53 protein-coding genes are annotated in these 56,255 nt (G+C 61.6%); 23 read left to right on the top strand and 30 right to left on the bottom strand.

Annotated elements, in window-relative coordinates; genetic code table 11:
- Window positions 1-104 precede the first annotated feature (104 nt).
- Window positions 105-1,769 carry an energy-dependent translational throttle protein EttA gene (gene ettA / locus OPU96_RS12555; protein WP_226455762.1) on the bottom strand — a complete coding sequence of 555 codons (1,665 nt, stop codon included), beginning with the start codon at window positions 1,767-1,769 and terminating at the stop codon, window positions 105-107.
- Window positions 1,770-2,054: 285 nt separating this feature from the next.
- Between ettA and OPU96_RS12550 the strand changes: the two genes are divergently transcribed.
- Together OPU96_RS12550 and glyA are read left to right on the top strand one after the other, a co-directional pair.
- The gene (locus tag OPU96_RS12550) at window positions 2,055-5,906 is read left to right on the top strand and encodes a sensor domain-containing protein (protein ID WP_498559146.1); all 3,852 of its coding nucleotides are present in this window, start codon (window positions 2,055-2,057) and stop codon (window positions 5,904-5,906) included.
- A 240-nt stretch (window positions 5,907-6,146) separates the two neighbouring features.
- Window positions 6,147-7,400 carry a serine hydroxymethyltransferase gene (gene glyA / locus OPU96_RS12545; RefSeq protein WP_192298967.1) on the top strand — a complete coding sequence of 418 codons (1,254 nt, stop codon included), beginning with the start codon at window positions 6,147-6,149 and terminating at the stop codon, window positions 7,398-7,400.
- Between the two features lie 188 nt (window positions 7,401-7,588).
- Here the strand turns inward: glyA and yjiA are convergent, their stop codons facing one another.
- From yjiA to OPU96_RS12530, 3 genes are all read right to left on the bottom strand, one after another.
- Complete coding sequence (yjiA, locus tag OPU96_RS12540) at window positions 7,589-8,548, bottom strand: GTPase (protein WP_498559145.1); 960 nt, start codon at window positions 8,546-8,548, stop codon at window positions 7,589-7,591.
- A 157-nt stretch (window positions 8,549-8,705) separates the two neighbouring features.
- Window positions 8,706-8,903 (bottom strand): YbdD/YjiX family protein, encoded by a 198-nt coding sequence (locus OPU96_RS12535; RefSeq protein WP_003194308.1) that lies wholly within the window; start codon window positions 8,901-8,903, stop codon window positions 8,706-8,708.
- A gap of 15 nt (window positions 8,904-8,918) precedes the next feature.
- Window positions 8,919-10,985: a carbon starvation CstA family protein gene (locus OPU96_RS12530; protein WP_226455765.1), complete on the bottom strand. Its 2,067-nt coding sequence runs from the start codon at window positions 10,983-10,985 to the stop codon at window positions 8,919-8,921.
- Between the two features lie 174 nt (window positions 10,986-11,159).
- On the opposite strand from OPU96_RS12530, the gene OPU96_RS12525 reads away from it, so the two are divergent.
- A complete protein-coding gene (locus OPU96_RS12525; RefSeq protein WP_226455766.1) occupies window positions 11,160-11,528 on the top strand; it encodes a PilZ domain-containing protein in 369 nt (122 codons plus the stop codon).
- A 4-nt stretch (window positions 11,529-11,532) separates the two neighbouring features.
- Here OPU96_RS12525 and OPU96_RS12520 read toward each other — a convergent pair whose 3' ends face one another.
- The 4 genes from OPU96_RS12520 to katB are packed head-to-tail and all read right to left on the bottom strand — an operon-like array spanning window position 11,533 to window position 15,817.
- Entirely contained in the window at window positions 11,533-12,258 is a 726-nt protein-coding gene (locus OPU96_RS12520) for a hypothetical protein (protein WP_498559144.1), read from the bottom strand.
- Window positions 12,259-12,274: 16 nt separating this feature from the next.
- A complete protein-coding gene (gene radA, locus OPU96_RS12515; RefSeq protein ID WP_017737417.1) occupies window positions 12,275-13,642 on the bottom strand; it encodes a DNA repair protein RadA in 1,368 nt (455 codons plus the stop codon).
- A 35-nt stretch (window positions 13,643-13,677) separates the two neighbouring features.
- Window positions 13,678-14,217, bottom strand: a complete 540-nt coding sequence (locus tag OPU96_RS12510; protein ID WP_226455768.1) for an ankyrin repeat domain-containing protein — start codon at window positions 14,215-14,217, stop codon at window positions 13,678-13,680.
- A 58-nt stretch (window positions 14,218-14,275) separates the two neighbouring features.
- On the bottom strand, window positions 14,276-15,817 hold the full coding sequence (gene katB, locus OPU96_RS12505; RefSeq protein WP_192298973.1) for a catalase KatB: 1,542 nt from the start codon (window positions 15,815-15,817) through the stop codon (window positions 14,276-14,278).
- A gap of 287 nt (window positions 15,818-16,104) precedes the next feature.
- On the opposite strand from katB, the gene mscL reads away from it, so the two are divergent.
- On the top strand, window positions 16,105-16,521 hold the full coding sequence (gene mscL / locus OPU96_RS12500; RefSeq protein ID WP_017737414.1) for a large-conductance mechanosensitive channel protein MscL: 417 nt from the start codon (window positions 16,105-16,107) through the stop codon (window positions 16,519-16,521).
- Window positions 16,522-16,567: 46 nt separating this feature from the next.
- Here mscL and OPU96_RS12495 read toward each other — a convergent pair whose 3' ends face one another.
- On the bottom strand, window positions 16,568-17,344 hold the full coding sequence (locus OPU96_RS12495) for a ferredoxin--NADP reductase (protein WP_192298974.1): 777 nt from the start codon (window positions 17,342-17,344) through the stop codon (window positions 16,568-16,570).
- A 459-nt stretch (window positions 17,345-17,803) separates the two neighbouring features.
- Between OPU96_RS12495 and OPU96_RS12490 the strand changes: the two genes are divergently transcribed.
- Entirely contained in the window at window positions 17,804-18,514 is a 711-nt protein-coding gene (locus tag OPU96_RS12490; protein WP_192298975.1) for a helix-turn-helix transcriptional regulator, read from the top strand.
- A gap of 160 nt (window positions 18,515-18,674) precedes the next feature.
- Window positions 18,675-19,799, top strand: a complete 1,125-nt coding sequence (locus tag OPU96_RS12485; protein ID WP_192298976.1) for a methyltransferase — start codon at window positions 18,675-18,677, stop codon at window positions 19,797-19,799.
- 65 nt (window positions 19,800-19,864) lie between these two features.
- Here OPU96_RS12485 and OPU96_RS12480 read toward each other — a convergent pair whose 3' ends face one another.
- Genes OPU96_RS12480 through OPU96_RS12470 form a run of 3 tightly spaced genes read right to left on the bottom strand, consistent with a single transcriptional unit; the run spans window position 19,865 to window position 22,493 of the window.
- Window positions 19,865-20,032 (bottom strand): DUF2474 domain-containing protein, encoded by a 168-nt coding sequence (locus OPU96_RS12480; RefSeq protein WP_010206690.1) that lies wholly within the window; start codon window positions 20,030-20,032, stop codon window positions 19,865-19,867.
- Window positions 20,033-20,044: 12 nt separating this feature from the next.
- Window positions 20,045-21,052: a cytochrome d ubiquinol oxidase subunit II gene (gene cydB / locus OPU96_RS12475; protein WP_226455770.1), complete on the bottom strand. Its 1,008-nt coding sequence runs from the start codon at window positions 21,050-21,052 to the stop codon at window positions 20,045-20,047.
- Window position 21,053: 1 nt separating this feature from the next.
- A complete protein-coding gene (locus OPU96_RS12470) occupies window positions 21,054-22,493 on the bottom strand; it encodes a cytochrome ubiquinol oxidase subunit I (RefSeq protein WP_192298978.1) in 1,440 nt (479 codons plus the stop codon).
- Window positions 22,494-22,811: 318 nt separating this feature from the next.
- On the opposite strand from OPU96_RS12470, the gene OPU96_RS12465 reads away from it, so the two are divergent.
- On the top strand, window positions 22,812-24,050 hold the full coding sequence (locus OPU96_RS12465) for an MFS transporter (RefSeq protein WP_498559143.1): 1,239 nt from the start codon (window positions 22,812-22,814) through the stop codon (window positions 24,048-24,050).
- Window positions 24,051-24,095: 45 nt separating this feature from the next.
- Here OPU96_RS12465 and OPU96_RS12460 read toward each other — a convergent pair whose 3' ends face one another.
- The 4 genes from OPU96_RS12460 to OPU96_RS12445 all read right to left on the bottom strand — a co-directional run bounded on the left by OPU96_RS12460 (window position 24,096) and on the right by OPU96_RS12445 (window position 28,311).
- Window positions 24,096-26,279 carry a xanthine dehydrogenase family protein molybdopterin-binding subunit gene (locus OPU96_RS12460; RefSeq protein WP_498559142.1) on the bottom strand — a complete coding sequence of 728 codons (2,184 nt, stop codon included), beginning with the start codon at window positions 26,277-26,279 and terminating at the stop codon, window positions 24,096-24,098.
- The gene (locus tag OPU96_RS12455) at window positions 26,276-27,265 is read right to left on the bottom strand and encodes an FAD binding domain-containing protein (RefSeq protein ID WP_305391564.1); all 990 of its coding nucleotides are present in this window, start codon (window positions 27,263-27,265) and stop codon (window positions 26,276-26,278) included. Before OPU96_RS12455 ends, OPU96_RS12460 begins: the two co-directional genes overlap by 4 nt.
- Window positions 27,262-27,768: a (2Fe-2S)-binding protein gene (locus tag OPU96_RS12450; protein WP_498559141.1), complete on the bottom strand. Its 507-nt coding sequence runs from the start codon at window positions 27,766-27,768 to the stop codon at window positions 27,262-27,264. Before OPU96_RS12450 ends, OPU96_RS12455 begins: the two co-directional genes overlap by 4 nt.
- 96 nt (window positions 27,769-27,864) lie before the next feature.
- The gene (locus tag OPU96_RS12445; RefSeq protein ID WP_192298982.1) at window positions 27,865-28,311 is read right to left on the bottom strand and encodes a DUF4879 domain-containing protein; all 447 of its coding nucleotides are present in this window, start codon (window positions 28,309-28,311) and stop codon (window positions 27,865-27,867) included.
- A 222-nt stretch (window positions 28,312-28,533) separates the two neighbouring features.
- Between OPU96_RS12445 and OPU96_RS12440 the strand changes: the two genes are divergently transcribed.
- Together OPU96_RS12440 and trmA are read left to right on the top strand one after the other, a co-directional pair.
- Entirely contained in the window at window positions 28,534-29,829 is a 1,296-nt protein-coding gene (locus tag OPU96_RS12440; protein WP_498559140.1) for an NCS2 family permease, read from the top strand.
- Window positions 29,826-30,905: a tRNA (uridine(54)-C5)-methyltransferase TrmA gene (gene trmA, locus OPU96_RS12435; RefSeq protein WP_305391566.1), complete on the top strand. Its 1,080-nt coding sequence runs from the start codon at window positions 29,826-29,828 to the stop codon at window positions 30,903-30,905. Before OPU96_RS12440 ends, trmA begins: the two co-directional genes overlap by 4 nt.
- A 154-nt stretch (window positions 30,906-31,059) precedes the next feature.
- Here the strand turns inward: trmA and OPU96_RS12430 are convergent, their stop codons facing one another.
- Window positions 31,060-31,524: a DUF2442 domain-containing protein gene (locus OPU96_RS12430; RefSeq protein WP_498559173.1), complete on the bottom strand. Its 465-nt coding sequence runs from the start codon at window positions 31,522-31,524 to the stop codon at window positions 31,060-31,062.
- On the bottom strand, window positions 31,521-31,949 hold the full coding sequence (locus OPU96_RS12425; RefSeq protein WP_498559139.1) for a DUF4160 domain-containing protein: 429 nt from the start codon (window positions 31,947-31,949) through the stop codon (window positions 31,521-31,523). Before OPU96_RS12425 ends, OPU96_RS12430 begins: the two co-directional genes overlap by 4 nt.
- A 242-nt stretch (window positions 31,950-32,191) precedes the next feature.
- Here OPU96_RS12425 and aroQ point away from each other — a divergent pair, with 242 nt between their 5' ends.
- Together aroQ and OPU96_RS12415 are read left to right on the top strand one after the other, a co-directional pair.
- On the top strand, window positions 32,192-32,641 hold the full coding sequence (gene aroQ / locus OPU96_RS12420; protein ID WP_192298986.1) for a type II 3-dehydroquinate dehydratase: 450 nt from the start codon (window positions 32,192-32,194) through the stop codon (window positions 32,639-32,641).
- On the top strand, window positions 32,638-33,486 hold the full coding sequence (locus OPU96_RS12415; RefSeq protein ID WP_498559138.1) for a shikimate dehydrogenase: 849 nt from the start codon (window positions 32,638-32,640) through the stop codon (window positions 33,484-33,486). The genes aroQ and OPU96_RS12415 overlap by 4 nt, the downstream gene beginning before the upstream one ends.
- Window positions 33,487-33,660: 174 nt before the next feature.
- Here the strand turns inward: OPU96_RS12415 and OPU96_RS12410 are convergent, their stop codons facing one another.
- Window positions 33,661-34,326, bottom strand: a complete 666-nt coding sequence (locus tag OPU96_RS12410; protein ID WP_226455776.1) for a TetR/AcrR family transcriptional regulator — start codon at window positions 34,324-34,326, stop codon at window positions 33,661-33,663.
- An 80-nt stretch (window positions 34,327-34,406) separates the two neighbouring features.
- Window positions 34,407-36,308 (bottom strand): 3-dehydroshikimate dehydratase QuiC, encoded by a 1,902-nt coding sequence (gene quiC, locus OPU96_RS12405; protein WP_192298989.1) that lies wholly within the window; start codon window positions 36,306-36,308, stop codon window positions 34,407-34,409.
- Between the two features lie 212 nt (window positions 36,309-36,520).
- On the opposite strand from quiC, the gene OPU96_RS12400 reads away from it, so the two are divergent.
- Window positions 36,521-37,855 (top strand): MFS transporter, encoded by a 1,335-nt coding sequence (locus OPU96_RS12400; protein WP_192298990.1) that lies wholly within the window; start codon window positions 36,521-36,523, stop codon window positions 37,853-37,855.
- A gap of 1 nt (window position 37,856) precedes the next feature.
- Here the strand turns inward: OPU96_RS12400 and OPU96_RS12395 are convergent, their stop codons facing one another.
- The gene (locus OPU96_RS12395) at window positions 37,857-38,735 is read right to left on the bottom strand and encodes a DMT family transporter (protein ID WP_192298991.1); all 879 of its coding nucleotides are present in this window, start codon (window positions 38,733-38,735) and stop codon (window positions 37,857-37,859) included.
- Window positions 38,736-38,918: 183 nt separating this feature from the next.
- On the opposite strand from OPU96_RS12395, the gene OPU96_RS12390 reads away from it, so the two are divergent.
- The 3 genes from OPU96_RS12390 (at window position 38,919) to OPU96_RS12380 (ending at window position 41,269) form a co-directional block, all read left to right on the top strand.
- Window positions 38,919-39,335, top strand: coding sequence for a hypothetical protein (locus tag OPU96_RS12390; protein WP_226455777.1), 417 nt, complete (start codon window positions 38,919-38,921; stop codon window positions 39,333-39,335).
- Window positions 39,336-39,406: 71 nt separating this feature from the next.
- Window positions 39,407-40,294, top strand: a complete 888-nt coding sequence (gene ypfJ, locus OPU96_RS12385) for a KPN_02809 family neutral zinc metallopeptidase (protein WP_226455778.1) — start codon at window positions 39,407-39,409, stop codon at window positions 40,292-40,294.
- Window positions 40,295-41,269 (top strand): alpha/beta hydrolase, encoded by a 975-nt coding sequence (locus tag OPU96_RS12380; protein ID WP_498559137.1) that lies wholly within the window; start codon window positions 40,295-40,297, stop codon window positions 41,267-41,269.
- 128 nt (window positions 41,270-41,397) lie between these two features.
- Here the strand turns inward: OPU96_RS12380 and OPU96_RS12375 are convergent, their stop codons facing one another.
- From OPU96_RS12375 to OPU96_RS12365, 3 genes are read right to left on the bottom strand one after another with little or no spacing between them, the layout of a single operon-like run.
- Window positions 41,398-41,985, bottom strand: coding sequence for an HAD family hydrolase (locus OPU96_RS12375; RefSeq protein WP_226455780.1), 588 nt, complete (start codon window positions 41,983-41,985; stop codon window positions 41,398-41,400).
- On the bottom strand, window positions 41,982-42,851 hold the full coding sequence (gene tesB / locus OPU96_RS12370; RefSeq protein ID WP_192298996.1) for an acyl-CoA thioesterase II: 870 nt from the start codon (window positions 42,849-42,851) through the stop codon (window positions 41,982-41,984). Before tesB ends, OPU96_RS12375 begins: the two co-directional genes overlap by 4 nt.
- A 38-nt stretch (window positions 42,852-42,889) precedes the next feature.
- On the bottom strand, window positions 42,890-43,459 hold the full coding sequence (locus OPU96_RS12365; protein WP_192298997.1) for a GNAT family N-acetyltransferase: 570 nt from the start codon (window positions 43,457-43,459) through the stop codon (window positions 42,890-42,892).
- 75 nt (window positions 43,460-43,534) lie between these two features.
- On the opposite strand from OPU96_RS12365, the gene OPU96_RS12360 reads away from it, so the two are divergent.
- Together OPU96_RS12360 and OPU96_RS12355 are read left to right on the top strand one after the other, a co-directional pair.
- Window positions 43,535-44,455, top strand: coding sequence for a histone deacetylase family protein (locus OPU96_RS12360; protein ID WP_226455783.1), 921 nt, complete (start codon window positions 43,535-43,537; stop codon window positions 44,453-44,455).
- Between the two features lie 171 nt (window positions 44,456-44,626).
- Window positions 44,627-45,853 (top strand): TIGR03862 family flavoprotein, encoded by a 1,227-nt coding sequence (locus OPU96_RS12355; RefSeq protein ID WP_226455784.1) that lies wholly within the window; start codon window positions 44,627-44,629, stop codon window positions 45,851-45,853.
- A 132-nt stretch (window positions 45,854-45,985) separates the two neighbouring features.
- Here the strand turns inward: OPU96_RS12355 and rhlE1 are convergent, their stop codons facing one another.
- On the bottom strand, window positions 45,986-47,320 hold the full coding sequence (gene rhlE1, locus OPU96_RS12350) for an RNA helicase RhlE1 (RefSeq protein ID WP_226455785.1): 1,335 nt from the start codon (window positions 47,318-47,320) through the stop codon (window positions 45,986-45,988).
- Between the two features lie 47 nt (window positions 47,321-47,367).
- Complete coding sequence (gene yedA / locus OPU96_RS12345; protein WP_226455786.1) at window positions 47,368-48,264, bottom strand: drug/metabolite exporter YedA; 897 nt, start codon at window positions 48,262-48,264, stop codon at window positions 47,368-47,370.
- A 160-nt stretch (window positions 48,265-48,424) separates the two neighbouring features.
- On the opposite strand from yedA, the gene OPU96_RS12340 reads away from it, so the two are divergent.
- Together OPU96_RS12340 and OPU96_RS12335 are read left to right on the top strand one after the other, a co-directional pair.
- Complete coding sequence (locus OPU96_RS12340) at window positions 48,425-48,880, top strand: Lrp/AsnC family transcriptional regulator (RefSeq protein WP_498559136.1); 456 nt, start codon at window positions 48,425-48,427, stop codon at window positions 48,878-48,880.
- Window positions 48,870-49,559, top strand: coding sequence for a cyclase family protein (locus OPU96_RS12335; RefSeq protein ID WP_498559135.1), 690 nt, complete (start codon window positions 48,870-48,872; stop codon window positions 49,557-49,559). The genes OPU96_RS12340 and OPU96_RS12335 overlap by 11 nt, the downstream gene beginning before the upstream one ends.
- A 51-nt stretch (window positions 49,560-49,610) precedes the next feature.
- On the opposite strand, the gene OPU96_RS12330 is transcribed toward OPU96_RS12335, so the two are convergent.
- Window positions 49,611-49,871 (bottom strand): acyl carrier protein, encoded by a 261-nt coding sequence (locus OPU96_RS12330; RefSeq protein WP_498559134.1) that lies wholly within the window; start codon window positions 49,869-49,871, stop codon window positions 49,611-49,613.
- Between the two features lie 504 nt (window positions 49,872-50,375).
- On the opposite strand from OPU96_RS12330, the gene OPU96_RS12325 reads away from it, so the two are divergent.
- Entirely contained in the window at window positions 50,376-50,672 is a 297-nt protein-coding gene (locus OPU96_RS12325) for a DUF6124 family protein (protein ID WP_226455788.1), read from the top strand.
- A 156-nt stretch (window positions 50,673-50,828) separates the two neighbouring features.
- Here OPU96_RS12325 and OPU96_RS12320 read toward each other — a convergent pair whose 3' ends face one another.
- The 3 genes from OPU96_RS12320 to OPU96_RS12310 all read right to left on the bottom strand — a co-directional run bounded on the left by OPU96_RS12320 (window position 50,829) and on the right by OPU96_RS12310 (window position 52,808).
- Window positions 50,829-51,440, bottom strand: coding sequence for a 3'-5' exonuclease (locus tag OPU96_RS12320; protein WP_226455789.1), 612 nt, complete (start codon window positions 51,438-51,440; stop codon window positions 50,829-50,831).
- Between the two features lie 25 nt (window positions 51,441-51,465).
- Window positions 51,466-51,942 carry a LabA-like NYN domain-containing protein gene (locus OPU96_RS12315; protein WP_192299005.1) on the bottom strand — a complete coding sequence of 159 codons (477 nt, stop codon included), beginning with the start codon at window positions 51,940-51,942 and terminating at the stop codon, window positions 51,466-51,468.
- A gap of 128 nt (window positions 51,943-52,070) precedes the next feature.
- Complete coding sequence (locus OPU96_RS12310) at window positions 52,071-52,808, bottom strand: DUF2076 domain-containing protein (RefSeq protein WP_226455790.1); 738 nt, start codon at window positions 52,806-52,808, stop codon at window positions 52,071-52,073.
- A gap of 181 nt (window positions 52,809-52,989) precedes the next feature.
- Here OPU96_RS12310 and OPU96_RS12305 point away from each other — a divergent pair, with 181 nt between their 5' ends.
- From OPU96_RS12305 to OPU96_RS12295, 3 genes are all read left to right on the top strand, one after another.
- Entirely contained in the window at window positions 52,990-53,649 is a 660-nt protein-coding gene (locus tag OPU96_RS12305; RefSeq protein ID WP_192299007.1) for a YciC family protein, read from the top strand.
- Window positions 53,650-53,688: 39 nt separating this feature from the next.
- Entirely contained in the window at window positions 53,689-54,774 is a 1,086-nt protein-coding gene (locus OPU96_RS12300; RefSeq protein WP_498559133.1) for an endonuclease/exonuclease/phosphatase family protein, read from the top strand.
- Window positions 54,775-55,053: 279 nt separating this feature from the next.
- Window positions 55,054-56,073 carry an alpha/beta hydrolase gene (locus OPU96_RS12295; RefSeq protein ID WP_498559132.1) on the top strand — a complete coding sequence of 340 codons (1,020 nt, stop codon included), beginning with the start codon at window positions 55,054-55,056 and terminating at the stop codon, window positions 56,071-56,073.
- Window positions 56,074-56,255 lie beyond the last annotated feature (182 nt).

Here is a 56,255-nt window from a genome sequence, read left to right as displayed (position 1 = left end):
AATGTGGGAGCTGGCTTGCCTGCGATGAATGCACCTCGGTCCTACAGAAAAACACAAAAAAAACGGAGCCCGAAGGCTCCGCTCTTTCACACCACCAACCCGAATCAGGCCAGTTTTTTGTGACGCACGCGGTGCGGCTGGGCAGCGGCTTCGCCCAAGCGCTTCTTACGGTCGGCTTCGTACTCGGTGTAGTTGCCTTCGAAGAACACCGCCTGGGAGTCGTCTTCGTACGCCAGGATGTGCGTCGCGACGCGGTCAAGGAACCACCGATCGTGAGAGATCACAATGGCGGCGCCCGGGAAGTCCAGCAGGGCTTCTTCCAGGGAACGCAGGGTTTCAACGTCAAGGTCGTTGGACGGTTCGTCGAGCAGCAGGACGTTGCCGCCCTCTTTGAGGGTCAGGGCCAGGTGCAAGCGACCGCGCTCACCACCGGACAGGTCCTTGACGAACTTCTGCTGGTCGCCGCCCTTGAAGTTAAAACGGCCGACGTAGGTGCGCGACGGGATTTCATAGTTGCCGATACGGATCTGGTCGGAACCGTCGGAAATCTGCTGGAACACCGTCTTGCTGCCGTCGAGGTCTTCACGGCTCTGGTCCACACAGGCCAGTTGCACGGTTTCGCCGATCTCGATGCTGCCGGAGTCCGGGGTTTCCTTGCCCATCAGCATGCGGAACAGTGTGGATTTACCCGCACCGTTACCACCGATAACGCCGACGATCGCGCCTTTTGGCATGGAGAACGACAGGTTATCGATCAACACGCGGTCGCCATAGCCTTTGGAAACGTTCTTGAACTCGATGACCTTGTCACCCAGGCGCGGGCCGGCCGGGATGTAGATCTCGTTGGTTTCCGAACGCTTCTGGAATTCCTGCGATTGCATTTCTTCGAAGCGTTGCAGACGCGCCTTGGACTTGGACTGGCGGGCCTTGGCGCCTTTGCGCACCCACTCCAGTTCTTCCTTCATGGCTTTTTCGTGGGCCGATTGCTGCTTGGATTCGGCGGCCAGACGGTCGGACTTGGCTTCCAGCCAACCGGAGTAGTTGCCCTCGTAAGGGATACCGGCGCCACGGTCGAGCTCGAGGATCCAGCCGGCAACGTTGTCCAGGAAGTAACGGTCGTGCGTGATCGCAACCACGGTGCCTGGGAAGTCGTGAAGGAAATGTTCCAACCAGGCGACGGAATCGGCGTCCAAGTGGTTGGTGGGTTCGTCGAGCAGCAGCATGTCGGGGGCCGACAGCAGCAGGCGGCACAGGGCCACACGACGCTTCTCGCCACCGGACAGGTGTTCGACCTTGGCGTCCCACGCCGGCAGGCGCAGCGCGTCGGCGGCGACTTCCAGCTGGCGCTCAAGGTTGTGACCGTCGCCAGCCTGCAGGATGGCCTCGAGCTTGGCCTGTTCGGCGGCCAGCTTGTCGAAGTCGGCATCCGGCTCGGCGTAGGCGGCGTAGACCTCGTCCAGGCGCGCCTGGGCGTTCTTGATCACGGCGACGGCTTCTTCAACCACTTCACGCACGGTCTTGGTCGGGTCCAGGATCGGCTCTTGCGGCAGGTAACCGATGTTCAGGTCGGGCATCGGGCGGGCTTCGCCTTCGAACTCGGTGTCGACGCCGGCCATGATTTTCAGCAGTGTGGACTTACCCGAACCGTTGAGGCCGAGCACGCCGATCTTGGCGCCGGGGAAGAAGGACAGCGAAATGTTTTTCAGGATTTCCCGCTTCGGCGGAACTACTTTTCCCAGCCGATGCATGGTGAAGACGTATTGAGCCATGGTAAACCTAGCGTCAGTGACTGATGAATTAATGCGGGCGAAGCCCGTGCCAGGCCATGCGCCGCGCGGGCCGTTGACGGTAATCAATGCCTGCGTGCGGAAAGAGCCTGAATGTCTGGGGCTGGAACGCCCCCGCGTAACCGGCAAAGCTACCTGAATGCGCCTGGCCAGTCCAGCCAAGCGGGGCTGGCACTTTGCCACAACTCAAGGCATGCTAGCCGCCCTTCGGCGTCCGGCTTATAGTGCGTGTCGCACGCCAGTCCAGCCAACCCGCAGGATCACAGCTTGTCCAAAGTCACGCCGCCTACTCCCCTACGCGCCGCTCATATCGCGCCGGGAGCGCCCCTGCATGGCACCTTGAAAGGCGCGTTGGCGACGCTCGTCCTTTTGTTGCTCGCGCTTTTGTTCTGGCAACTGCTGGACCAGTTGCAGCAAAACCAGAAAAACCAGCAGCAATACACCATCGACTACAGCGCCGACCTGGCCGAGCAGATCAGCCTGAACATGGCCCTGAGCGCAAAAATCGCCCTGAACCTGCTACCGATGGTCGAGCCGCCGCGCAACAGCGAACAGCAGCAGGCCCTGGTGCATACGTTGCAGCGCTCCCTGCCGGAGTTGCGCAGCATCGCCTTGCTGGCCCCCAGCGGCGCAATGATCAGCGACAGCGCCAGTGACAGCCAGGATGCGGCCTGGCTCGAAGAGCTGGTGCAACGCAGCCATTCCCAGCCTTACTACCTGAGCAACAGCAACGACGGCACGATCATCTATCTGTTGCTGCACCAGCCAACTGGCGGCTCGCGGGTGTATTGGGTGTTGCGCCTGGCGCCCGCCTACCTGGTCAACCTGACTCGCCAGGATGGCCAGGGCCAGCGACCGACGTGGGCTATCGAGAACCGCATCAATCACCGCGTGGTCGGCCGTGACAGCGGCATGCCGGCGCAATGGGCCGTGGCGCTGACCCCGGACGAATTGAATAAAAGTGTACTCATCACCCCCCTGAGCAAAAGCGACTGGCAATTGCGCGGCCTGTTCGACCGCAATGCCGTGCTGGAAGAACTGCTGCCCGCCTTCATCGGCAAGTGCCTGCTCGGCCTCGCGTTCTCGCTGATCCCGGTATTCGTGCTGGTCAACATGCGCCGCCGCCAGCGCCAGGTGCATGAAGGTCGGCGGCGCTACCAGGATATTTTCGAGGGCACCGGCGTGGCCCTGTGCGTGCTGGACCTGTCGGGACTGAACACGTTCTTTGACAAGGCCAGGCTGCAAACCCGCGAACAATTGCACGACTGGCTGCAAGGCAACCGCGAACAGCGCCAGCAACTGCTCAGGGAACTGCGCATCACCGAGGTCAACCAGGTCGCAGTGCGCTTGCTCAACGTCGGCTCGTGCGAGGAAGCCTGGGAGCGCCTGATCGATGACTGCCCGCACAACGCCACGGCCATCGGCTACCAGGTGCTGGAAGCGGTGCTGACCCAGCAGAAGCAGTTGGAGCTGGAAATCCACCTCAACGATGTCGCCGGCAATGACCAATACCTGTGGCTGGTGATGCGCCTGCCGGAGCAGCAGGACGACTTCAAGGCGGTGATCCTGAGCATCAGCGACATCACCAGCCGCAAGCTGATCGAGCTGTCACTGGTGGAACGCGAGAGTTTCTGGTCGGACGTGGTCCGCACCGTGCCCGACCACCTGTATGTGCAGGACGTAATCAGCCAGCGCATGATTTTCAGCAACCATCACCTGGGCCACACCCTCGGCTACAACAAAGCCGAACTGCTGCAAATGGGCGAGTATTTCTGGGAAATCCTGCTGCACCCCGAAGACGCCGAGCGCTACCACGACTTGCGCCAACAACAGCGCCAGGCCAGTTATTCGACCCAGTTGCAATGCCAGTTACGCTTCCGCCACCGCAACAACCAGTGGCGCCGCTTCGAAATTCGCGAGCAGGCCCTGGCGCGGGACAAGGCGGCGCAGGTCACGCGGATCATCGGCGTGGCCAAGGACATCACCGACCAGATCGAAGCCAGTGAATCCCTGCGCGACAGCGAGCAGCGCTACCGCATGCTCGCCGAAAGCATCAGCGACGTGATCTGCTCCACCGACAGCCAACTGGCCCTCAACTACATCAGCCCGTCGGTCAACGCGGTGCTGGGCTACAACGTGGACTGGGTGTTCAAGAACGGCTGGCAGTCGATCATCGCCAACCCGCAGCAACTGACCGGCATCTACAGCCTGGTGGAACAGGTCAGCCGCGCCCTCGGTGATACCGACGCACTGGCCAGGCTGCGCGACGAAGCGCGGACCCAGCTGTTCCTGTTCGATTGCCTGCGCGCCGACGGGCGCAAAGTGCCGATCGAATTGCGCCTGGTGCTGGTGTGGGATGAACACGGCACGTTCGAAGGCATCCTTGGCGTCGGCCGCGACATCAGCCAGCAACGCCGCGCCGAGAAAGACCTGCGCATGGCGGCCACGGTATTCGAACACTCCACCTCGGCGATCCTGATCACCGACCCGGCCGGCTATATCGTCCAGGCCAACGACGCATTCACCCGCGTCAGCGGCTACAGCGTGGCCGACGTGCTCGACCAGTTGCCGAACATGCTCACCGTCGACGAACAGCAAGAAGCCCATCTGCGCTACGTCCTCAAGCAGTTGCACCAGCACAGCACCTGGGAAGGCGAAGTGTGGCTCAAGCGCCGCAACGGCGAGCATTACCCGGCCTGGGTCGGCATTACCGCCGTGTTCGACGACGAAGGCGACCTGGCCAGCTACGTGTGCTTCTTCAGCGACATCAGCGAGCGCAAGGCCAGTGAGCAGCGTATCCACCGCCTGGCCTACTACGACGCCCTGACCCACCTGCCCAACCGCACGCTGTTCCAGGACCGCCTGCACACCGCGTTGCAATCGGCCGAACGGCAGAAGTCGTGGGTCGTGCTGATGTTCCTCGACCTCGACCGCTTCAAGCCGATCAACGATTCCCTGGGCCACGCCGCCGGCGACCGCATGCTCAAGGAAATGGCCACGCGCCTGCTTGGCTGCGTCGCCGAAGACGACACCGTGGCGCGCATGGGTGGCGACGAGTTCACCTTGCTGCTGCAACCGCGCATCAGCCGCGAAATGGCACTGAACCGCGCGATCCACGTGGCCGAACAGATCCTCGCCAGCCTGGTGAAGCCGTTTGTGCTCGAAGGCCGCGAATTCTTCGTCACCGCCAGTATCGGCATTGCCCTCAGCCCGCAGGACGGCAACGAGCTGAGCCAACTGATGAAAAACGCCGACACGGCGATGTATCACGCCAAGGAACGCGGCAAGAACAACTTCCAGTTCTACCAGGCCGACATGAACGCCAGCGCCCTGGAGCGCCTGGAGCTGGAAAGCGACCTGCGCCATGCCCTGGACCAGAACGAGTTCGTGCTCTATTACCAGCCGCAGTTCAGCGGCGACGGCAAGCGCCTGACCGGCGCCGAAGCCTTGCTGCGCTGGCGTCATCCGCGTCGCGGGCTGGTGCCGCCGGGGGACTTCATCCCGGTGCTGGAGGAGTTGGGCCTGGTGGTGGATGTGGGCGACTGGGTAATCAGCGAGGCGTGCCGCCAGCTCAAGACCTGGCACCAGAACAAGGTGCGCGTGCCGAAAGTCTCGGTGAACATCTCGGCGCGGCAGTTCTCCGACGGCCAGTTGGGCGAACGCATCGCCAGCATCCTGGAAGACACCGGCCTGCCCCCGGCGTGCCTGGAACTGGAGCTGACCGAAAGCATCCTTATGCGCGAAGTCAACGAAGCCCTGCACATCCTCGACGGCCTGAAAAACCTGGGCCTGAGCATTGCGGTCGACGACTTCGGCACGGGTTACTCGTCGCTCAACTACCTCAAGCAATTCCCCATCGACGTGCTGAAGATCGACCGCACCTTTGTCGACGGCCTGCCGTCTGGCGAACAGGACGCCCAGATCGCCCGCGCCATTATCGCCATGGCCCACAGCCTGAACCTGGCGGTGATCGCCGAAGGCGTGGAAACCCATGAGCAACTCGACTTCCTGCGTGAGCATGGTTGCGATGAAGTGCAGGGCTACCTGTTTGGACGGCCGATGCCGGCGAGCCGGTTTGAAGCGCAGTTCAGCAATGATGCGCTGTTCATGTTCGACTGAGACTTTGTGGTGAGGCTGCTGGCCTCTTCGCGAGCAAGCCCGCTCCCACATTCGTCCGCATTTCAAAGTTGGAACTCGGTCAAATGTGGGAGCGGGCTTGCTCGCGAAGAGGCCCTCACAGCCACCGCCCATCCCCAGATGAGCCCCACTTGTCCGCGACATGACGTCCTTTCATATGCCATCTAAAAGCGGTTGGGTTAGAATGCCCTCCTTTTCTGCCCCCGATCCTTGAGGACCGCCATGTTCAGCCGTGATTTGACTATTGCCAAGTACGACGCCGATCTCTTCGCCGCCATGGAGCAAGAAGCCGTGCGCCAGGAAGAGCACATCGAGCTGATCGCTTCGGAAAACTACACCAGCCCAGCGGTCATGGAGGCTCAGGGTTCGGTTCTGACCAACAAGTACGCCGAAGGCTATCCAGGCAAGCGCTACTACGGTGGTTGCGAGTACGTCGACGTGGTTGAGCAACTGGCCATCGACCGTGCAAAAGAACTGTTCGGCGCCGATTACGCCAACGTCCAGCCGCATGCCGGTTCCCAAGCCAACAGCGCCGTGTACCTGGCCCTGCTGCAAGCGGGCGACACCATCCTGGGCATGAGCCTGGCCCACGGCGGTCACCTGACCCACGGTGCCACTGTTTCTTCCTCCGGCAAGCTGTACAACGCCGTTCAATACGGTATCGATGGCAACGGCCTGATCGACTACGACGAAGTCGAGCGCCTGGCTGTTGAACACAAGCCAAAAATGATCGTGGCCGGTTTCTCTGCCTACTCGCAGATCCTGGACTTCCCACGCTTCCGCGCTATCGCCGACAAGGTTGGCGCCTACCTGTTCGTCGACATGGCCCACGTGGCCGGTCTGGTCGCCGCTGGCGTCTACCCGAACCCGGTGCCTTTCGCTGACGTGGTCACCACCACTACCCACAAGACCCTGCGCGGTCCACGTGGCGGCCTGATCCTGGCTCGCGCCAACGCCGACATCGAGAAGAAGCTGAACTCCGCCGTATTCCCGGGCGCCCAGGGCGGCCCGCTGGAGCACGTGATCGCGGCCAAGGCGATCTGCTTCAAGGAAGCCTTGCAGCCTGAGTTCAAGGTCTACCAGCAACAAGTGGTCAAGAACGCCCAGGCCATGGCCAGCGTGTTCATCGAGCGCGGTTTTGACGTGGTTTCCGGCGGTACTGAAAACCACCTGTTCCTGCTGTCGCTGATCAAGCAGGAAATCTCCGGTAAAGATGCTGACGCTGCCCTGGGCAAAGCCTTCATCACCGTGAACAAAAACTCCGTGCCGAACGACCCACGTTCGCCGTTCGTCACTTCCGGCCTGCGCTTCGGCACCCCGGCTGTGACCACTCGTGGCTTCAAGGAAGCAGAGTGCAAGGAACTGGCCGGCTGGATCTGCGACATCCTGGCAGATCTTTCCAACGAAGCCGTGATCGACGCGGTACGTGAGAAGGTCAAGGCCATCTGCAAGAAGCTGCCGGTGTACGGCGCTTGATTGCAGTTGCTTGAATGAAAAGCCCGGCTCAAGAGCCGGGCTTTTTTATGGGCAAAATTTGAGTTGAAATGCAATCAATGTGGGAGCGGGCTTGCTCGCGAAAGCAGTGGTTCAGTCAGCACATGTATCCACTGAAAGACCGCTTTCGCGAGCAAGCCCGCTCCCACATTTTTTGATCGTATTTCAATTCAGGATTGGTAAACCCGTGCAAATCCTTCGCGGATTTTGTCTTCCGGTAACTCATCGGCAATAAACACAATCACACTCTCGCGCGCCTCGTCCTCTTCCCACTCCGTGTCCCAATCAAAGCCGTAGAGCTTGAGCACACCCTGGAACACCATGCGCCGGTCTTCACCGGCAATATTCAGCACGCCCTTGTAACGCAACAGCTGCTTACCGTGGTCTTCCAGCAGTTCATTCATGAACTCGCTGAGGCGATCGATATCCAGCGGCTGGTCGGTGCGCAGCACCAGGCTGGAGATACGGTCGATGGACGGCGCAGCGCGCACCGGGCGCAGGCTCATGCCGGCGTTGAGGTTGAAGCCGCGCACATCGAGCAATTCGGCCAGGTCGATGGTGCCGTGATCGACCACCCGAATCGGCGCCCGACGGTTGATGCGGGTCAGGCGTTCGCTGAGGGCGTCAAAGGTGGCGTCATCCACCAGATCGCGCTTGCTCACCAGCAGGCGATCGGCAAAGCCGATCTGGGCCTGGGCGATGGTCTGGGTCAGGTGGTGCTCGGCGTGGGCCGCGTCCACCAGGGTGATGATGCCGTCGAGGATGTAGCGCTCACGCAGTTCCTCGTCGATGAAAAAGGTCTGTGCCACCGGCGCCGGGTCGGCCAGGCCGGTGGTCTCGATCACCAGGCGGTCGAAGGCAATTTCGCCGCTGTCCAGGCGTTCGAGCAGCAGGTACAAGGCCTTGCTCAGGTCGGTGTGGATGGTGCAGCACACGCAGCCGTTGGACAGGGTCATGACTTGCACCGGCTCATCGCCCAACAGTTGGGTGTCGATACCGGCATCACTGAATTCGTTTTCGATCACGGCGATTTTCAGGCCGTGCTCGGCTTTGAGCAGGTGACGCAGCAAGGTGGTCTTGCCGGCGCCGAGGAAGCCACTGAGGATGGTTACGGGGATGGGAGAGGACAAAGACAGTTCTCCTTATAACTGAAGGAACACAAAACAAATGTGGGAGCGGGCCTGCTCGCGAAAGCAATGTGTCAGCCAGCACATACATCAACTGACAAACCGCTTTCGCGAGCAAGCCCGCTCCCACATGGGATCACCGCCAGCCCGGGCTACCGGGTCAACAGCACTTGGGCCCACCCTTGCCACCGTAACGGGCTTCCTGGCGTTCCCGGAAGAACGCCTTGTAGTCCATCACCGGTTTGTCCGGGTGCTTGGTTTGCATATGCTCGACGTACGTGTCGTAGTCGGGCATGCCGACCATCAGGCGCGCGGCCTGACCGAGGTATTTACCGAGGCGACTGATGTCATTGAACATGGCTGCAATCCTCTATCACGCGTCCGGCAGGGCCTGGAACGGGGCTTCTTTATCCGTACGCTCTTTGTTGCCCCAGGCGGCTACGCCGACCTTGAGCGCATAGAACAGGATGCTGAACACCACGAACAGGAACATCGCCGTCAGCGTTGCGTTGGTGTACGCGTTGTAGATCACGTGCTGCATCTGGTCGATGTTCTTCGCCGGGGCGAGGATCTGGCCATTGGCCAATGCATCGCTGTACTTCTTCGCCAGCGACAGGAAGCCGATCGCCGGGTTGGCGTCGAACAGCTTGATGAAGCCTGCGGTAGTGGTGCAGATCAGCAGCCAGACTGCCGGCAGCATGGTCACCCAGATGTAGCGTTGGCGTTTCATTTTGATCAGCACGACGGTCGCCAGCATCAGCGCGATACCCGCGAGCATCTGGTTGGAGATACCAAACAGCGGCCACAAGGTGTTGATGCCGCCCAGTGGGTCGATCACGCCTTGGTACAGCAGGTAACCCCACATGGCCACGCAACCGGCAGTCGCGATCAGGTTGGCGGTCCACGATTCGGTGCGTTTGAGCGAAGGCACGAAGGAGCCGAGCAGGTCCTGCAACATGAAGCGACCGGCGCGGGTACCGGCGTCAACCGCCGTCAGGATGAACAGCGCTTCGAACAGGATCGCGAAGTGATACCAGAACGCCATGGTGTTTTCACCCGGCAGCACACTGTGCAGGATCTGCGCGATACCCACGGCCAGGGTCGGCGCACCACCGGCTCGAGCCAGGATGGTGGTTTCACCGATGTCATGGGCGACGGCTTGCAGCGCCTCCGGGGTAATCGCAAAACCCCAGCTGCTGACGGTTTGCGCAACGGCAACGACATCGGCACCGACCACGGCGGCCGGGCTGTTCATGGCGAAGTACACGCCAGGCTCGATTACCGAAGCCGCAACCATCGCCATGATGGCCACGAACGACTCCATCAACATACCGCCGTAACCGATGTAGCGGGCGTTGGTTTCGTTATCCAGCAGCTTGGGCGTGGTGCCCGAGGAGATCAGCGCGTGGAAACCCGAGACCGCGCCACAGGCAATGGTGATGAACAGGAACGGGAACAGGCCGCCCTTCCACACCGGGCCGGTGCCGTCGATGAACTGGGTCAGCGCGGGCATTTTCAGCTCTGGCATGGTGACCAGGATGCCGATGGCCAGGGCGATGATGGTGCCGATTTTCAGGAAGGTCGACAGGTAGTCACGCGGCGCCAGGATCAGCCATACCGGCAGTACCGCCGCGACGAAACCGTAGCCGATCAGCATCCAGGTGATTTGAATGCCGGTGAAGGTGAAGGCCTTGGCCCACACCGGGTCAGCGGCAATCTGCCCGCCCAGCCAGATCGAACCCAGCAGCAACAGCACGCCGATGATCGAGATTTCACCAATGCGGCCCGGGCGGATGTAGCGCATGTACACGCCCATGAACATCGCGATCGGGATGGTCGCCATCACCGTGAAGATACCCCACGGGCTCTCGGCCAGGGCCTTGACCACGATCAGCGCCAGCACCGCAAGGATGATGATCATGATCAGGAAGCAGCCGAACAGCGCGATAGTCCCCGGAATGCGGCCCATCTCTTCGCGGACCATATCCCCCAGGGAACGGCCGTTGCGCCGAGTGGACAGGAACAGGACCATGAAGTCCTGCACCGCGCCGGCCAGTACCACACCGGCAATCAGCCAGAGCGTGCCGGGCAGGTAGCCCATTTGTGCCGCCAGCACCGGGCCGACCAAGGGGCCTGCACCGGCAATCGCCGCAAAGTGGTGACCGAAAAGGATATGTTTGTTGGTCGGCACATAGTCCAGACCGTCGTTGTTGATCACTGCGGGGGTGGCCCGCCGTGGATCGAGTTGCATCACGTTATTCGCGATGAACAGGCTGTAGTAGCGGTATGCAACCAGGTAGATGGCCACAGCAGCGACCACAATCCACAAGGCGTTGATCGCCTCGCCGCGGCGCAAGGCCACTACGCCAAGGGCGCACGCTCCTACGATTGCCAGCACCAGCCAGGGTAGGTGGCGTAGCAGGCTATTATTATTTTTCATTTTTATATTCCAGCCAGGGTGGACAGAAAGGACAGCCGCTCCGAGTTTAGCGCTGTTGGCTTTAAAGACCACCCCCCTACGTTGGTCTAGAGCCTTCAGCGGGCAAAAAAAGCAGAAATACCAGCCCAATAATGGCGCAGGGCTACAATCCTTCTATCTCCAGAGGGCTTCACCATGACCGAGCAACCGTCTGACCGCCGCCGTTTCCGCAGGATCGCCTTTGACGCCAAGACTGAACTGCGGCAGAACGGCCGGGAATGGCCAGTGCAATTGGTGGATCTGTCGCTAAAGGGGCTGTTGGTACAACGGCCCGAGGACTGGAAGGGCAACAAAGCGTTGCCTTTCGACGTCGACATACGCCTGGACCCCAAGGCCCATATCAAGATGCAGGTACGACTGGCCCATGATGATCGCGGCCAGTTGGGCTTTGTGTGCAAAGACATCGACCTGGAGTCGATCAGCCACCTGCGGCGGCTGATCGAGTTGAATCTGGGCGACCAGGAAGAGTTGGAGCGGGAGCTGGGGGCGCTGCTGGAGGTGTGAGGGCTCAGGGAAATGCCGTACGTGCCGGGAAGTCGCTTTCCGTGTCCCAGTAACCCGCTTTCTGCGTGGATGCCCCATGCCACTGCCCCCCTACCCAACGGTAGGTCTGGTAGCGCGTGGCAAAATCATCGTCACCGTCGCCGTCCATGAATGACGAGACTTGCAAGAGTTCATCCGCACCGCCGCCAGCAGGCGTCGAAACCTTCCAGGCCGCCTTGCCGGTGCTGGCCAGGATAAGTGGCTTGAGTTTGCCATCCGCGTCCTGGTAGCCCACCGGCTCCAGTTGCTGCTTGGCAGGCAGCAACAATTGCGTGGCCGGGCCGCTGTAGCTGCCCATAGGGGCGGTCTGGTCGATGGTCAAAAAATACACAGGCTCCGGCTGCCCGTTGAGCGCGGCTTTCTTGACCTTGGCCAGCGGGTAGCCGAGGTCCTTGTGCGCTATCACCGCGCCGGAGGCCGACACCAACCGCACCTGGGCCTCTCGCAACGGGTTTTCAACCAGATCACCGGGCTCGTCGAACGAGTCTTCATCCAGCCCGCTGCCCCAGCTGTCCTTGTGCAATTGGGCGCTGATGCGCTGGTCTTCCAGCACCTGCAAGCTGCTGCCCTCTTGGGTGACCAGCGTTTGTGCCAGCCGATACCCCGCTGGCACGTCGGCCCGCGCCATGGCGGGCAATCCGGCCAAGGTCATGAACAGGGCAAGCGCGCCCCAGCGATTCATTCGTTGCATGACGCCTATCCCTGAGTTATTCAAAAAGTGCATCCAATGCCTGTTCCAGGCGGGTCACCCCAATAATCTGTATCCCCGGTGGCGACTCCTTCGGCGCGTTGCCCTTGGGTACGATCGCACGCTTGAAGCCGTGCTTGGCGGCTTCCTTCAAGCGCTCCTGGCCACTTGGGACGGGCCGCACTTCGCCAGACAGGCCCACCTCACCAAACACCAACAGGTCGTGAGGCAACGGCCGGTTACGCAAACTGGACATCACCGCCGCCATCAACGCCAGGTCAGACGCGGTCTCCAGCACCTTGACCCCGCCCACCACGTTGAGGAACACATCCTGGTCGTGGGTCGGAATGCCGCCGTGCCGGTGCAATACCGCCAGCAGCATGGCCAAGCGGTTCTGATCCAGGCCCAGCGTGACACGCCGGGGGTTGGCCAGATGACTGTCATCCACCAGCGCCTGCACCTCCACCAACATCGGCCGGGTGCCTTCCCACGTCGCCATCACCACACTGCCCGGGACTTCTTCCTGGGCACGGGTCAGAAAAATCGCGGAGGGGTTGGAGACTTCTTTCAGCCCCCGGTCGGTCATGGCAAATACACCCAACTCGTTCACCGCACCGAAGCGGTTCTTCACCGCCCGCAGCAAACGCAGGCGGCCGTCGGATTCGCCCTCGAAATACAACACGGTGTCGACCATATGCTCCAACACCCGTGGCCCGGCCAGTGCGCCTTCCTTGGTCACGTGGCCCACCAGGAAGATCGCTGTGCCGCTCTGCTTGGCATAACGCACCAGCAGCGCCGCACTCTCGCGCACCTGGGACACGCCGCCCGGTGCCGATTGCAGTTGCTCGGTGAAAATGGTCTGGATCGAGTCGATCACCATGACCTTGGGCTTTTCGATACGCGCCGTGGCGATGATGCTTTCGATGCAGGTTTCGGTCATCACCCGCAGTTGGTCCTGGGGCAAACCCAGGCGACGGGCGCGCATGGCCACTTGTTGCTGGGATTCTTCGCCGGTGACATACAGCGCCGGCATGCGGCTGGCGATGCTGCACAGGGTTTGCAGCAGGATGGTCGATTTGCCGATGCCGGGATCGCCGCCGATCAACACGACCGAGCCGTCCACCAGGCCGCCGCCGAGCACGCGGTCCAGTTCGCCGGACGCGGTGGAAAAACGCGGGATCTCTTCGACGCTGACTTCGGCCAGGGTCTTGATCTGCGCCTGTTGCCCGGTCCAGCCCGCACGACCGGTGGGGGCTGCCGCGCCGCCGCTTTCGATCATGGTTTCGGTGAGGGTGTTCCACGCACCGCATTCACCGCACTGGCCGGCCCATTTGGGAAAGGTCGCGCCGCACTCCGTGCAGCCGTACATGCGCTTGGCCTTTGCCATATGAGAACCTCCAACCGAAAAACCGCGATGATAGCTCAGCGCGGCGTCGGGGTCCGGATTTCACCGTCAGCCAATCGTGAAGCACTGTTGCCGGCCGGGTCTTCAGCGTTGAGGTCGGCGCCCTTGGCTTTGAGCGCGTCCAGCAACTCGATGCGCTTGAACAGCCCGGCGTACATCGCCGCCGTCTGCCCGGCGCCGTTGCGTTGGTCGGGGTTGCAGTCGGTGGCCAGCAGACGCTGGGCGATTTTCAGTTCGCCCTTGAAGATCGCGCCCATCAGCGCGGTGTTGCCGCGGTTGTCCTGCACGCAGGCGTCGGCGCCAGCCTCGAGCAGGCGCTCCACAAACGGTGCCTGGCCGTGATAGGCGGCGAGGATCAGCGCGGTGTAGCCCTTGTCGTCCCGGGTGTTGAGGCTGTAGCCGGAGTCGATAAACGTGTTGAGCATGTCGAGGTCGCCACGGCGGGCGGCGTCGAAATAGTAGTCCTGCAACTGCGCCTTGAGCGCCGCCGGGTCAGGGGACTCGGCCTGGGCGACAAAGGCCAGCATGGCCATCAGCAGGCCGATAGAAATACGCATGGGTGTTCTCCTGCCAAAGGTCGACGCCCGCTCACGGGCGCCGACCACAACCAACGGATCAGTCAGTCAGTTTTTCTGCCAGCGCCTTCACGCGCGCCAAGTCACCCTTGGCGACCTTGGCCACGCCGGTGCCGTACTCCGGATCAGCCTTGTAGAGGAACGACAGGATGATGTGCTTGCTCTCGTCATCGGTGGTGGCCAGGGAGCCGCCGAAGTTGTCGATCAAGTCCTGACGCTCTTTCTTGCTGTAGGAACGGTACAAATCGCCGGCCTGCTTGAAGTTCTGCTCACGCTGGATCTTCGCCTGCTGGGTGCTGCCCACCAGCGCCGACTGGCTGTAGCGCGCGGTTTGCGGCTCTTGCCGCGGCTCGAGGCGGCTTGGCTGATAGTTCACGCCGCTGCTGGTCTTGCCAAGGTTCATCGCCCCATCCTGGTTACCGTTGTTGACGGCCACCCGTGGCGCGTTGATCGGCAGTTGCAGGGCATTGGCGCCCAGGCGGTACATTTGGGTGTCGGCGTAGGAGAACACCCGGCCTTGCAGCAGGCGGTCTTCCGACGGTTCGATGCCAGGCACCAGGTTGGCCGGGGCCATGGCCACTTGCTCGGTCTCCTGGAAGACGTTGGCCGGGTTGCGGTTCAACACCATTTGCCCGACTTTGCGCTCAGGCACGTTCGGCCAGATCTTGGTGGCATCCAACGGGTCAAAGTCGAACTTGGCCAGGTCTTCAGGCTTGAGCACCTGCACGTACAGGTCCCACTTGGGGAAATCGCCCTTGTTGATGTGGGTGACCAGGTCGTTGGTCATGTGGCTGTAGTCACGGCCCTGCACTTCGCTGACCTGCTTGGGATCGAGGTTCTTGATGCCTTGCAGGCTCTTCCAGTGGAACTTGACGTAGTGCACTTCACCCTTGGCGTTGATCAGCTTGTAGGCGTGCACACCGTTGCCGTCCATTTCGCGGTAGCTGGCTGGCGTACCGGAGTCGGAATACAGCTCGGTCAGCGTACGAGTCGCCTCCGGCACATGGGAGAAGAAGTCAAAGCGACGCGAATCGTCATCCAGGTTGGTACGCGGGTCCGGCTTGAAGGCGTGAACCATGTCCGGGAATTTGATGGCGTCGCGGATGAAGAACGTCGGGAAGTTGTTGCCTACCAGGTCCCAGTTGCCGTCAGCGGTGTAGAACTTGGTGGCAAAGCCGCGTGGGTCACGCAGGGTTTCCGGGGAGTGGTTGCCATGGACCACGGCGGAGAAGCGCACGAACACCGGGGTGGCTTCGCCGGCGGCGAACACCTTGGCCTTGGTCAGGTCGCTGAGGCTGTCAGTGACCGTAAAGGTGCCGTGGGCGCCAGTGCCACGCGCGTGTACGACGCGCTCGGGGATACGTTCGCGGTCGAAGCGCTGCAGTTTTTGAATCAGTTGCACGTCCTGAAGCAGCACCGGGCCATTGGCGCCAGCGGTTTGCGAGTTCTGGTTATCGCCCACGGCAGCACCGTTGTCGCGGGTCAGGTTGGCGGCGTGTACAGACAGGGAAAGCAAGCTGGCGGTCACCAGTACCAGCGCGGATCGCGCTGCAACAGGCCCGCGGTTCATTGGGTTCTTCATCGAGGTTTCCTCTGGTTTTTTTAGTGCACATTCAGTTGTGCTTGCCAGAGGCTAGTGACCCGCGAGTCAGAAGATAAATAGAAAAGCCGTAACAACCCGATTGATAAAATAATCTGGTAAGCCACTGATTTGGCGCGTATTTCGCGCGCGATTGGTGGCACTTTGCAAACTATTTGCGTTTTAATGTGTCGATAAAAACTAACAGTGTTAACGGTTGTTTCAGGCAAGCCCTCTACGACTGACTTACACTGACCTCCACCCTCCTCATCTGTAACAAGGAATAACCTATGGGCGTGATCAGTGAGTTCAAGGCCTTCGCGGTCAAAGGTAATGTGGTCGACATGGCCGTCGGTATTATCATCGGCGCTGCCTTCGGCAAAATTGTTTCCTCGTTTGTAGGCGACGTGGTGATGCCTCCCATCGGTCTGTTGATCGGCGGCGTGGACTTCGGTGACTTGGCGATAACGCTCAAGGCCGCACAAGGCGATGTACCAGCCGTGGTGTTGGCGTACGGCAAGTTCATCCAGAGCGTGATCGACTTCGTGATCGTCGCGTTCGCGATCTTCATGGGCGTAAAGGCCATCAACCGCCTCAAGCGCGAAGAAGCCGTGGCCCCAAGCCTGCCGCCGACGCCGACCAAGGAGGAAGTGTTGCTGGGTGAGATCCGTGACCTGCTCAAGGCACAGAACGACAAGCCGCTTTAACAAAAAGCCGGCATGAAAAAGGCGCCTGCTTGAGGCGCCTTTTTTATTACCAGTAGTTTTCCACCGCCACCTGGCCTGGGCGTCGGCTCAGGCTCAGTTGCATGTCACGCTGTTTAAGCAACTGACGGGTGTCATCGACCATCTGCGGGTTGCCGCAAATCAGCACGCGGGAGTGCTCCGGCGTGAGTTCGACACCAGCGGCACGCTCCAACTCGCCATTCTCGATCAATGTGGTGATGCGCCCGTTCAACGCCCCCGGATGCTGCTCGCGGGTGACGATAGGGATGTAGGTGAGTTTGTGCGCGTACTCGGCCAGGTATTCACGCTCACCCAAGTCCTTGATCAGCGACTGGTAGGCCAGCTCCCGGGCTTCGCGAGCGCTGTAGACCAGGACGATGCGTTCAAATTTCTCCCAGACCTCAAAGTCCTGCAGGATCGACAGAAACGGCGCCACCCCGGTGCCGGTGCCCAGCAGCCACAGGTCACGCCCGTCGACAAAACGGTTGAGGGTCAGGAACCCCGTGGCCTGGCGCTCCACCATCAAGGTGTCGCCGACCTGCAAGCGGCTCAGCTCGCTGGTGAACTCACCGCCGGGCACCACGATGGAAAAAAAGTCCAGATGCTCGTCAAACGGCGATGACACGATGGAATAAGCGCGCCACACGGTGCTGCCATCGGCCTTGGTCACGCCTAGGCGCACGAACTGGCCGGCGGTAAAACGAAAGCCTGGGTCACGCGTGGTGCGCAGGGTGAAGAGGCTGGGGGTCAGCGATTGCACGTCGAGCAACGTCTGCCGGGTAAATTTCTCAGCACTGGCCGTCATGGGGAACTCCGTTTTGCACAGGCCCCTAGTGTCCCTCAAAGCCAGGCGCGCAAACACCGTTGTTTTGTACTGGCATTACCGCGCTCCAAAGCGGCTGCGACTAAAAACAGGATCAGACTGTTAATTTGGCGATACAACCGGGGGGAAATCACACCCACTAGTTTGGACTAACTATTTGGCTATTAACACTAGCCCGCCAACACACCAGATCAAACTACCCCTCTAAGCAGCTATCAAATTGATACTACCCTCAAACCCTTAAATACAATAAAGATGCCCAGACAAACCGAATTACTTATACAAAACTCCAGGCAATGTACAGGCCAACAAGGCGTAAAAACACGATTCATATAACGTTTTTTTTTGCTTTATTACGTAAGTCATGTCCTACACTAGTTTTCGTGCAGCAATGGGATCAGGACGTACCCAGGCCACGTAGAACCCCATGGAGATTTACCAATGGTGAACTGGCGAAATACTCGGCTCCCCAAACTGGAAGATAAAAGCGAGATCGAAACTGTCTTTGACATGGTCACCCACCATATCCATGAACTCGGCTTCCAATACTGCTCCTTTACGATGAGCTCTCAACTACCCAGCAACGACACCAAACCGATTCACATCAACAACTATCCAAATGAATGGAGCGCACTTTATCAACAAGCGCACTTCTTCGAAGTAGACCCGATAGTTGCGCACTGCAAACGCTGTGTACTTCCCATTGTCTGGGAGGAGAAGGCCTTCAACGCGACACCCGGCTTATGGTCGCTGGCCCAATCCCTCGGCGTGCATCAAGCATGGACCCAACCCGTGCACGACTTCCAGGGCATCTACAGCATGTTGACGTTGGGGCGCAGCAGCGGCGAGGTCAGCCCGCAAGAGTTGTATGAAAAGGCCGGCAACGTATTGTGGCTCTGCCATGCGATGCACGCGGTCGTTGCACAGCAATACGCAGACAGGTCCGGCATCAACGCTCCCACCACACTGACGTCGCGAGAAACGGAGATTCTCAAATGGTCAGGGATGGGCAAGACCGCGGAAGAAATCGCCAGCATTATCTCGATTTCGCCGCGTACGGTGGGCTTTCACATCAGCAGCGCACTCAAGAAGCTTGGCGTTACCAACAAGATCGCCGCCGTTCTTTGTGCGTCCAGGGCAGGGCTTTTCTAGCTGACGTAGAAACACCGCATGTAATCGCAGCGAAAAAAACGTAACATTTACGGCCAATTCTGAGTGATGAAGCAGCCCCCGGGTGTGGCTTCGTCGTTCACTCAGACGGTTTGGCCGATGCCCGCCGAACACCCATCGATGACCCAGAGCCTCCCCCGCCATGCCCCTGCTCGAAAGCCCCTTCGCCCAGCTCGATCTGATCCGCCAGCCAGAGCAACACAACGATCCGCTGCAAGCCTTCGACGCCGCCGACGAGTACCTGCTCAGCCATCTGGCGCAGCAACAACCAGACGCGGCCACCCGCGTACTGGTACTCAACGACAGCTTCGGCGCCCTGGCCGCCAGCCTTGTTGGCCAGGTGCAGGTGACGTCCAGCGGCGACTCGTTTCTCGCGGCCCAGGGCCTTGAGAAAAACCTGGTGCGCAACGGCCAGGCCTTCGATGCGGTGACCTTCATTCCGGCCAGCCAAACGCCAGGCGGGCCTTTCGACCGCGTACTGATCCGCGTGCCCAAGACCCTGGCGCTGCTGGAAGAACAACTGATCCGCCTGCAAGGCCAACTCGCACCGGGCGCCGAAGTGATCGCCGGGGCCATGATCAAGCACCTGCCGCGGGCAGCCGGGGAGTTGCTGGAGCGCTACATCGGCCCGATGCACGCCTCGCTCGCGGTCAAAAAGGCTCGCCTGTTGATCGCCACCGTTGAAGAGCGCCCCGCAGCGGTCTCGCCCTACCCAACCCGCTACACGCTGGATACCCCGGCTATCGAACTGCTCAACCACGCCAACGTGTTCTGCCGCGAAGGCCTGGACATCGGCACCCGCGCCTTCCTCCCGCACCTACCGAAAAACCTCGGCAACGCCCGCGTGGCCGACCTCGGCTGCGGCAATGGCGTGCTGGCGATTGCCAGCGCCCTGCAAAACCCCGAGGCGCAGTACACCCTGCTGGATGAGTCCTACATGGCCGTGCAATCGGCGCAGGAAAACTGGCACGCCGCCCTCGGCCAACGCGACGTGAACGTGCGCGCCGCCGATGGCCTGGCCGGCCAGGAGCCTGATTCGCTGGACGTGGTGCTGTGCAACCCGCCCTTCCACCAGCAGCAGGTGGTCGGCGACTTCCTCGCCTGGCGCATGTTCCAGCAGGCGCGCGAAGCGCTGGTGGTCGGTGGCGCCCTCTATATAGTCGGCAACCGTCATTTGGGTTATCACAGCAAATTGGCGCGGCTGTTCCGTGGTGTCGAACAAGTGGCCGCCACGCCGAAATTCGTCATCCTCAAAGCGCGCAAATAAAAAAACCCTGCTTCTCTTGCGAAAAGCAGGGTTGAAAAGCCGGGCGGTCAAGCCCGGTTGGGATGTCAGTGGGTGGTCAGGCCGGCCGCATTCATGAACATGCGCATCAGGCTGGCCACGACAAACAGGGCCAGCACGCTGCCGGTCCAGATCATCGCCAACCACCCCAGGCGCCGCCACAACGGCTGCTTCTCGGCCTGCTCAATCTCGTGCAACGAAGGTTTGCCGGACATGAAACGAGCCTCCTAGTGATAACCGTCTTCGTGGGTGACCTTGCCGCGGAACACGTAGTAGCTCCAGAAGGTGTAGCCCAGGATGAACGGGATGATGAACAGCGTGCCCACCAGCATGAAGCCCTGGCTTTGCGGCGGCGCGGCGGCGTCCCAGATCGACACGGAGGGCGGAATGATGTTCGGCCACAAGCTGATCCCCAGGCCGCTGTAGCCGAGGAAGATCAGCACCAGCGTCAGCAGGAACGGCGTGTAATGCGCGTTGCGCGCCACCGCGCGGATCAGCCCGTACAAGGTCACCAGCACCAGGATCGGCACCGGCATGAACCAGAACAGGTTCGGCAGGGTGAACCAGCGCGAGGCGATTTCCGGGTGCGCCAGCGGCGTCCAGATACTGACGATGCCAATCACTGCCAACAGCCCGAAGGCCAACGGCCGCCCCAGGTTGTGCATCTTTTCCTGCAAGGGGCCTTCGGTCTTCATGATCAGCCAGGTGCAGCCCAGCAATGCATAGGCGACGATCAACGCCACACCGCAGAACATCGTGAACGGCGTCAGCCAATCCAACGAACCGCCGGCAAACTGGCGGTCTACCACCGGAATGCCGTCGATAAACGCCCCCAGCGCCACACCCTGGAAGAAGGTGGCCGCCAGCGAGCCGCCGATGAACGCCTTGTCCCACAGATGACGCTTGGCGTCCTTGGCCTTGAAGCGGAACTCAAAGGCCACGCCGCGGAAGATCAGCCCGATCAGCATCAGGATCAGCGGCAGGTACAACGCCGACAACACCACCGAATAGGCCAGCGGGAAGGCGCCGAACAACGCCGCGCCGCCCAGTACCAGCCAGGTTTCGTTGCCGTCCCACACCGGGGCGACGGTGTTCATCATCACGTCACGGTCGGTCTTGCCGGGGATAAACGGAAAGAGGATACCGATACCCAGGTCGAAGCCGTCCATGACCACGTACATCATGATGCCGAAGATGATGATCACGGCCCAGATCAGCGGAAGATCAATACCCATCTCAATGCCCCTTGTGCTGGATGTCGACGTGGTCGTCGTCGGAGCCATCATCGGCCGCCGACAATGGACGCGCCGGTGTACGTTTCTGGCCAGGGCCACCGTGAGTCGGTTCGGTACTTTCGTGGGCCACCGGACCTTTGCGCACCAGGCGCATCATGTAGCCCAGGCCGGCGCCGAACAGCGCGAAGTACACCACCACGAACAGCACCAGGGTGATGGTCATCTGCGCCAGGCTATGCCCGGAGGACGCATCCGCCGTGCGCATCAACCCGTAGACCACCCACGGCTGACGGCCGATTTCGGTGGTGAACCAGCCGGCGAGAATCGCGATCAACCCGGACGGCCCCATCCACAACGCCAGGTACAGGAACGGCCTGGACGTGTACATCTTGCCGCCCCGGCGCAGCCAGAGGCTGAACAGGCCGGTGAAGATCATCAGGAAGCCCAGGCCGACCATGACCCGGAACGACCAGAACACGATGGTCGAGTTGGGGCGGTCTTGCGGCGGGAACTCCTTGAGGGCCGGTACCTGCTTGTCCAGGGAGTGGGTCAGGATCAGGCTGCCCAGGTACGGGATTTCCACGGCGTATTTGGTTTTTTCGGCCTTCATATCCGGCCAGCCGAACAGGATCAGCGGGGTCGGCTCGTTGCCGATGTTCTCCCAGTGGCCTTCAATCGCGGCGATTTTCGCCGGCTGGTGCTTCAAGGTGTTGAGGCCGTGGAAGTCGCCGATCACCGCCTGGATAGGCGCGACGATCAGGGCCATCCACATTGCCATCGAGAGCATTTTGCGGATCGCCGGGTTGTCCTTGCCCCGCAGCAAGTGCCAGGCCGCCGAGGAGCCGACGAAGAACGCGGTCGCCACGAAAGCCGCCGTGGCCATGTGCGCCAGGCGATACGGGAACGACGGGTTGAACACCACGGCGAACCAATCGGTCGGAATCACTCGGCCGTCGATGATTTCAAAGCCCTGGGGCGTCTGCATCCAGCTGTTGGACGAGAGGATCCAGAAGGTGGAGATCAACGTACCGATGGCCACCATCACGGTGGAGAAGAAGTGCAGGTTGCGCCCGACCTTGTTCCAGCCAAACAGCATCACCCCAAGGAAACCGGCCTCAAGGAAGAAGGCTGTAAGCACTTCGTACGTAAGCAGCGGCCCGGTGACGGCACCGGCGAAGTCCGAGAAGCGGCTCCAGTTGGTGCCGAACTGATAAGCCATGACCAAGCCGGAAACCACGCCCATGCCGAAGTTGACGGCAAAGATCTTCGACCAGAAATGGTAGAGGTCACGGTAGGTGTCGTTGCGGGTCTTGAGCCACAAGCCTTCCAGCACCGCGAGGTAACTGGCCAGGCCGATGGTGATCGCCGGGAACAGGATGTGGAACGAGATGGTGAACGCGAATTGAATTCGGGCGAGATCTAGCGCCTCCAAACCGAACATAAGTCTTCCTCTGTCAGGTAATACCGGCTGCTGGCGGGAGCCTGCACCCACTGCCCCCACGGATATGGAGTGTGTCGAATTTCAATTCGTTCTTTTTTTAACCAACCACGTAGGGAATCTGGCCTCTCGGCCGCCAGGGCAATCCCCATGACGGGTTTTGATCTGGATCAAGCATTGGTGAAAGAGTAGCCCCAAATTCGCCGCAGGACGGCGTGGTCTTTTGCCGCGTGACAGACTGTCTCAGCTCAGTTCTTGCAACTATCTGTTACAACTTGATGCTAATCTCGGCGCTCCCTTCGGCCTTGACCTGAATTCCCGATGCCCAGTGAACCCGCGTTGCTGTTACGCCACCACCGCCCTTTCATCGCGTTCTGGCTGGCGCGCATCTTCACCGCCAGCGGCTTCCAGATGCTCACCGTAGCCATCGGCTGGAACCTCTACCAACTGACCGGCAACGTGCTGGACCTGGGTTTGGTCGGCCTGGTGGAGTTCGTGCCACGCGTACTGTTCATGCTGCACACCGGGCATGTGGCCGACCGTTATGAGCGACGCAAGGTCGCCGCGATCTGTCAGACCGTACAGGCGTTGATCGCATTATCCCTGGCCATCGGCGGCCTGACCGGCAGCGTGACCCGCGAGATGATCTTTATCCTCGCCTTCGTGCTGGGCGCCGCACGCTCCTTCGAAATGCCGACCACCCAGGCACTGCTGCCGAGCATCGTGCCCAGCGCGCTGTTCCCGCGTGCCGTGGCCTCGTCGCAGTCGGCCCAGCAACTGGCAACCATCGTCGCCCCGGCGCTGGGCGGTTTGCTCTACGCCTTTGGCAGCGTGTGGGTCTACGGCCCCACCGTGGTGCTGTACTTGATTGCCTGCGTACTGACCCTCAACCTGCCCGCACGCCAAACCCCGCTGAACAAAGGCAAGGCCACCCTGGATTCGTTGCTGGCCGGCATCCGTTTTATCCGCAGCCGCCCGGACATCCTCGGCGCCATTTCCCTGGACCTGTTCGCCGTATTGTTGGGCGGCGCCACCGCATTGCTGCCGGTGTTCGCCAAGGACATCCTGCTGACCGGCGCCTGGGGCCTGGGCCTGTTGCGTTCGGCACCGGCGGTGGGCGCGTTGTTGATGTCGTTGTGGCTGGCGCGCTTCTCGGTGGACCGCCACGTCGGCCGCGTGATGTTCACCGCCGTCGGGGTGTTCGGTGTGGCGACCATTGCGTTCGGCCTGTCCACTTCGTTCTGGTTTTCGTTGGCGGTGCTGGTGGTGCTGGGCGCGGCAGACATGATCAGCATGGTGATCCGTGCATCGTTCGTGCAGTTGGAGACGCCGGATGAAATGCGCGGCCGCGTCAGCGCGGTCAACGGCCTGTTTATCGGCGCGTCGAATCAGTTGGGCGAGTTTGAATCGGGGATTACCGCCCACTGGTTCGGCACCGTGCCGGCGGTGGTCATGGGCGGGATCGGCACCCTGGTGGTGACCGGGGTGTGGATCAAACTGTTCCCGACCCTGGCCAACCGCGACCGCATGCACGTGCCGGTTGAAGAAACACAGGCATAAGGCCCGGTTCCCACACGGGTGCTGGGCAGGGCCGGTAAAGTGCTGTCAAAGCACTTTATCGAGGGTGATCGGAAAGTCCCTGACCCGCTTGCCCGTGGCGTGATACACCGCATTCGCCACCGCCGCCGCCACCCCGACAATACCGATCTCACCCACCCCCTTGGACCCCAGCGCATTGACGATCTCGTCGTGTTCCTCGACGAATACCACGTCAATCTCACCGATGTCCGCATTCACCGGAATGTGATACTCGGCCAGGCTGTGGTTCATGATGCGCCCCAAGTGGTGGTCGGTCTGGGTTTCTTCATGCAGGGCCATACCGATGCCCCACACCACCCCGCCGAGAATCTGGCTGCGCGCCATTTTCGGATTCACCACGCGCCCGGCCGCAATCGCGCTGACCACTCGGCTGACCTGGATGGTGCCCAAGTCTTCATCCACCCGCACTTCCACAAACACCGCAGAATGCGTGGCGCTGGCATAGCCCCCGCGTTTCTTGTCCGGCTCGCTGTCGACCTGCACCTGCAACGCGCCTTCACCACTGTCCTTGACCAGTTGGGCCAGCGACACACTCACATCACCGGTGTGCAGGTGGCCGTCGTCAAAGCGCACCGACTCGGCGTCCTTGAACACCGGATACGTCTGGCGCGCAATCTCCAGCAGTTTGGCCGCCAATGCTTCGCAGGCTTGCTGAACGGCGGTGCCCACCGAAGACACGGTGAACGAGCCGCCCTGCAGCGGGGCCGTGGGCAATGAGGAATCGCCGAGCAGAAACTCGACATTTTCCAGCGCCACGCCGCTGGCCTGGGCCGCAATCTGGGTCATGACCGTATAGGTGCCGGTGCCTATGTCGGTGGTAGCGCTGCTGACGGTGAGCTTGCCCTCGGCGTCGATCCGCGCCTTGGCGCTGGCTTTCATCTGCATCGCCTCCCACACACCACCGGCCATGCCCCAACCGATCAGTTGGCGCCCCTCGCGCATGCTGCGCGGTTCCGGGTTACGCCGCTGCCAGCCGAAACGCTCGGCGCCTTCGCTGTAGCATTCACGCAACGCCTTGCTGGACCAGGGCTTGTCTTCGTTCTGGTTGCGCTCGGCGTAATTGGTCAGGCGCAGTTGCACCGGGTCGACCCCCAGCGCACAGGCCAGTTCGTCCATTGCACACTCCAGACCGATCACCCCCAGTGCAGCACCCGGGGCGCGCATGTCCAGCGGGGTAAACACATCCAGCGGCACCAGGTTGTAGGCCAGTTGCACGTTGTCGCAGTGGTAGAGCATGCCGCTCCACTCAACCACATGCTCGCTGAAGTCTTCGAAGCGTGAGGTCTGGCCAGTGGCGGTGTGGCCGAGTGCGACCAGCTTGCCATCGGCGGCGGCGCCCACTTGCAGACGCTGCAAGGTGCGCGGCCGGTAGCCGAAGGTGAACATCTGCTGGCGCGTCAGGGTCACGCGAACCGAGCGTTTGAGCGCCAGCGACGCCATCACCGCCAGTGGCAACTGGTACTGCGGGCGCAGGCCGGAGCCGAACGCGCCGCCCACGAACGCGGCAAAGATCCGCACCTGGCTTTTATCCAGGCCGAACACTTTCTGCACATAGGCCTGACAGTTCTGCGGGCCCTGGGTTTTGTCATGGATGTGCAGCGTGCCATCGCTCTGGTACAGCACCGTGCTGGCATGGGGCTCCATGGGGTTGTGATGTTCGATGGGGGTGCTGTAGTTCAGGTCCAGGCTGACGGCGGCGGCGCGCCATTGCGCCTGGAAGTTGCCGCGCGGCTTCGGCGGGGTCTGGGGCGATGGGTAGGCGTGTTGCTGCTGGACGATCAAGTCGGTGTCAAAGGATTCGCTCGCATACTCGATCTCCACCAGCGAACCGGCATGGCGCGCCAGTTCCAGGTTATCGGCGATGACCAGGGCCAGTGGCTGACCGCTGTACAGCACCCGGTCGTTGTACAGCGGGCGGAACGGCGAGCCGTCCGCCGCATCGGCGTCGGCGAAAGCCTCGTCATAACTGGCGATCTTTGGCCGGTTGAGGTGGTCGAGCACCATGATCACGCCCGGCAACGCCAGGGCTTTGGAGGCATCGACCTTTATGATTCGGCCCTTGGCGACGGTGCTGGACACGACGCTGCCGTGGAGCAGACCGTCTTCGGGAAACTCACCCGCATAACGCGCCTGGCCGGTGACCTTGAGCAGGCCGTCGACACGGTCCAAGGGTTTACCGATAGCGCTCATGGTTGTTCTCCCGCGACAGCGGCGTCGCTCAAGGCACGGATGATCGCGCGGCGCGCCAGTTTGAGTTTGAAGCCGTTGTGCGCCAGCGGCACGGCGTCTTGCAGCAGCGCGTCCGCCGCGGCACTGAAGGTTTCGCGGCTGACCGTCTGGCCGATCAGCAACGCTTCCACGGCGCGGTCACGCCAGGGTTTGTGGGCAACGCCGCCAAGCGCCAGGCGCGCATCGATGATCTGGTCGCCGTCCAGCTCCAACGCCGCGGCGACGGACACCAGCGCAAAGGCGTACGACGCACGGTCGCGTACCTTCAGATAACGACTGTGGTTTGCCAGTTGATCAGCCGGCAACTCAATGGCCGTGATCAGTTCATCGTCGGCCAACAGATTGTCCCGCTGCGGCGTATCGCCGGGCAGGCGGTGGAAGTCGGCAAACTCAATGATCCGCGCGCCGCCGCGCCCCTCCACATGGACCCGTGCCTCGAGTGCGGCCAGGGCGACGCACATGTCGGAAGGATGGGTGGCGACACACTGGTCGCTGGCACCGAGGATCGCGTGGATACGGTTCAGGCCGGTCAGCGCCGGGCAGCCACTGCCGGGCTCGCGCTTATTGCACGGCACGCCAGTGTCATAAAAGTAGTAACAGCGGGTGCGCTGCAACAGGTTGCCGCCGGTACTGGCCATATTGCGCAGTTGCGGCGAGGCGCCGGCCAGGATCGCCTGGGACAGCAGCGGGTAGCGTTGCTCGATCAGCGGATGCCAGGCCAGGTCGGCGTTGCTCACCATCGCGCCGATCAACAGGCCGCCATCAGCGCTTGCCTTGATGTCATGCAGCGGCAGGCCCGTGATGTCGATGAGGTGCTGGGGGCGGCTGATGTTTTCTTTCATCAGGTCCAGCAAGTTGGTGCCACCGGCAATAAAACGCGAGGTGGCACTGCTCAGGTGCACCGCTTCACGCACATCCACGGGTTTGCTGTAGTGGAAGGGGTTCATCGCTCACCTCCCACGACGTCTTCAATCGCCTCGCGAATGTTGCTGTAAGCCCCGCAGCGGCACAGGTTGCCACTCATCAGTTCCTGGATCTGCGCGGCGTCATGGGCACGGCCTTCATTCATCAGGCCCACTGCGGAGCAAATCTGACCCGGCGTGCAGTAACCGCACTGGAAGGCGTCGCGCTGGATAAACGCCTGCTGCATCGGGTGCAGAGTGTCACCGTCGACCAGGCCTTCGACGGTGGTCAACTCGGCGCCATCGCACATCACCGCCAGGGTCAGGCAGGCATTCACGCGCTTGCCGTCACGCAACACCGTGCAGGCGCCGCATTGGCCGTGGTCGCAGCCTTTTTTGCTACCGATCAGGTCAAGCTGCTCGCGCAACAAGTCCAGCAGGGTGGTCCAGGGCAGCACGTCCAACTGGCGTTCCTGGCCATTGAGGCGCAGGCGGATCGAGTGACTGACGAACGGCTGAGCCGTCGCGCCAAGGGAAGTTGCGCTCATAAACACCTCACGGGTTGGTGTACATCCGCGGCGTTCAGGAAATTCGCCGTCTCAGGGGTACGACTTCCCGGGGTTTTGAGCGTTCAAGATGATTGATCAGCGGATATTGAGCAGGGTCTTGAGGGTGTTCTGCGGGCCGTTGATCGACGAGTTGCTGTATTCGAACCAGCCCTGGTCCTCGACATTCAGGTCGAACACGTAGATGTAACCCATCACCGTGCCCGCGCCACTGCACACCTGGCTGACGTTGCCGACCTGGCACACCGGCGTGCGCTGCCCGTTCAATTCGGCGCCGTTGAAGCGGCCCACGGGGTTGTTGCCCAGCCCGACTTCCATCACCGAGACCTTGGTGGGCCCACGGTGCGTACACATCTGGGTGCCTTGCGCGCGCTCCGGGATGGTTTCGGTGCAACCGGCCGATTGAACCTGGAACACCCGCACCTCGCTCAACGGCGGTGCAGTCGCGCCCCACGCCGGTGCTGCGCCGAGCCACAGGCCGATACAGGGGATCAGAGCTAGACTCCACGCGTTGGCTTTTTTCATGCTGTGAATGACCCCGGATTAAACGTCGGCGCAGTATGCCTCAAGGTCATGATCAAGGGCGATTGCTCACAACGGCCAGCCCGCACACCACACGGCCTCGGCTGCTGGTATGATGCGCCGCTTTTTCCGATCCTCTCTGAAACCACAGGCGCTTGGCGCAGTTTGTGCTTTGACTTAGAGGTCAACAAATCACGACGCAAAATAGCGTCACAGGGAGCCGGCATGCTGGAAAAGCTGTTTCAACTCAAAGCCCACAACACCAATGTGCGCACCGAGATTCTCGCGGGTATCACCACATTCCTGGCGATGGCCTACATCTTGTTCGTCAACCCGAGCATCCTCAGTCAGGCCGGCATGGACAAGGGTGCGGTGTTTGTCGCGACCTGCCTGGCGGCGGCCATCGGTTCGACCGTGATGGGCCTGATCGCCAACTACCCGATTGCGCTGGCGCCGGGCATGGGCCTCAACGCCTTCTTTACCTACACCGTGGTCCTGCACATGGGCCATACCTGGCAGGTAGCGCTGGGTGCGGTGTTTATTTCGGCGGTGTTGTTCTTTCTGCTGTCGATCTTCCGTATCCGTGAATGGATCATCAACGCCATCCCGCTGCCCCTGCGTTCGGCGATTGCTGCCGGTATCGGCCTGTTCCTGGCGTTGATCGCCCTGCACAACGCCGACATTGTCGTCAGCAACCCAGCCACCATGGTCGGCCTCGGTGACCTGACCAAGGCCGCGCCGATCCTGGCCACCCTCGGTTTCGTGCTGATCGTTGCGCTGGAAGCCCTGGCCGTACGCGGCGCGGTGCTGATCGGCATCCTCGCGGTGACCATTGCGTCCATCGCCCTGGGCGTGACCCCGTTCAACGGCGTGGTGTCGATACCACCGTCCCTGGCCCCGACCTTCCTGCAACTGGACATCAAGGGCGCGCTGGACATCGGCCTGGTCAGCGTGATCTTCGCGTTCCTGTTCGTGGACCTGTTCGACAACTCCGGCACCCTGATCGGCGTCGCCAAGCGCGCCGGCCTGATGAGCAAGGACGGCCACATGCCGAAGATGGGCCGTGCGCTGATCGCCGACAGCACCGCTGCCATGGCCGGTTCGCTGCTGGGTACATCGACCACCACCAGCTACATCGAATCCGCCGCGGGCGTGAGCGCCGGCGGCCGCACCGGCTTGACCGCCATCGTTGTCGCGATCCTGTTCCTGCTGGCCTTGTTCTTCTCGCCACTGGCGCAAAGCGTCCCGGCGTTTGCCACCGCCCCCGCGCTGCTGTTCGTGGCCGTGCTGATGACCCAGGGCCTGGCGGAAATCGACTGGGATGACATCACTGTTGCAGCGCCGGTGGTGATCACCGCCCTGGCGATGCCGTTTACTTACTCCATCGCCAACGGCATCGCCTTCGGCTTCATCGCGTGGACCGCCATCAAGCTGCTTTCGGGCCGCTACCGTGAGCTGAACCCGGCGCTGGTGATCCTGTCGATCCTGTTCGTGATCAAGCTGGGCTGGTTCAACGCATGACTTTCGACGCCGCAAGCTACACCGCTCAACTGCAAGACAAGGTCACGCGCTTGCGTGACCTGTTGGCCCCGTTCGATGCACCCGAGCCGCAGGTCTTCGACTCGCCGCTGCAGAACTTCCGCCTGCGCGCGGAGTTCCGCCTGTGGCGCGAAGGCGGTGAGCGCCACTACGCGATGTTTTCCCAGGACGACAAGCGCACGCCGATCCTGATCGAAGAGTTTCCCATCGCCAGCCTGCGCATCAACCAGTTGATGCCGCAACTCAAGGCCGCCTGGCAAGCCAGCGCCGCCCTGAGCCACAAGCTGTTCCAGGTGGAGTTCCTCACCACCCTGGCCGGCGATGCGATGATCACGCTGTGCTATCACCGCCCACTGGACGAGCATTGGCACACCGCTGCCAACCAGCTCGCGGCTGACTTGAACGTGAGCATCATCGGCCGCTCCAAGGGCAAGCGCGATGTGATCGGCCACGACTATGTGGTGGAACAACTCGAAGTCGGTGGTCGCACCTTCAGCTATCGCCAACCCGAAGGCGCCTTCACCCAGCCCAACGGCACGGTGAACCAGAAGATGCTCAACTGGGCGTACGCAGCCCTGGGCGACCGCCCGGATGATCTGCTGGAGCTGTACTGCGGCAACGGCAACTTCACCCTGCCGCTGGCGACCCGCGTACGCAAAGTGCTGGCCACCGAGATCAGCAAGACCTCGGTCAACGCCGCGCTGAGCAACCTCGCTGAAAACGCGGTGGACAACGTCACCCTGGTGCGCCTGTCCGCCGAAGAACTCACCGAAGCGCTCAACGAAGTGCGCCCGTTCCGCCGCCTGCACGGCATCGACCTCAAGAGCTATGAGTTCGGTAGCGTGTTCGTCGACCCGCCCCGCGCGGGCATGGACCCGGACACCTGCGAGCTGACTCGACGCTTCGACAATATCCTGTACATCTCGTGCAACCCGCAGACATTGGCGGCGAACATCGCGCAACTGCATGACACGCACCGCATCACCCAGTGTGCGATGTTTGATCAGTTTCCGTGGACGCATCATATGGAGTCGGGCGTCCTGCTGACGCGTCGCTGAAACTTACAGCCACTCGCAATCCCCCTGTGGGAGCGAGCTTGTGTGGGAGCGGGCTTGCCCGCGATGGCAGAGTGTCAGTCACAGCGGCTTACGCTGACACACCGCATTCGCGAGCAAGCCCGCTCCCACATAAGCCCACTCCTAACACAGCTTTTCATGCATCAGTTGAATCGTCGGGCTTCGTCGTATCCTTGCGCGGCCGCCCGCCCTTCTTGCCATTGGCGCGGGCAGCGGCGGCTTTGGCGGCGCTGCTCTTGCGACCGTTGCGCGAAGCCACCAGGCTGGCGGCCAGGTCCATCAGGGGCTGGCTCGTGGCGATCAGGCCGGTGATGGACACGTCCAGGTCCCGGGGTTCACAGCACAGTGCCTTGCCGCCGAAACCGACCTCCAACCGCTGGAAGTCTTCCATCGAAAACCCCTCGAACTCGGGAAGGCCCGCAACGGGCAGCGAGATCCGGCTGCCGTCGCTGAAGCCGATGGAAATACTCTTGTCTTCGTAGCGCACCGAGCTGGCTCGGGCATACAAATGCCTTGTCTTGCGCCCACGGGCTATCGCTTTATCGATGTCGGCCTCGGTAAGCGGCACGTAGGGCCGGACTTTGGCTTTTACGACCTTCACAAATTTATCTTCACCCATACCGGGACCCTCACTAGACTCAAAATTGTCTGTTGCTGCACAACATCGTGCCAAGCGCTTGCGATTACATGAACACCCGGCCGGATGACCAATCCAGGTACCACCTCATCCGCCCCCAGGTCCCAGGAATGGTTCTCCAGGCAGACCGTTTGAATTTTCTCCCACCAAATCCTTCGCGCCCGCGCCAGATAATGCCGCTGCCTCAGCGCCTGGCAAATCCCCAGCAGAACGGCACCGGGCGGCCGACGTCGTTCAGGGTCCACATCCCACAACTCCACGCCGTCATCCAGAAAGCTGAAACGAAAACGCGCATCCCAGCCCGTGCCCCTTACATGCACATGCGGCGGGCAGTGCTCATCCCTGAGAAACACTGAAATTACACATCCCTTGTAAGTGCCTATTCGCATCGTAACCCATCCGTTAGGTTATTTTCCGCCCGGTAACAATTTCACCCCATGCCACCCGACAACCGGCTCCAAAATCCTGGCGCTGTTTCTCAGACTAGTGACCGCCAACGAAGCGTCGAATGCCGTGTTGTTACCGCGCATAACCGTTCGGTAATCGAACATATCCTTCGCCGTCGATTGACCAAATTAACCATTCAGTACATTTTACCTCCACAACTAACAATAACTGTGGAGACCCTCCCATGCCGCCTATCGTGCTGGTGCTCAACGGCCCCAACCTCAACCTGCTCGGCACCCGCGAGCCGGCGACCTACGGGCATGAAACCCTGGCTGACGTGGCCGCTTTGTGCGGTCGCAGCGCTGACAAGCTCGGGCTGAAAATCGAATTTCGCCAGACCAACCACGAAGGCGAACTGCTCGACTGGATTCACGGCGCCCGTGCCCGTTGCGCCGGTATCGTGATCAACCCGGCCGCGTGGACCCACACCTCCGTCGCCATCCGTGACGCGCTGGTGGCCAGTGAAGTGCCGGTGATCGAAGTGCATTTATCCAACGTGCATGCACGCGAGGCCTTTCGTCATCACTCCTTTGTGTCGCCCATCGCCAAGGCCGTACTCGCAGGATTTGGCAGTCATGGCTACCACCTGGCCCTGGAACACTTCAGCCAGATCTTGAAAGGATCAGCCCGATGAAACCGCGCATCCTCGCCGGCCTGATCGGCTCCGGCATCCAGGCTTCCCGCACCCCGGCTTTGCATGAACAGGAAGGCGACGCCAGAGGCCTGCGCTACCTGTATCGCTTGATCGACCTGGACCCGCTGCGATTGACCGTCGATGCCCTGCCCGACCTGCTCGACGCTGCCGAGTTGATGCAGTTCACCGGCCTGAACATTACTTACCCGTGCAAGCAGGCGATCCTGCCGCTGCTCGATGATTTGTCCGACGAGGCCCGGGGGATTGGCGCGGTCAATACCGTGGTGTTCAAGGACGGCAAACGTATCGGCCATAACACCGACTGCCTGGGCTTCGCCGAAGGGTTTCGACGCAACCTGAGTGATGTGCTGCGCCAGCGCGTCGTACAAATGGGTGCAGGCGGCGCAGGCGCGGCAGTGGCCCACGCGCTATTGGCCGAAGGCGTTGAACGCCTGAGCATCTTTGACCTGGACAGCAGCCGCGCCCAGGACTTGGTGGACAACCTCGCCCTGCGTTTCGGCAGCGGTCGCGCCCAGGTCGGCCGCCATCTGGAAAACGCCATGGCCGAGGCGGATGGGGTGGTGAACACCACGCCGATGGGCATGGCCAAGCTGCCCGGCACTCCGGTTCCTGCGGCCCTGCTGCGGGCCGAACTGTGGGTGGCCGAGATCGTGTATTTCCCGCTGGAAACCGAACTGCTGCGCGACGCCCGCGCCTTGGGTTGCCGCACGCTGGATGGCGGCAATATGGCGGTGTTCCAGGCGGTGAAGGCGTTTGAGTTGTTCAGTGGCGAAGTGCCGGATGCGCAGCGGATGCTGGCGCACTTTCAGGCCATGAATATCTAACAGGCGAAACAAATTCAAATATGGAGCCGCTTTTGTGGGAGCGGGCTTGCTCGCGAATGCGCAGTGTCAGCCAAAGGTTTTCTGACTGATCCACCGTATTCGCGAGCAAGCCCGCTCCCACACAAGCCCGCTCCCACATTCAGGTTGCATTCCACTCGAAGAGTCGCGTAAGCGTCAGGCTTGCAGGTAGCGCATCACCGACTCACAGATCATCTCCCGATGTCGCTGCTTGATGGCCTCATCCGACAGCTCAATCTGAAAAATCTCACTGAATGTATGGCGGTTGGACACCCGGTAAAAGCTGAATGAGTTGATCAGCAGATGCACATCCAACGGCTCCAGCCCCTCACGAAACAAACCCAGCTCCGCGCCCCGGCGCAAGGTCGTGCCCAGCGCTTCGAGGATGTTGCTGTTCATCGCCTTGATCGACTCCGAGCGCTTCACGTATTCGGCATTGTGGATATTTTCGATGCTGACGATGCGCACGAAATCCACGTTCTGATCGTGGTGATCAAAGGTAAATTCCACCAGCCGGCGGATCGCTTCGCGCGGTTCCAGGGCAGTGAGGTTCATGCGGGTTTCGGTGTTGCGGATGTCGCCGTAGAGCTTCTCCAGTACCTCGACGTACAGCTGCTCCTTGCTGCCGAAGTAGTAATAGATCATGCGCTTGGAGGTGTGGATGCGCTCGGCGATGGCGTCCACGCGCGCGCCAGACAGGCCTTGCTGGACAAACTCGACGATCGCTTCCTGCAGGATGTTTTCGCGGGTCTTTTCCGGGTTGTTCTTACGACTCTTGCGCGGCGCTTCGGACGCAGCGGAGAGGTCGGGAGTCAGGGTCATGGTGCGCTCACGGCCGTTTTTATTGTGCAGGCGCCGATTATGGGCTGCGGCGCTCCCCGAAGGAAGCACCGCACCACCGCTCACAACCGCGCTTGGCGTACCGCACCGCTGCGGGACTTGGCCATGGCCGCCAGACGTACCGCCACGTTGGCCGCGCCGTAACCGGCATAGCCGTTCTTGCGCTGGATGATCTCGAAGAAAAACCGCCCTTCGAACGGTTCGGTGTACACGTGAAACAGCTCACCGCCGTTGGCGTCGCGGTCGTACAACACGTTGTAGTACGCCAGCTCGCTGAGGAACTCATCGTCAAAATCAAACCGTGCCGCGAGGTCGTCGTAATAGTTGAGCGGGATGTCCAGCAGCGGCACGCCCGCGTCTTTGGCCCGGCGCACCTCGGCAAAAATGTCCGCGCAGTCGAAGGCAATGTGGTGCACACCTGAGCCGCGATAGCTCGATAGCGCGTGGGAAATTGCGGTATTGCGGTTCTCGGAAATGTTCAGCGGCAAACGAATCGAACTGCAGCGGCTGCGCAGGGCGCGGCTCTTCACCAGGCCATAGGGGTCGGGCAGCACCACTTCGTCGTCGGCCTCGAAATCCAACAGGCTCTTGTAGAACAACACCCAACTGTCGAGGCTGTCGGCCGGCAGCGCCATCGCCATATGGTCGATACGCAACAGGCCGCCACTGGCAGCCGGCGCGGCTTGCAGGTTGAAGTCGGTGTCGTACAGCGTGCCTTCGCTGGGGTCCACCAGGTAGATCAGGCTGCCATCCGGCGCACGCACGGCGGCCAGCTCAAGCTCGTTGGGCCCGACCAGCCCGCGATAGGGCTGGCCCTTGTAGGCCACCGCCCGCTCCAGGGCCTTGGCGCTGTCCTTGACCCGCAGCGCGGTGGCGCACAACGACGGGCCATGGGCCTCGAAAAAGTTGTGGGCGAAGGAATAGGGTTCGCAGTTGAGGATCAGGTTGATGTCGCCCTGGCGCAACAGGCTCACGCTCTTGGAGCGGTGCTGGCCGGCCTTGACGAAGCCGAGGCGTTCCAGCCAGTGGGTCAGCTTGGCGCCGAGGCTTTCATCCACGGCAAATTCGAGGAATTCGATGCCGTCGTACTCGCTGGCAGCCGGGGTATCGAACAGGATCTGCACGGGTTGCGCCGGTGCTTGCTGCTTCAGGCGCTCGCGGGTTTTCTCCTCCAGGTACAGCAAGGAGCGCAGGCCATCCGCTGCATTGGCGCGGGTCGGCGCGGCGCGGAAACCGTCGTTGAAAATTTCCAGGGACAGCGGCCCGGTGTAGCCACTCTTGATGATCGGCGCAAGAAAGCCCGCCAGGTCAAATTCGCCTTGCCCCGGGAAGCAGCGGAAATGCCGGCTCCACTCCAGCACGTCCATGGCCAGGATCGGCGCGTCGGCCATTTGCACAAAGAAGATCTTGTCGCCGGGGATCTGCGCGATGGCGCTCGGGTCGCCCTTGAGTGACAGGGTGTGGAAGCTGTCGAGCAGCACGCCGAGGGCCGGGTGATCGACCTGGCGCACCAGGTTCCACACCTGCTGCCAGGTGTTCACATGCTTGCCCCAGGCCAGCGCTTCATAACCGATGCGCAAGCCACGGCGGCCGGCATGTTCGGCCAACAGGTGCAGATCGTCGAGCAAAATGCGTTCATCGCCGACGCAATCGGCGGAGGCGTTGCTGCACACCAGCACCAGGTCAGTGCCCAGTTCCTGCATCAGGTCGAACTTGCGCTCGGCACGCTCCAGGTTGCGGGCCAGACGGTCGCGGCGGCAGCCTTCAAAGTCGCGGAACGGCTGGAACAGGGTGATGGCGATACCGAGGTCGGCACACATCTGCCTGACTTCGCGGGGGCTGCCGTCGTAATACAACAAGTCGTTTTCGAAAATCTCGACGCCATCAAACCCGGCGGCGGCAATCGCTTCGAGTTTTTCCGGCAGGGTGCCGCTCAAGGAAACGGTGGCAATGGAACGTTGCATGGGGCGACTCCCGGCAATTATTGTTTGCGCCAAATTATTCGCCCCCAGTCTACCCACAGCAATTAAAATGTACGAACCAGTTAGTTTTTGGTGCGATTATCGAACACTATGCCCGTTTACCGAATTGACGATTTTTTAGCCGCTGCGCACCATCAACGACGCAACCTGACCCAGAACACACCATAAAAATTTCAAAAAACGGGTACGACCTCATGCCTCTGCAAAACTCCGCCCTGGCCTCGCGCTCCGGCACCCCGCACGCCGGCATCGGCGACAAGATCCGCGGCGCCCTGGCCGTGGGTAAAACTCGCTGGGGCATGTTGGCCCTGGTGTTCTTTGCCACCACCCTGAACTACATCGACCGCGCCGCCCTGGGCGTGATGCAACCGATCCTCGCCAAGGAAATGAGCTGGACGGCGATGGACTACGCCAACATCAACTTCTGGTTCCAGGTTGGCTACGCCGTCGGCTTTGTGCTGCAAGGCCGCCTGATCGACCGCGTCGGTGTGAAACGCGTGTTCTTCTTCGCCGTACTGCTGTGGAGCCTGGCGACTGGTGCCCACGGCCTGGCCACCTCGGCGGTGGGTTTCATGGTCTGCCGCTTTATCCTCGGGCTGACCGAAGCCGCCAACTACCCGGCCTGCGTCAAGACCACACGCTTGTGGTTCCCCGCCGGTGAACGTGCGGTGGCCACCGGCATCTTCAACGCCGGCACCAACGTCGGCGCGATGATGACGCCGATGCTGCTGCCGCTGATCCTGCACGTGTGGGGCTGGCAGGCGGCATTCCTGTGCATGGCCTCGCTCGGCGCGATCTGGCTGGTGTTCTGGGGCTTGAAGTACTACAACCCGGAAGACCATCCGAGCGTCAAACAATCCGAACTGGACTACGTGCAACGGGAAGTCGAACCCGAACAACCGGGTGTGCCGTTCAGCCGCATCCTGCGCATGCGCGGCACCTGGGCCTTCGCCATTGCCTACGCGCTGACCGCGCCGGTGTTCTGGTTCTACCTGTATTGGTTGCCGCCGTTCCTGAACCAGCAATACAACCTGGGCATCAACGTGACCCAGATGGGTATCCCGCTGATCATCATCTACCTGACAGCCGACTTCGGCAGTGTGGGTGGGGGGATTCTGTCGTCGTTCCTGATCGGCCGTGGTATGAACTCGATCAAGGCGCGCTTGCTGTCGATGTTGCTGTTCGCCTGCTGCATCGTCGGCGTGATCATGGCGGCCGGTTCCAGCCAGCTGTGGGTCGCAGTGTTTGCCATCTCCCTGGCCATCGGTGCGCACCAGGCCTGGACCGCCAACATCTGGAGCCTGGTGATGGACTACACACCCAAGCACATGATGAGCACGGTGTTCGGCTTCGGCGGGATGTGTGCGGCCATCGGCGGCATGTTCATGACCCAGATCGTCGGCCATATCCTCACCGTGACCAACAACAACTACACCGTGTTGTTCACCCTGATCCCGGCGATGTACTTCATTGCGCTGACCTGGATGTACTTCATGGCGCCGCGCAAGATCCCTACCGTAGACGTCTGATCTACCTGCGCCGCTGCTGCCAGGCAGCGGCCAACCCGCTCATGCAGATCACCCCGATGCCGACCACCGTGGTCAAGTCGGGGGTATGGTTGAATACCAGCCAGCCCAACAACCCCGCAAACACGATCTGGCAATAGCCGAACGGTGCCAGCAACGCCGGTGCCGCGAAGCGGAACGCCTGGGTCAACATCAAGTGCGCAGTCATCCCACAGGTGCCCAGCGCCAGCATCAACACGCCATGCCACAGCGTCGGGACCTGCCAGAAGAACGGCACCATCGCACTCATCACCAAGGTGTTGCACAGGCCGGCGAAGAAGTTGCTGGTGGTCGGGCTGTCGTATTGGCTCAGGATGCGCGTGAGCAGTTGGTAGAAGCAGAAGAACAACGCCGAACACAGCGGCAGCAGCACCGCCGGGGTGAACAGTTCGCCACCGGGGTGGATGATGATCAGCACGCCGACAAACCCGCAGATCACCGCCAGCCACTGGCCGCGCGTAACGTGCTCACCGAGCAGCGGCACCGACAGCGCTGTCACCAGGATCGGTGCAAGGAAGTTCACTGCCGTGGCTTCCGCCAGGGGGATGTAATGCAGCGCCGTGGTAAAGAACAGGCTGGTACCCAGCAGGCACAACGCCCGCACCACCTGCATTCCCGGCCGTTTGCTGCGCAGTACGCGCAAGCCCGATTGCGGCAGGAAAATCCCGGCCATCAACAGGGTATGCACCAGATAGCGCGCCCAGACCACCATCACGATCGGGTAGAACCCGGCCAGGTATTTGGACAAGGCGTCGTGGCTGGAAAACAGGAAAGTCGCCACCACAATCAGCAAGATGCCTTTGAAAGGATGGTTGACGCCGGAGAGGGGAGTACTGACGGTCATTGAGTTCTCTTGCATGACAGGCTGAACGCGGGCTGCTCAACCCGGTAATCTAGCAGCCGGGCTTGCGTCTGCCCCAAGAGCATAACCAAACACTGTGCGAACAGCGCACTAAATCATGGGATTCGAGTCCAACCTCGCACGATCGCCCACGCATTGCACACTTTTTATCCAAGGCCTGCCGCTATGAAAAAAGCCCTGTTTGTTCTCTCTGCCGTCGCCCTGCTCGCCGCTTGCGGCCAGGAAGCCAAGGACGCGCCCAAACCGGCGCCCGCCTCCGTGCAAGCGACCCTGGTGCCGGCCACCCCGCCCACCGACCAGTGGGTCGGCAAGTGGGTCGGCGTCGAAGGCCTGTACCTGACCATCGCCAAGGACGACAGCGTCGGCCGCGGGCATTACCTCATCACCATGCAATACGGCCTCGACGCCGGCGACTCCGGCACCTTCAAAGGTGAAGCCGCCGAAGACGGCATCGCCTTCACCCGCCCGGACGGCCCGCAATTGCTGCGCGCCGGCGACGGTGCCGCCACTGGCCTCAAGTGGCTGGCAGATAAAAAGGACTGCCTAGTCGTGGCGAGTGGCGAAGGCTACTGCCGCCAATAACGTCCATACTCCAACGAACTTGCCACAGTTAAGTTTCAACTTATAAAAGGCTTATCGAGAGGATTGCCCCCATGCTATGGAAAAAAGGCCGACGCAGCGACAACGTGGTGGACGCCCGCGATGACAGTGGCGGCGGCGGTGGCGGCATGCGCTTTGGTGGCGGCAAGGGCCTGAGCCTGACCGCGATTGTGCTGATCGTCGGCATCGGCTGGTTGACCGGCCAGGACCCGTTGCAGATCCTCGGCCAACTCACCGGGCAGATGGAGCAGGCGCCGTCGGTCAGCACCCAGACGCGCCAGGCGCCGGCGGCCAATGACGAACAGGCCGACTTTGTCCGCGCCGTGCTCGGCGATACCGAAGACACCTGGGCCCAGGTGTTCCAGGAAAACGGCCTGACCTACAAGAACCCGAAACTGATCCTGTTCCGTGGCCGGGTGAATTCGGCCTGCGGTGGCGCCACCTCGGCCAGCGGCCCGTTCTATTGCCCGGCCGACCAGCAGGTCTACCTGGACCTGGATTTCTTCCGCGAAATGTCGCAACGCTTCCAGGCCGCCGGCGACTTCGCCCAGGCCTACGTGATCGCCCACGAAGTCGGGCACCACGTGCAGACGTTGCTCGGCATCTCGGCCAAGATCCAGACGGCCCGCCAACAAGGCCGGCAGATGCAGGGCGACGGCGGCCTGCTGGTGCGCCAGGAACTGCAAGCCGACTGCTTCGCCGGCGTGTGGGCCAACCGTGCGCAAAAACGCTTGAACTGGCTGGAGCCCGGCGACATCGACGAAGCCCTGAACGCCGCCAACGCCATCGGCGACGACCGTTTGCAGCAACAGGGCCAAGGCCGCGTAGTACCGGACTCGTTCACCCACGGCACCTCGGCGCAACGCGTGCGCTGGTTCAAGACCGGCTTCGCCCAGGGCCAGATCACTCAATGCGATACCTTTTCCGCCAAGAGTCTCTAAATGAATAAACGACTGGCATTGCTGCTGGGTCTGTTCGTCAGCTGTTCAACGTTCGCCGCTGGGCACGACATCAAGGACAGCGACCTCGATCGTTTCCCACTCAAGGCCGGGGATCTCAGCCTGGGCTTGAGCCAGGACTGGCGCCAGCCGCTGCCAAACGTCACCCGCGCGCTGATCATCGTGCATGGCCGCCTGCGCGATGCCGCGGCCTATCTGCAAAGTGGCGAGCAGGCCGCCGAGAATGCCGGGCAAGCCACCCACACCCTGGTGATTGCACCGCGCTTTCTGACGGAGGCGGATGCGCGGAACGAGCATCTGGACAAGCGGATACTGCGCTGGACCGACAACGGCTGGATGGCCGGCGAACCGTCCACCGGCCCGGGCCCGATCAGTTCCTATGGCGCCCTCGACCAGATCATCAAGCACCTGGGCAACCGCAAGCTGTTCCCAGCGCTCAAGGAAATCGTGGTGGCCGGGCACTCCGGCGGTGGGCAAGTGATACAGCGTTTTGCCCTCACCAGCCACGATCATCCCAAGCTGCAAAGCGAAGGCATCGGCCTGCGGTATGTGGTGGCGAATCCTTCGTCCTACGCCTACTTCAGCCCACAGCGGCCGGTGCCGTTCGATGCCGCCAGTTGCCCAGGCTTCAACGACTGGAAATACGGCATGCAGAACCTGCCGGCCTATGCCAAAGGCCGCAGCGTCGAACAGCTGGAGCAGGCTTACGTGTCACGTGACGTCACGTACCTGCTGGGCCAGCAGGACATCGACCCGAAGCATCACGCGCTGGATATAGGCTGCGAGGCACAAACCCAGGGCGCGTATCGGTTGATTCGTGGGCACAATTATTTCGACTACCTCAAGCAGCGGCATCCGCAGTTGCGTCATACGCTGGTGGAAGTGCCCGGTGTCGGGCATAACGGCGATGGGATGTTTACGTCGCCGCAGGGGCAGAAGGTGTTGTTCACGCAATAAAACTGTGGGAGCGGGCTTGCCCGCGAAAGCGGTGGGTCAGTCGATCGATGTATAGCTGACACACCGTATTCGCGAGCAAGCCCGCTCCCACACGAGCCAGCTCCCACAGTTGATCTTCATTGTCTGTGTTAGATCATCCGGCGCAAGGCCGCGCAGTCCTCGGCATGCCAATCGGCAAGTTCCGGCCACGGGTTCTGCGCCAGGTTGACCAACACCGTCCGCGCCCCCGCCGCCCGACCGCACTCCAGGTCAAAGCGATAATCGCCGACCATCACCATTGTGCTCGGCGCCACATCCCACGCCGCCGCCAGTTTCAGCAAGCCATCCGGGTCCGGCTTGGGCTGCGCATCATCACGCCCCAATACGTCCTCGACGGCAAAGCAGTCCGCCAAACCAATCGCCTCCAGGGTGATGTGCGCCAGTTCCCGCGCATTGCGGGTCAGGATGCCCAGGCGATAACCGCGCCCGGCCAGTTCACGCACCAGTTCCACTGCGCCCTCGGCCGCGACCGAACCCAGGGCCAGCTCGCGCTCATGTTCCAGCAACCACCCATGCTTGGCCGCTGCGAGGTCCTTGGGCAGGGCAGCCAGGTGCGTGAGGATGTCGTCCTGCGCAGGAATCTCCAGCGCCTGGCGGATCGCCGCAAAGTCATGCACGGCCACCGTCAGGGTGCCGTCCATGTCGAACACCCAGTGCTTGATGTGCGACAGGCTCACGTCCAATCCTTGCGATGGCGGATCAAGCCTTCCTGCGTTACCGAAGCCACCAATTGCCCCGCGCGGTTGTACACGCTACCACGGGAGAACCCACGGGAATTGCCGGCCCACGGGCTGTCCATGGCGTAGAGCAACCAGTCATCGGCGCGCAGGTCGGCGTGGAACCACAGCGCGTGGTCGAGGCTGGCGACCTGCATGTCTTTCTGCCACACGGTCTTGCCATGGGGCAGCAACGAGGTGGTCAGCAAGCCGAAGTCCGAGGCGTAGGCCAGCAGGTATTTGTGCAGCGCAGGCGTGTCGGCCAACGCGCCGTCGGCACGAAACCACACGTACTTGACCGGGTCGGACGGCTGCGGGTTGAACGGGTCTTTTTCGGTGACCGGGCGCACTTCGATCGGCTTGGGGCACAGCAGCTTGTCGCGCATATGCTCGGGGATCAGGTGCGCGCGTTGCTGGGTCAGCTCCAGCTCCGACGGCAGGTTTTCCGGGCCGACCACCACGGGCATGGTGCTCTGGTGTGCGAAGCCCTCTTCGTCGTACTGGAACGAGGCGCTGCAGGTGAAGATCGGGTTGCCCTTCTGGATCGCGGTGACCCGGCGCGTGCTGAAACTGCCGCCATCGCGCACACGGTCGACCGAATACACAACCGGCAATGCTGCATCACCGGGACGCAGGAAATAGCCGTGCAATGAGTGCACATGCCGCGCTTCTTCTACGGTCTGGCTGGCCGCCGACAGCGACTGGCCGAGCACCTGGCCGCCGAACAGTTGACGAAAACCCAGGTCCTGGCTGCGGCCGCGAAAGAGGTTTTCCTCGATCGGCTCCAGGGTCAGCAAGTCCACCAGATCTTCCAATACTTGGCTCATAGAGCAACTCCTACAATCTATGGGGCATTCCGGTCTGCTTATCCGTGCAGCGTGTCCAACCATTGGGCGCGGGTGATGCGGTACAACACATGATGGCGCAGCGGGTCATCGGCTGCGACCTTGGGGTGTGCAAAATCTGCCAGGGGATCGTAATGCATACCGATGGCCTGCATGACTTTTTGTGATGGCATGTTGGCTTCGGTGGTAAAGGCGACGACTTCATCCAGCTGCAAGCGATCGAAGCCGCAGCGCAACGCCGTCCACGCCGCTTCGCTGGCGTAGCCCAGGCCCCAATGTTCGCGGGCCAGGCGCCAGCCGATTTCCACCGCCGGGGTGAAGGCGGCGTCAAAGCTGACATGCTGCAAGCCGGTCAAGCCGATGAACTCGCCGCTGTCCTTGCGCTGCAAGGCCCACAGGCCGAAGCCATATTCGGCGAAGTGGCCACGAATGCGGCCGATCAATGCGGCGCTTTCCAGGTGGCTCAGCCTGGCCGGGAAATAGCGCATCACCTGTGGGTCGGCGCACATGCGCGCAAACTCCGGCAGGTCGCTGTCGCGCCATTGGCGCAGCACCAGGCGCGCACTTTCCAGTTCGAGTATCGGCTCCATGGGTCCCCTCCCTTGCCATGTGCGTGAGTGTACAACGCGGGTAAGATCCGTCGCAGGTTCCCGTCAGATAATCCCATGCCTTTACCACTGATCTACCACGATGATTACAGCCCCGAGTTCCCGGCGGACCACCGCTTCCCCATGGACAAGTTCCGCCTGTTGCGTGACCACTTGGTGTCCAGCGGGTTGACCGAGGACAGCCAACTGCTGCGCCCGCAACTGTGCCCACCCGAGATCCTGGCGCTGGCCCATGACCCCGGCTACATCGAACGCTACATGGGCGGTGAACTGTCCCGCGAAGACCAGCGCCGCCTCGGCCTGCCGTGGAACGAAGCCCTGGCGCGGCGTACCGTGCGGGCGGTGGGCGGCTCGATCCTCGCTGCCGAACAGGCGCTGGAACACGGGCTCGCCTGCCACCTGGCGGGCGGCACGCACCACGCCCACTACGATTACCCGGCGGGCTTTTGCATCTTCAACGACCTGGCGGTGATCAGCCATTACCTGCTCGCCAGCGGCCGGGTCAATCGCGTGCTGATCTTCGACTGCGACGTGCACCAGGGCGACGGCACCGCACGCATCCTCCATGACACACCGGAGGCCATCACCGTGTCGCTGCACTGCGAAAAGAACTTCCCCGCACGCAAGGCCCAGAGCGACTGGGACATCCCGCTGCCCATGGGCATGGGCGACGGCGACTACCTCAAGGTGGTGGACGATGCGCTCAATTACCTGCTGCCGCTCTACCAGCCGGACCTGGTGCTGTACGACGCCGGCGTCGACGTGCACAAGGACGACGCCCTCGGCTACCTCAAGCTGACAGACCAAGGCGTCGCCGCCCGCGATGAAAGCGTGATGCGCCACTGCCTGGGCCGCGACATCCCGGTGATGGGCGTGATCGGCGGCGGCTACAGCAAGGACCGCCCTGCCCTGGCCCGCCGCCACGGCATCCTGCACCACAGCGCACAACGGGTGTGGACGTCATCAGGTTGTCATTGAGTTGTGCGCGTTACCCACAATGCCTGTGGAACGGCCTGTGGATAACTTGAGCGTAAGCACCTAAGAGTCAATATCTGTAAGGCCTGTAGGAAGCTGTACATTTTTTGATCAGGCGTTTGCGCTGTCCTCGGGTAGAATGCTCGGCCTGTTTATCCGACCGTAGCCCTCGCCATGCCCCAGACCGCACCCCAACACGTCACCATCATCGGCGGCGGCCCCGCCGGGCTGATGGCCGCCGAAGTCTTGAGCCAGGCGGGGCTGCGCGTGGACCTGTACGACGGCATGCCGTCGGTGGGGCGCAAATTCCTGCTGGCCGGTGTTGGCGGCATGAACATCACCCACTCCGAAGCCTACCCGGCGTTTCTGTCGCGCTACGCCGAACGAGCGCCGTACATCGCCCCGCTGCTGCGTGGGTTTGGCGCCGAAGCATTGTGCGAATGGATACATGGGTTGGGTATCGAAACCTTTGTCGGCACCTCCGGCCGGGTGTTTCCTACCGACATGAAAGCCGCCCCCCTACTGCGCGCCTGGCTCAAGCGCCTGCGCGACCAGGGCGTGGTTATCCACACCCGGCACCGTTGGACCGGCTGGAATGCCCACGGCGATTTACTTATCCACAGTCCCGACGGCGAAAAAACCGTGCGCGGCGATGCGGTACTGTTGGCCCTCGGCGGTGGCAGTTGGTCGCGCCTGGGTTCCGACGGTACGTGGCTCAAGCTGCTGGAAGGCAAAGGCGTGCCCTGTGCCCCGCTGCAAGCGAGCAACTGCGGCTTCGAGGTGTCAGCCTGGAGCGAGTTGATGGTCAGCAAATTCGCCGGTGCGCCGTTGAAAAACGTCGCCATCGGCTTGGGCGACGACAAACCCCGGCTGGGGGAATGTGTGATCACCGCCGCCGGTATCGAAGGCAGTTTGATCTACGCGTTGTCGGCGCCGATTCGCGAGGCGATCAATACAACCGGTTCGGCCACCGTGAATATCGACCTGTTGCCGAGCAAGCCTGTGGATAAGGTTCAAGCTGCATTGGCCAAGCCCCGTGGTTCGCGCTCGATGAGCAAACACTTGCACAGCCAGTTGGGGCTGGATGGCGTGAAAGCGGCGTTATTACGCGAGTTGGCGCCCGCCGAACACTTCAACGATCCGGCGCAGCTGGCCGCCGCCATCAAGGCCCTGCCGCTGACCCTGGTGAAAACCCGGCCGATGGACGAAGCGATCAGCACCGCCGGCGGCGTGCCGTTCGAAGCGCTGGATGAGCGCTTGATGCTCAAGCAATTGCCAGGCGTATTTTGTGCCGGAGAGATGCTGGACTGGGAAGCGCCGACGGGCGGGTATTTGCTGACGGGGTGTTTTGCCAGCGGGCGAGCGGCTGGGCGGGGGATGGTGGAGTGGCTTAAACGCTGAGATTTGTGGCGGACTCAAGGCCGCTTTCGCGAGCAAGCCCGCTCCCACACTTGACCGAGTTCCAACATGAGAATGCAGTCAAAATGTGGGAGCGGGCTTGCTCGCGAAGGGGCCATCAGCCACAGCGCAAAATCACTTCTTCTTACGCGGCCCGGTATTAAACACAGGTACCTTGCGCACCGGCTTGATCGAAGGCTCGGCCGGCGCCGCGTCACCACTGTCCACCCACTTGCCCAGGTTGCGCTTGCCGCCACCACCGGAAGTTTTAGGTTTCTTCGGCTTTTTCGGTTTCTTCACCACCTGGCCGCTGGCATCGGTGTCCGGCACACGGTGCTCCGGTTCAAAGTCCGGCTCCATCTTGCGGGTCAACGTCTGACGCGTGAGCATCTCGATGGCCGACAGCATGTTCACTTCATCGGCACACACCAGGGAAATCGCCTCGCCGGTGTTGCCCGCACGCCCGGTGCGGCCGATGCGGTGGATGTAGTCCTCGGCCACGATCGGCAGGTCGAAATTGACCACCAGCGGCAGGTCTTCGATATCCAGGCCACGGGCTGCCACGTCGGTGGCCACCAGGATCTGCACTTCGCTGGCCTTGAAGCGGTCCAGCGCACGTTGGCGCGTGGCTTGGGGTTTGTCGCCGTGGATGCCATCGGCGTTGATGCCCAGGCCCTGCAATTTATCCACCAGCGCGTCCACGCCGTTACGGGTCTTGGCGAACACCAGCACCTGTTTCCAGCGACCCTTGCGCATCAAGTGCACAAACAACTCCGGCTTGCGCTTCTTGTCCACCGGCACAACCCACTGCTTCACGGTGTTGGCGGCAACGTTGCGCGGGCTGACTTCGATGCTTAGCGGGTCGTTGAGCATCTGCCCGGCGAGCAGGCGGATATCATCGGAGAAGGTCGCGGAGAACAGCAGCGTCTGGCGCTTTTTCGGCAGCATGCGGTAGATGTTCGCCAGCTCTTCCGAGAAGCCCAGGTCGAGCATGCGGTCGGCTTCGTCCAGCACCAGGGTTTGCAGCTGATTAAGCTTCAGCGCGTTCTGGCGGAACAGGTCGATCAGGCGGCCAGGGGTGGCGACCAGGATGTCGACGCCCTTGCGCAGCTTCATCATCTGCGGGTTGATGCTCACACCGCCGTACACCGCGTAGGTGGTCAGCGGCAGATTTTGCGCATATTCGGCGACGCTGGCGTGCACCTGCTCGGCCAGCTCGCGGGTCGGGCACAGGATCAGTGCACGCGCCGAGTTGGCGGCGACTTTCGGCCCTTCCATGGTCAGCAGTTGCAGCAGCGGCAGGGCGAAACCGGCGGTCTTGCCGGTGCCGGTCTGAGCCGCAGCCATCAGGTCGCGACCGGCCAATACCGCCGGAATGGCTTGCGCCTGCACCGGCGTCGGGGTCTGGTAGCCGAGCGTCTCAAGGGCGCGCAGCAAGGGTTCGATCAGGCCAAGGGAGGCGAAAGTCATGTAGTTACCGTAGGAAAATTCAGCGCAAGCACGCAATGCGCCGCAGTTTACCTTATTTCCGGCTTGGGCTTGCGCCACTGGGGCAGGCTGATCAGCAGGACGGCACTGATGATTACCAGCATCGCCAGGGCTTCCTCCATGCCGATGGTCTCGCCGACGAACACAATCCCGAGCAACACCGCCACCGCCGGGTTCACATAGGCATAACTGGTCGCCGCTGCCGGACGGACGTGCTTGAGCAGGTACATATAGGCGTTGAAGGCGATGATCGAGCCGAACACGGCCAGGTACGCCAGGGCCAGCCAGCCTTCGACGGGAGGCATGGCGTGCAGGCGTTCGCCGGTGAGTGCGCTGCCGATCAGCAGCGTTACGCCCGCCACCAACATCTCCGCCGCACTGGCCATCGCGCCCTGGGGCAGCGGCAAGCGCCGGCTCCACACCGAACCGAACGCCCACGAAGCGGCGGCAAACAGCAGCAACGCAGCGCCCATCGGGCTCGATTGCAAGGTGCTGCCCATATTGAGCATGGCGATACCGGCAATCCCCAGGATCACTCCCGCCCATTCCAGACGGGTATTACGCGCACCCCAGAAATATCCACAGAGCAAAGTAAACAACGGCACCGTCGCCACCGCCAGCGCGGCCACCCCGGACGACACCCCGGAATGCTCGGCCAACGTCACCGCGCCGTTGCCGAAGGTCAGCAGCAAAATGCCGATCTTCGCGCACGCCTTCCACTGCTCCCACGTCGGCGCCGGCACCCCGCGCCAGCGCAGAAAGCCATACATCACCGCCCCCGCCGCCAAAAAGCGAATGCCGCCGAGCATCAGTGGCGGCCAGTACTCCACGCCGATGCGGATCACCAGGTAGGTGGAACCCCAAATCACATACAACGCAAAAAAGGCAGCGATCAACGGTAAGGGAAAGCGACGTGGGCCAGGCATTGGGTGGCTCTATGGCAGGAGATGGGATGCTTATTCTAAAAAGGCAGGCCCTTAAACTTAAGTTACAAAACCTGTTTAAACCGCCCATACACTTTTCAAAGCATGGTTGTGAGGGCTATAACCCATGCTTTCGAAAGCCACCCAGCATTGGAGCCTTATCATGGACAAATACGACCGCATGCTCCTCAGCGCCCTGCTCGCCGACGGCCGTGCGTCCTACGCGCAACTGGCGCGCACAGTAAACCTCTCGGCACCGGCCGTGGCTGAACGGGTGGCCAAGTTGGAGGCCAGTGGGGTGATCACGGGGTATCAGGCCAAGGTGGATCTGTCCAAGGTCGGCTTGCCGATTCAGTGTGTGATTGAACTGCGGTTGACCAACCACGGCAGCCAGAAGGTGTACGACGCCCTGGCGGAAATCCCCGAGCTGACGGAGTGCCACCGGGTGACGGGCGACCCGTGCGTGATCATGCAGGCGGCGGTGGGCTCGATGCCGGAGTTGGAGAACCTGATCAACCGGGTAGCGAAGTTCGGGTTCAGCAAGACGTCGATTATTTTGTCCAGCGCGATAGAGCGGCGGGTGCCGTTGGCGCAGTTGGAGGTGAGAAATGGTGGGTAAGGTCGTCAATCTCAGCCATCCGGTCAGCCCGCGTATTCCACTGTGGCCGGGGGACCCGCCGGTGGAATTCGAAGACGTCGCTTCGTTGGACAAGGATGGCTATTTTTTGCGCCGCTTCAGCATGGGTGAACACAGCGCCACCCATATGAATGCGCCGAATAGCTTCTTCGCTGATGGGATGGGGATCGAGGGTTACCAGGCGCAAGACTTGGTACGGCCAGCGGTGGTGATCGATGTGCGCGCCCAGGCCCAAAGCAATCCAGACTACGCAATCAGCCCTGCGGATATTGAAGCGTGGGAGTGCCAGCATGGGCTCATCGAAGCCGGTTCCGTCGTGCTGATGTACACCGGCTGGCAGCATCTTTGGAATGATCCGACAGCGTTTATCGGCCAAGACGCACAAGGCTCGCACTTTCCCGGGATTGGCGAAGCGGCAATTGGTTTTTTACTGGAACAGCGTCAGATTGCCGGGGTGGGCATCGATACCCACGGGGTTGATCCGGGGCAGAGCAGCACGTTTGCGACGAACCGAGCGGTGTTGGCGGGGAATGGGATTGTGTTGGAGTGTTTGACCAACCTGGACCGTCTGCCGCCCAAAGGCGCCACGCTGGTGATTGGGGTATTGGCGCTTGAGGGCGGATCGGGATCGCCAGCAGCTGCAATGGCGATCATCTCCTGAAAACACCGCCCTCCCACATTTTGAACTGCTGCGTGACTGCCGGGACAGTCATCAAGGCAGTGAGCGCTCAACAATCAAATCGATAATTTGGCTGAGAGTGGTGATGTGATTCCAATCCTCCTGAGTCGCTTTCAGCTTGAACTGCCACTTGATCTGCATGATGAAACAAGTGAGGTCGTCATCGATGATTTCAAAGTCATGGATGAAATCCGTTTGCTCCGATACTTGACTACGGTCGATGAATCCAATGACGTCGACGAACAGCTGAATGACCTTCTCGCTGATCTCCGTCCGGGTCAGATTACTTTCCATTTCTTGCCTCATAGGCACACTTACCAATACTGATTAGATCAAAGACAGCCAACCCTGCGGCGATGAGGCAGATGGATGAAGAGGAAGTAAAGAAGGGTCTTAGGCAACTAGAGGATTAAGCCTACTGACGATTCAGATCCGGACCTCAAAGTGCTGAATTTTCAATGGCCAGCAAGACCTATCTCTTTCATTTGAGGGATGTTTCCTAGAGAATTCCACGGCCTTGTTTCCGTCGGATCGGGTAGCTAGTCTCGCTCAGTCATCGAACACTTGATGATGGGACGTGCAAGTCCGACCAAACAAAAGCCGCTCAGATGCCTTACTTCTTCGTTGCTCAGTTTTTGATACGCAGCATCGATATTTTTATGGCAGCCGTGCGCGGGAGATCCTCGGATCTGCTGGGTTTACCTTTTGTCCCGGTCTTGCACACCCGCGTACTGCTGCCACCCTCATTTGCGTGCAAGCGAATGATGCAGCTCCTTACAACACAAAAGGAGTTTCACCATGGTCAAAGTAACCCCCGACCCACCCAGCTTTCTCAGCGAAGACGCCCTACTCCACCGCCGAGCCATCGACTACTACCTCAAAGCGTCCGCCCCGGATGCGCCGAACTTCATTCTGAATGACAACCTGAGCTTCGAAGACGCCCTCGCCCATGCGGCGGATTTGCTGCATTGCGCGGTAGAGACAGCACACTCATCGGCAGAATCAATGAATGTGCAGCAGCGGGCAGTGATGCATTTGGTGGAGATGGCGAAGGTGGTCGTGGATCAGACGCTGGACTGCACACAGTCTCGATGAACGACACATGACCCCTGTGGGAGCGGGCTTGCCCGCGAAGGCGGTGTGTCAGTCAATATTTCCGGCGACTGATCCACCGCTTTCGCGAGCAAGCCCGCTCCCACACAAGCCCGTTCCCACATTTGGATCTTTGGGGTTCTTGGGATTGTGGTGAGGTTAGAGCGCGCGATGTTTTTTGAGGTGTTCGGTGATTTTTGCCGCCGGGACTTTCTGCAAGCTGCAAAGCAGGTCGTGGGACAGTTCGCGCAAACCATGCGTACCGCGCAGTTCCTGCGCCAGGTGCGCCGTAAGGTTGGCCGCCATTTCCGCATCCGCCATCGCCCGGTGAGCCTTGCCGGTGTGGGGCAACTGGGCGAACGCATTCAGGGTGCCGAGTTTGTGGTTCGGCGCCGAGGGCATCAAGCGCCGCGCCAGCAGCAGCGAGCAGGCAAACTTCTGCAGGCGGGTGCGGCGGATCAGGCCCAGCTCGAAGTCCCAGAACTTCTGGTCGAACGCGGCGTTGTGCGCCAGCAGCGGGGTGGTGCCGACGAACTCGTTGACCTCGTTCATCACCCGCTCGGCCGGCGGCGCGCTGCGCAGCATGGCGTTGCTGATGCCGGTGAGTTGTTCGATGAACGCGGGCACGTGCACGCCGGTTTTCATCAGGCTCTGGTAGCGGTCCACGATCTGACCACGCTCAAGGATGACCACGGCGATTTCCGTGGCGCGGCACTGGCTGCTCGGGCTGATGCCGGTGGTTTCAAAGTCGATGACCGCTATACGTTCCAAACCTGTTCCAACTCCGTTCCACAATTTATTTGAGCAGCAGCGCGCCTTCGATCGGCACGTAGCGGCTGGCCGCACGTATCAACGAATTGGCGGTCAGCCCCGGCACGCCGTAGGCCACGGCTTCGACGCCATGCTTGTTGATGATGCGTTCGAGCAGCATGTCGAAGTCACCGTCACCGGAAGCCAGCACGATTTCGTCGACGTGGTCCGCGGCGTCCATGATGTCGAGGGTGATGCCCACGTCCCAGTCGCCCTTGGCCGAGCCGTCGCTGCGCTGGATGTACGGCTTGAGTTTTACCGTGAAGCCCAGGTTGCGCAGGATCTGCTGGAACTGCTGCTGCTTGCTGTCGCCACGGTCGATGGCATAGGCGTACGCCTCGACGATCTGCCCGCGGGCGCTGATGTCAGCCCACAGGGCGGCGTAGTTGAAGTGGCAGCCATACGCTTGGCGCACGGTGTAGTAGAGGTTTTGTACATCGGCGAACACTGCAATTTTCTTCACCGCACTTCCCCATGACAGCCACTTGGATGCCGGACGCGCACGTCCGCAAAGGCGCCAGTATGCCAGCCACGGGGAAGTTTCCGAGAAAAATCAGCCCGGCGCGACAAAGCGCACCGGGCTTGGGAGCATCAGACGAAGGAATCGTCGTCGCCGAAGGAGGAGGAATCGTCGGAATAATCGCTGTCGGCAAAGCTGTCCGAATTGTTGCTGCCCCAGTTGTCGTTGCCGGCAAACTTCTGGTCGTCATTGCCCCAGCCACCTTGATCGCTGGCCGGTGCCGGTTGCTCGATGATTTCTTCCACCACCTGCGGCTGCTGGTTGTGATGGAACAGGCTGCTGATGCCTTCCGCCAGCAACACACCGCCGGCCACGCCAGCGGCGGTTTTCATCGCACCACCAAGGAAACCGCTGCCAATCGGGGCGGCGGCAGCAGGAGGCTGTTGATAACTTTGTTGCGGCGCAGGCGCCTGGTTGAACGACGGCCGCGCCGGTTCACGCCAGCCGCCCGTAGACGCAGGAGCGCTCTGGGCCGGTTGCTGCTCACGGGAACCGCCACCGCCAAAGATGCTCGACAGAAAACCACCGCTGCTCGGCGCTGGCTGGGCCGATTGGGATTTGGCTTGTTGCAACTCTTCCTGCAACTGCTGGATCTGTTGCGCCTGTTGCTTGTTCTGCGCGTCGAGGCTCTTGAGCGCGTGTTCCTGCACCAGGATCGACTGGGTCATGTAGTACCCGGCCGCCGGTTGGCGCGTCATATGCTCCTTGATCCGCGCTTCGGCCAGGGCGTCGCGGGGGGCTGAGTCCGTTTCGGCTTGTTGCAACCGTGAAAACAGTCCATCGATCAGGGTTTGCTCTTCGCTGTTCATGGCGACCTCGTTAGATTGCCGGTAGAAATCGTGGTCCCGCCTGGAGTCAGGCTGAGGTACATGCTAGTTATGGGGGTGTTACGAGTTGTTTCAATGGTCTTTACTCAAGGTTTACGTTTGCTTACGTCCGGTCACGATCGGTTAAAGTGTTGCCCTTGCTTTCAGGCCTGCGATGAACTTGATGAATCCGTTAGATGTACTGCGCGACTCCCTCCGCTTCACTCAACGCAACCTGGGCGCCATCGTCCAGCTGTGCCTGCCGTTGGTGATTCTCGAAGCCTTGCTGCAACAAGTGCTCAACCACGTGGTGGGCCCCGATGCCTTCCCCGGTTTCAGCGTGGTGGTGGGGTTGTTGGTGTACCCGCTGTACACCGGCGCGTTGATCCTGTTTCTCGACGCCCGCACCCGAGGCGAATCGCCGCGCACCAAGGATGTGTGGGCCATGGCCCTGACCCTGTGGCCACGTTTCGCGCTGCTGACGGCCATCAGCACCTTGCTGATCCTGCTCGGGTTGTCGTTGTACTTCCTGCCGGGCCTGTGGCTGATGGTGGTGCTGGCCTTTGCCGAATACCTGCTGGTGCTGCGCGGCATGACGGCGCTGGAAGCGATCAAGGAGAGTTTTCGCCTGACCCGCGGGCACTTCTGGCGAATCCTCGTGTGCCTGCTGTGCGTGATGACGCCGCTGTGGCTACTCAAGGGCGCCAGTGTCGCGGCCTATCCAGAGCCCGCGCCGTTGCTGGGGCTGGTGATGGACAGCGCCCACAGCTTCCTGCAACTGTTCACCAGCGTGGTGCTGTTCCGTTTATTCATGCTGATCGGTGGCGATGCCGACGCGCGGTGATATGCTCCTGGCACCTCTGAAACGCCATAAGCCGAGCCGATGACCCGTTTATTGCGCATCACCTTACTGGGCCTGCTGATTCTCGCAGGCTTGCTCACCGCCCTGATCCACAGCCTGACCTGGCGCCCCGCCGACAAGGAAATCCTGCCCGTCAGCTGCGTGGCGCCGCGTGCGCCGACCCTGTTGCCGGGGCAGGCGCTCAAGGTCATGACCTGGAACGTGCAATACCTGGCCGGCAAGAACTACGTGTTCTGGTACGACACCGCCGACGGCAGCGGCCCCGATGAGCGCCCGACCGTCGAAGACATGGCCTTCAGCCTGGACGAAGTGGCGCGGGTGATCCGCGACGAGCAGCCCGACTTGCTGCTGTTGCAGGAGCTCGACGAAAACGCCAAGCCTTCCCACTACCAGGACCAACTGGCCCTGTTGCAAGAGCGTCTGGTCGACCTCTACCCGTGCAGCGCCCAGGCCTTCGACTGGAAAGCCGATTTTGTCCCCGACCTGCACATTTTCGGCAGCGTCGGCCGCAAGCTGGCGACCCTGAGCCGCTACCAGATCGAACACGCCGAGCGCCTGCAATTGCCCGCGCCCGAGGCGAACATCTTCAGCCGCCAGTTCCAACCCAAACCGGCCCTGCTGCTGACCTACCTGCCCCTGAGCGACGGCGGCCAACTGGCGGTGCTCAATACCCGCCTGGACGGCGATGCGCCTGGGCGCAGTGCGGTGCAAGAGCAGGTCCAGGCCACGGTCAAACTGCTGGATAAATTCGAAGGCCGTGGCACGCCCTGGCTGATCGGCGGGGATTTCAACCTGCTGCCCCTGGGCCAATTCCTGCGCCTGGACGCCAGCAAACGCGGGCAATATTCGCCGGACAGTGAGCTGCACCTGCTGTGGGACAAATACCCGATGATCCCAAGCAACAGCCAATCCAGCGGCATCGACCGTGAGAAATGGCTGACGAACTTCCCCAACGACCCCAGCCTCGACGGCCCGGATCGCACCCTCGACTACCTGTTCTACAGCCCGCGCCTTAAGCGTGTAGAAGCCAGGGTGCGCCAGGACGACACCCTGCGCATCTCCAACCACCTGCCCGTGATCGCCCGCTTCCTGCTCCCCACCTTGTAGTGAGCGGGCTCGCCCCGCGCCGGGTGGCGCAGCCGCCCCAATCCCATGCACCTCGGTCTCGCTGAAACACCGCGGCGGACCATTTGGGGCGGCTGCGCCACCCGGCGCGGGGCAAGCCCGCTCACTACATTGTCCTTTTTAAGGGGACAATAAATCTCGAATCAGCCTAATTGTCTCTCACTCGACTAGGCCGTAAATTTCCTCCCAAGCCAGCACGCAGACAGCCAGAGGCGCTGAAGCGGCCTTCCAATTCCAATACTTCAAGTGAGCCCAAACGACATGAGCACCCTCAACAAAGCCCTGACCGCTACCCTCCTCGCCCTGTCCATCGGCAGCGCTTTTGCCGCCGAAACCGCGGTGCCCGAGCACCAGACCCAGGCGTTCCTCAACGCCCTCGCCGCCGGCGGCGGTCGCCCGCTGGAGCAGCTGAGCCCCAAGGATGCACGGGCCGTGCTGACGGGTGCGCAGAACTCGGTGAAGGTCGACATGTCGGGCATTCAGGTCAGCGACAAGACCATCCAGGCCGACGGCCAGCGCATCAAGCTGACCATCGTGCGCCCTGCCAACGTCAAGGGTGAATTGCCGGTGTTCATGTACTTCCACGGCGGCGGCTGGGTGCTGGGCGACTACCCGACCCACGCCCGCCTGATTCGTGACCTGGTGGTGGGCTCCGGCGCCGTCGCGGTGTATGTGGACTACACGCCGTCGCCGGAAGCGCACTACCCGACCGCGATCAACCAGGCCTACGCCGCAACCCGCTGGGTCGCCGAGCACGGCAAAGAGATCAACGTCGATGGCACGCGCCTGGCGGTGGCCGGCAACAGCGTCGGCGGCAACATGGCGGCGGTGGTGGCGCTCAAGGCCAAGGAACAGCACTCGCCGACACTGCGCTTCCAGCTGCTGCTGTGGCCGGTGACCGACGCCAGCTTCGACACAGCGTCATACCAGCAGTACGCCGAAGGCCACTTTCTCACCAAGAACATGATGAATTGGTTCTGGGACAGCTACACCACTGACGCCAAGCAACGCGCCGAGATCTACGCTTCGCCGTTGCGCGCCACCCCGGCACAGCTGACGGGCCTGCCACCGGCGCTGATCCAAACCGCCGGGCTGGACGTGTTGCGCGATGAAGGCGAGGCCTACGCCCGCAAGCTGAACGCGGCGGGTGTGGATGTGACGGCGGTGCGCTACAACGGGATGATCCATGACTACGGCTTGCTCAACCCACTGAGCACTGTCCCGCAAGTCAAAGCGGCGATGCGTCAGGCCGCAGGTGAACTGAAAGCCCACCTCAACTGATCCAAACACCGTCCTGTAGTGAGCGGGCTTGCCCCGCGCTGGGTGGCGAAGCCGCCCCAATCCCATGGCACCTCGGTCTCCCTGAAACACCGCGGCGGACCATTTGGGGCGGCTTCGCCCCCCAGCGCGGGTGTAGAACCGTAGACATCCTTTACATCTGAAACCGGGGACATCGTTTACAC

The sequence above is a fragment of the Pseudomonas sp. RP-B7 genome, assembly GCF_059803535.1.
This window is presented reverse-complemented; position numbering and strand designations above follow the sequence as displayed.

Bases quoted from the DNA above. Each gene is read 5' to 3' on its own strand.
- ettA (WP_226455762.1), bottom strand. From the start codon at position 1,769: ATGGCTCAATACGTCTTCACCATGCATCGGCTGGGAAAAGTAGTTCCG.
- glyA (WP_192298967.1), top strand. From the start codon at position 6,147: ATGTTCAGCCGTGATTTGACTATTGCCAAGTACGACGCCGATCTCTTC.
- OPU96_RS12535 (WP_003194308.1), bottom strand. From the start codon at position 8,903: ATGTTCAATGACATCAGTCGCCTCGGTAAATACCTCGGTCAGGCCGCG.
- OPU96_RS12530 (WP_226455765.1), bottom strand. From the start codon at position 10,985: ATGAAAAATAATAATAGCCTGCTACGCCACCTACCCTGGCTGGTGCTG.
- OPU96_RS12525 (WP_226455766.1), top strand. From the start codon at position 11,160: ATGACCGAGCAACCGTCTGACCGCCGCCGTTTCCGCAGGATCGCCTTT.
- OPU96_RS12520 (WP_498559144.1), bottom strand. From the start codon at position 12,258: ATGCAACGAATGAATCGCTGGGGCGCGCTTGCCCTGTTCATGACCTTG.
- radA (WP_017737417.1), bottom strand. From the start codon at position 13,642: ATGGCAAAGGCCAAGCGCATGTACGGCTGCACGGAGTGCGGCGCGACC.
- OPU96_RS12510 (WP_226455768.1), bottom strand. From the start codon at position 14,217: ATGCGTATTTCTATCGGCCTGCTGATGGCCATGCTGGCCTTTGTCGCC.
- katB (WP_192298973.1), bottom strand. From the start codon at position 15,817: ATGAAGAACCCAATGAACCGCGGGCCTGTTGCAGCGCGATCCGCGCTG.
- mscL (WP_017737414.1), top strand. From the start codon at position 16,105: ATGGGCGTGATCAGTGAGTTCAAGGCCTTCGCGGTCAAAGGTAATGTG.
- OPU96_RS12495 (WP_192298974.1), bottom strand. From the start codon at position 17,344: ATGACGGCCAGTGCTGAGAAATTTACCCGGCAGACGTTGCTCGACGTG.
- OPU96_RS12490 (WP_192298975.1), top strand. From the start codon at position 17,804: ATGGTGAACTGGCGAAATACTCGGCTCCCCAAACTGGAAGATAAAAGC.
- OPU96_RS12485 (WP_192298976.1), top strand. From the start codon at position 18,675: ATGCCCCTGCTCGAAAGCCCCTTCGCCCAGCTCGATCTGATCCGCCAG.
- OPU96_RS12480 (WP_010206690.1), bottom strand. From the start codon at position 20,032: ATGTCCGGCAAACCTTCGTTGCACGAGATTGAGCAGGCCGAGAAGCAG.
- cydB (WP_226455770.1), bottom strand. From the start codon at position 21,052: ATGGGTATTGATCTTCCGCTGATCTGGGCCGTGATCATCATCTTCGGC.
- OPU96_RS12470 (WP_192298978.1), bottom strand. From the start codon at position 22,493: ATGTTCGGTTTGGAGGCGCTAGATCTCGCCCGAATTCAATTCGCGTTC.
- OPU96_RS12465 (WP_498559143.1), top strand. From the start codon at position 22,812: ATGCCCAGTGAACCCGCGTTGCTGTTACGCCACCACCGCCCTTTCATC.
- OPU96_RS12460 (WP_498559142.1), bottom strand. From the start codon at position 26,279: ATGAGCGCTATCGGTAAACCCTTGGACCGTGTCGACGGCCTGCTCAAG.
- OPU96_RS12455 (WP_305391564.1), bottom strand. From the start codon at position 27,265: ATGAACCCCTTCCACTACAGCAAACCCGTGGATGTGCGTGAAGCGGTG.
- OPU96_RS12450 (WP_498559141.1), bottom strand. From the start codon at position 27,768: ATGAGCGCAACTTCCCTTGGCGCGACGGCTCAGCCGTTCGTCAGTCAC.
- OPU96_RS12445 (WP_192298982.1), bottom strand. From the start codon at position 28,311: ATGAAAAAAGCCAACGCGTGGAGTCTAGCTCTGATCCCCTGTATCGGC.
- OPU96_RS12440 (WP_498559140.1), top strand. From the start codon at position 28,534: ATGCTGGAAAAGCTGTTTCAACTCAAAGCCCACAACACCAATGTGCGC.
- trmA (WP_305391566.1), top strand. From the start codon at position 29,826: ATGACTTTCGACGCCGCAAGCTACACCGCTCAACTGCAAGACAAGGTC.
- OPU96_RS12425 (WP_498559139.1), bottom strand. From the start codon at position 31,949: ATGCGAATAGGCACTTACAAGGGATGTGTAATTTCAGTGTTTCTCAGG.
- aroQ (WP_192298986.1), top strand. From the start codon at position 32,192: ATGCCGCCTATCGTGCTGGTGCTCAACGGCCCCAACCTCAACCTGCTC.
- OPU96_RS12415 (WP_498559138.1), top strand. From the start codon at position 32,638: ATGAAACCGCGCATCCTCGCCGGCCTGATCGGCTCCGGCATCCAGGCT.
- OPU96_RS12410 (WP_226455776.1), bottom strand. From the start codon at position 34,326: ATGACCCTGACTCCCGACCTCTCCGCTGCGTCCGAAGCGCCGCGCAAG.
- quiC (WP_192298989.1), bottom strand. From the start codon at position 36,308: ATGCAACGTTCCATTGCCACCGTTTCCTTGAGCGGCACCCTGCCGGAA.
- OPU96_RS12400 (WP_192298990.1), top strand. From the start codon at position 36,521: ATGCCTCTGCAAAACTCCGCCCTGGCCTCGCGCTCCGGCACCCCGCAC.
- OPU96_RS12395 (WP_192298991.1), bottom strand. From the start codon at position 38,735: ATGACCGTCAGTACTCCCCTCTCCGGCGTCAACCATCCTTTCAAAGGC.
- OPU96_RS12390 (WP_226455777.1), top strand. From the start codon at position 38,919: ATGAAAAAAGCCCTGTTTGTTCTCTCTGCCGTCGCCCTGCTCGCCGCT.
- ypfJ (WP_226455778.1), top strand. From the start codon at position 39,407: ATGCTATGGAAAAAAGGCCGACGCAGCGACAACGTGGTGGACGCCCGC.
- OPU96_RS12380 (WP_498559137.1), top strand. From the start codon at position 40,295: ATGAATAAACGACTGGCATTGCTGCTGGGTCTGTTCGTCAGCTGTTCA.
- tesB (WP_192298996.1), bottom strand. From the start codon at position 42,851: ATGAGCCAAGTATTGGAAGATCTGGTGGACTTGCTGACCCTGGAGCCG.
- OPU96_RS12365 (WP_192298997.1), bottom strand. From the start codon at position 43,459: ATGGAGCCGATACTCGAACTGGAAAGTGCGCGCCTGGTGCTGCGCCAA.
- OPU96_RS12360 (WP_226455783.1), top strand. From the start codon at position 43,535: ATGCCTTTACCACTGATCTACCACGATGATTACAGCCCCGAGTTCCCG.
- OPU96_RS12355 (WP_226455784.1), top strand. From the start codon at position 44,627: ATGCCCCAGACCGCACCCCAACACGTCACCATCATCGGCGGCGGCCCC.
- rhlE1 (WP_226455785.1), bottom strand. From the start codon at position 47,320: ATGACTTTCGCCTCCCTTGGCCTGATCGAACCCTTGCTGCGCGCCCTT.
- yedA (WP_226455786.1), bottom strand. From the start codon at position 48,264: ATGCCTGGCCCACGTCGCTTTCCCTTACCGTTGATCGCTGCCTTTTTT.
- OPU96_RS12340 (WP_498559136.1), top strand. From the start codon at position 48,425: ATGGACAAATACGACCGCATGCTCCTCAGCGCCCTGCTCGCCGACGGC.
- OPU96_RS12335 (WP_498559135.1), top strand. From the start codon at position 48,870: ATGGTGGGTAAGGTCGTCAATCTCAGCCATCCGGTCAGCCCGCGTATT.
- OPU96_RS12330 (WP_498559134.1), bottom strand. From the start codon at position 49,871: ATGGAAAGTAATCTGACCCGGACGGAGATCAGCGAGAAGGTCATTCAG.
- OPU96_RS12325 (WP_226455788.1), top strand. From the start codon at position 50,376: ATGGTCAAAGTAACCCCCGACCCACCCAGCTTTCTCAGCGAAGACGCC.
- OPU96_RS12310 (WP_226455790.1), bottom strand. From the start codon at position 52,808: ATGAACAGCGAAGAGCAAACCCTGATCGATGGACTGTTTTCACGGTTG.
- OPU96_RS12305 (WP_192299007.1), top strand. From the start codon at position 52,990: ATGAATCCGTTAGATGTACTGCGCGACTCCCTCCGCTTCACTCAACGC.
- OPU96_RS12300 (WP_498559133.1), top strand. From the start codon at position 53,689: ATGACCCGTTTATTGCGCATCACCTTACTGGGCCTGCTGATTCTCGCA.
- OPU96_RS12295 (WP_498559132.1), top strand. From the start codon at position 55,054: ATGAGCACCCTCAACAAAGCCCTGACCGCTACCCTCCTCGCCCTGTCC.